The sequence below is a fragment of the Roseivirga sp. YIW32 genome, assembly GCF_057219245.1.
The window spans coordinates 514,212-571,882 of record NZ_JBXVVG010000001.1; the positions used below are offsets into that span (position 1 = coordinate 514,212).

Sequence of the window (57,671 nt, forward strand, 5' to 3'; positions counted from 1 at the left end):
GCGGAAAAGTTCGAGCTCAAATTGGTCTCTATTGAAGATTTGATTTCCTATCGCCTCGAAAACGAGAGTTTGATCGAGCGAGAAATGGCCATTAACCTGCCGACCGAATATGGGAATTTTCACCTCCAAGCCTTCCGTCAGATCAATACCCAAGAGGTGCATTTGGCTGTAACAAAAGGCGAATGGACCGAAAATGAACCCGTGATGGTACGGGTGCATTCCTCCAGTACACTAGGAGATATCTTCGGTTTCAAGCACGACGCCGGTAATCCGATCAAGCATGCTTTGCGCATGATCGAGAAGGAAGGAAAAGGGGTGGTGCTTTACATGAATCAACACACTCGAGGCCAACGCCTGCTTCATGAGATGAAAACACTCCAGGCAGAGGGGATAACCGAAAAGCCATTAAGCCGGAAGTTTGGTGTCAAGATGGACGAAAAAGACTATGGTGTTGGCGCTCAAATATTAAGAGACCTCGGTGTCAAAAAGATTCGCTTGCTCTCCAATAACCCTAAAAAGCGCGTGGGTTTGATCGGTTATGGATTGGAGATCACGGAATACGTCGCCTTAGAAACTAAAGCAGCGAACTGATCGTTTCACTAGAAACATCCACAAGTTTGACAATGACATCAGCAAAATACCTCGTGTTTTTCTTGTTGCTTGTATCGGTCTATCCACTAGCAGCGCAGTCCTTCCCTCAAGAAAATTGGTACGTCGGATCAGTGACCTTGTCTGATGGACAGCAAAAAGAGGGAACCGTCAAATATGACTTGGAAACGAACTCCATCCAGCTGCAATGGAACAAAAAGATCGAAACTTATCATGCAAGTCAATTCATTACCTTTTCTATTTATTTGGAAGAAGAGGAGCTCTACCGCAATTTTTATGTATTGCCGCTGGCCAATGCTTCAGGATACAAGCGTCCTACGATCTTTGAATTGATCTTGGAGGGAGAGATCTCTTTACTCGCTCGTGAGTACATCGCTAACCGGAATAATGCAGCGAATAATGGGTTTTATGGCAGTCGTTTTGGCGCCTTTAATAATCCTTTCCCCACTACCTTCACGACTCAATATTTGGCCTTTAAACTCTACTTAGTGGACAAGCAAGCGAATATTACTGAACTGAGTAACAATCGGAAGGACGTGATCGCTGCTTTTGGTGATCATCAAAAAGAGCTCAAAAAGTACATCAAAGAAGAGAACATCAAGATGGACCGCGTGGCCGATGTGGCTCAGCTGGTGAATTATTTTAACGAGCTCAACACATTTTAATCCGACAAGCCTTTTTGAAGAGAAATAAGTTTCGAACTTAGAAGGAAAATACTTGCTATGTCGAAACCCTTGATCTTAGTGTCTAATGACGATGGAATTACCGCCCGGGGTATTGCTGAATTGACCAAAGCAATGACCACCATAGGAGAAGTGATCGTGGTGGCGCCAGATGGGCCGCAATCTGGTATGGGTCATGCCATTACCATTGGTAAGCCCTTACGATTGGTGCCGACAGATATCTTTGAGGAACTCGGTGTTCAGGCGTACAAGTGTTCTGGTACTCCTGCCGATTGTGTGAAGTTGGCCAAGCATCATGTGCTGAAAGATCGAGTGCCGGATCTAGTAGTGAGCGGTATCAATCATGGCAGCAACTTGGCCATTAGTGTGCTGTATTCCGGTACCATGTCTGCCGCCATTGAAGGGGCCATTGAAGGATATCCCTCCATTGGTTATTCATTAGCCGATTTTTCGCATGACGCGGACTTTAGTCATACCATTGAACACATCCAACACATTGCCAGGCAAGTTCTTGAAAAGGGAATAGGTAAAGGCGTAGCCTTGAATGTGAATTTTCCCCCAAAGCAAAACGAAGCGATCAAAGGCATTAAGATCTGTCGACAGGCCAAGGCGCACTGGGAAGAAGAGTTTGATCATCGGAAAGACCCCTATGGAAGACCTTACTTCTGGTTAGCCGGTAATTTTGTCAACAATGACAAAGGAAATGACACGGACGTTTGGGCGGTGGACCACAACTACGTGTCGGTGGTGCCTTGCCAGTACGACATGACCGCTCACCATAACATTGCGCAGATCAATGACGACTGGGACATTTGATTTCCAAGTGGGAATAAATTAGCTCCTAAATAGCGCAAGCATCTCTGTTCTTTTGGCTATATTTTGGTTTTAATCAACCTAATATGAAGCGCTTTTTCCTTTCCACAGCAGTTTTATTCTGTTCATTACTCACGTTCGCCCAATCGGCCAATGATTATTTTCAGCCCCTCAAATACCGTAACATAGGCCCTTTTAGAGGAGGTCGGTCAGTCACAGCAACAGGTGTTGTAGGCGACCCGATGACCTATTACATGGGTATTACCGGTGGTGGAGTATGGAAAACCGAGGATGCCGGCATGAGCTGGCACAACATTTCTGACGGCTACTTTAAAACAGGTTCTGTTGGGGCCGTCGCCGTTTCTGAATCAGATCCAAATGTGGTCTATGTGGGGATGGGAGAACATGCACCGCGTGGTGTAATGACATCCTATGGAGATGGCGTTTACAAGTCGACCGATAGTGGGAAAACCTGGCAGCACTTGGGTCTTGAATCAACTGAACAGATCGCACGCATTGTCATTCATCCGAAAAACCCAGACATCGTTTATGTGGCAGCACAGGGGAGACTCAACGCAAATTCAGAAGAACGGGGTGTCTATCGTTCAATGGATGGTGGAGAGACTTGGGAAAAGACCTTATATGTGAATGACATGACAGGAGCCAGTGAACTGTCGATGGACATGTCGGCACCCAATATTTTATATGCCACCATGTGGGAGCACCAACGAAAGCCATGGGTAGTGATCAGTGGAGGAGAAGGCAGTGGTGTTTACAAGTCCATCGATAGTGGAAAGACCTGGAAGAAAATAGAACAAGGATTGCCTAAGGAAAAGGGTAAAATGGCAATTTCTGTGAGTAGAGCAAATCCTGACAAGGTGTATGCCCTAGTGGAAAGTGACTCAGAGGCGGATAAAGGAGGCTTATTCGTGTCCAATAATGGGGGTGAAAATTGGCGTATGGTCAGTGGTGATAATCAATTGACGCAACGCGCTTGGTATTATACAGAGGTGTTCACCGATCCAAATGATGAAAACACGGTTTATGTGCTTAGTGCTCCGGCATTGAGGTCGATCGATGGCGGTAGAACCTGGGAAAGGCTATCAGGGACGCATGGCGATTATCATGACCTTTGGATCAATCCACAGAACTCTAAAAACATGGTCATTGCCAATGACGGAGGAGCTGCGGTCAGCTTTAACTATGGTCAATCATGGTCACCTCAAGACAATATGCCCACCGCTCAATTCTATCGCATCAATGTAGACAATCAGTATCCTTACAATATTTATGGTGGCCAGCAGGACAATACATCGGTCAAGATTGCCAGCCAGTCCTTGGGTTACACCATCGGGGTGAAGGACTGGGAGGCCTCTGCGGGTGGAGAAAGCGCATTCTTGGCTTTTGATCCCGATAACCCAAGGTATGTCATGGGAGGAAGCTATTTGGGTACCATTGAATTACTGGATACTAAAGCAAAAGCCAGCACAGGCGTAATGGCTGCACCCATTCAATACCTTGGAAAAGCAGCTCGCGACATGAAGTACCTATACAATTGGAACGCGCCCATCATTTGGTCAAAGCACGAGCCGGGTACGTTCTATCATGCGGCTCAGTTAGTACTCAGGACAAGAGATCATGGCGTGACATGGGAGGAGGCTTCACCCGATCTGACAAGAGATATCGATGAAAAGCAAGGAAATGGAGGTGCTCCTTACACAAATGAAGCCGTAGGGGCGGAGAATTATGGCACCATTGCGTACTTAATTGAATCACCACATGAAAAAGGAGTCTTTTATACAGGTAGTGATGATGGCATGGTCCACATCACGACAGATAATATGGAGTCATGGCAGGACATCACGCCGAAAGGACTCGGAGAAACACTGGTAAATGCGATTGAGGTTTCTCCTCATGATCCAGCAACGGTCTATATTGCCACTACCAAATACAAGTGGGGTGACAAAACACCGGCGCTTTATAAAAGCACCAATTATGGTAAAAGTTGGAAGAACATTTCGACAGGTATTCCGATGGGTGCTTACACACGCGTTGTGCGCGAAGACAAAACACGCAAAGACTTGCTATTTGCCGGTACAGAAACGGGAATCTACCTTTCTTGGAACGGAGGAGAGGCATGGGAACCCTTTCAATTGAATATGCCTGTCACTCCGATCAATGACCTGATGGTGCATCAAAACGACCTGATTGTAGCCACTTCTGGCCGCTCCTTCTGGATTTTGGATAACTTGAATTTACTGGCGCAATATGAAAAAGCCGGTGAGGTTCAACTGTATCAGCCTGAAGAACTTGTGTATGGAGCATGGGGGAGTGCCTTGAATGGAAACGGCTCAGATGGCACCTCCACGTTTGAGGGAGTGAATCCGGCGAACGGCGTGGTGCTGTACTACGAATTGCCTAAAATGGAAAACAATGAAGAGGTCACGATGACCTTTAGAGATGCCAATGGAAAGGTGATTAGAACATTGAGCTCTAAAGGACAAAAGGGTTTCCAACGCTATGCCGGCGGGCCGTCTCCAGAACCCACAATACCTGCTCAGGAAGGACTGAATCGATTTGTTTGGGATACACGCAACCCAACGCTACCCGGAATTCCGACCGCTTATATCGAAGCAAGCTATCGCGGACATAAGGTGCCACCAGGGGAGTACGAAATCACATTGAACGTACAAGGTAAATCGTACAAGACAACTGCCACCATACTGCCGAATCCGATGTACGGCATCGATCAAACACAATACACTGAGCATGATGCATTCATGAATGAAGTGGAAGGTGAATTGCGCACGATGCACAATTTGGTCAATCAAATGAAGGGCATTCAAGAACAATTGAACGAAATCACCCAATTACTCGAGAACGAAACCTTGAAAAAGGAAGGAGAGGAGATCGTAGCGGCCTTGAAGACTTGGGATGAAGAAATGGTCCAGCGGAAATCAAAGGCCTATGATGATGTTGAAAACTTCCCCAATAAGTTCACGGCAGAGTACATGTTTATGATCAACGCAACAGAAAGTTCTATTCCTCGGGTGAATCAATCCAGCCGCGATCGAAAAGCTGAGTTAGATACCCAATGGGCTTTTTACAAGCAACAGGCCGACGGATGGCTTCAAGAAACCATTCCAAGTTTTAATAAGAAACTCTGGGAAGCCGGAATTGGTGCGATTAGGATGAACTAAATCAGCTTCTTAAAACATACGCTATTTTCAATACCTTGGTATTGGCCATAATTGGGTACGATCGCGTACCCATTTTTTTGATACAAGGCCACAGCATCTTTCTGCCGCTTCCCTGTTTCCAAGAGGCAATAGCGTTTGCCAAGTTCCTTTGCCCAGCTTTCTAAAGATTGGACGACATCGGTAGCGAAACCCTGGCCTCTCGCGGTCTTTAGGGTGAACATTCTTTTGATCTCCATGTGATCATCATCGTACGACTTGAGTGCTCCGCAGGCTACGGGCTTTCCATCAGCATAGGCCACAAGGCAGTAATTGAGCTGATCAATGGAATTGAACTGATCGTAAAAAGCATGCTCTTATCCATCTATTTCAGCCAGTTCTGCATCCAATAAACTGACCAGAAAGCGAAAATCTGAATTGCTAGCCTTGGTTCGTTTGATCTGAAGCATGCCGATTTGGATTTTTAGGTACCGGATCATAGCCTTCTCCACCCCAAGGGTGACAGGAACCAATTCGTTTGATCCCCATCCAGAAGCCCTTCAAAGGACCCCACTCTCTTATGGCTTCTACTGCATAGGCTGAGCATGTAGGTGTATAGCGACAATTTGCACCTAGCAATGGTGAAATGGCATACTGATACACTCGAATGGGAAAGATCAATATGGCTTCAAAAATGCGTCGCAAAGCAACTAGCTAAAATCTTTGTACAGCATACTTGCCTGTATGCCTTCATTGTTCTGGTATTTGCCATTGCTGTAGGTGTCGAAGTCACCTTCTATGGTGTGGTAAAAGATCTGGCAAATGTCAACTCCTGCATAGATGCGAATGGGCTGGACACAAAAGATCTCCAAGGTCCAGAATCCGTTGAAACCGACGTCGCCAAAGCCGGCGGTCACGTGAATGAAAAGGCCTAAGCGACCAATGGAACTCCTGCCTTCTAGCATCGGCACAAACTTGGAAGTTTCCGTCTTTTCCACGGTTCGACCCAAATAAAGTTTTCCTGTTTCGAGTAACAAGCCTTCTTCAGGGATGGTCAATGATTGTACCGGATTGGGCGTTTTCATATCCAATACCGGTTCACTGTACACTTTCAGCTCGTTATGAAGCTTCAGGTTGTAGCTGTTCGGGTTCAACTGAGCCTCGTTGAAAGGTTCAATGTTGATGCCCTTGCCCATCTCTCTTTTGATCTCTCTTCCGGATAATATCATATCAATCTATCGTGTAGGTCATGCCACCGTCTTTTTCATCCTTCAGTTGCACTCCAATGGCCTTCAGGTTGTCTCTGATTTGATCAGAAAGGGCGTAGTTTTTAGCGAATTTGGCTTGTTTCCTCATTTCGATCACCACATCCATGACACCATCTAGCAACTCAGCGCGTGGACCTCCTACTGTTTCGTTGACCAAACCCAATACGTCATAAACAATGCCTTTAAAATGCCTGATCGTTTCATCAAAAATGGCGGCATCAATGGCCTTGATTTCTTCTGGATGATGATAAAAGTGGTTAATAGAAGAGGCCATTTCAAACAGGTTGGCAATGGTTTTCGCTGTATTGAAATCATCACTCAAGTCCTTGAACGCTTGCTTGATGGGTGCAGCAAATGCCGCCGTTTTGTCCTGGTCTACAGCACCTTTACCCGCTTGCTCCAATTTTTCGATCAGGTTGATGCTGCTCATTAAACGCTTGTAACCCTTTTCTGCTGCCTGCAAGGCCTCATTTGAGAAATCCAATGTGCTGGCATAATGACTCATGAGCATGAAGAACCTGACCGTCATTGCAGAATAACCACGCTCGAGCAACTTGTGGTTACCGGTCAATAATTCTTCCGGGGTAAACCCATTTCCTTCACTTTTGGCCATTTTTCGACCATTGACGGTCAACATATTGCCATGAAGCCAATAGTTGGCGCCACCTTTTCCGCAACATCCTTTGTTTTGGGCTATCTCCGCTTCATGGTGAGGGAATTTCAGGTCCATTCCACCAGCGTGGATGTCAAACGTTTCGCCTAAGTATTTGGTGCTCATTACAGAGCATTCTAAGTGCCAGCCCGGAAAACCAATTCCCCATGGTGAGGACCAGCGCATTAAATGTCCTCCTTCTGCTTTTTTCCAAAGCGCAAAGTCAAGGCCGTTCTTCTTTTGATCCTGACCGGCAAGTATTCTGGTGTTTGAGATCATCTCCTCAACATTACGCCCGGAGAGTTCGCCATAAGGATGATCTTCATTGTACTTTTTTACGTCGAAATAAACAGAACCATCAACTTCATAGGCATAGCCATTGGCGATGATCTGCTGGATGAATTCGATCTGTTCGACGATATGACCGGTAGCGGTGGGTTCAATGGAAGGTTCTAGTATGTTGAAAAGGCGCATGACGTCGTGAAATCCGTTGGTGTACTTCTGTACAACTTCCATGGGTTCAATTTCTTCCAGTCGTGCTCTTTTGGCTATTTTATCTTCCCCTTCATCCGCATCACCGACAAGGTGGCCCACATCAGTAATGTTTCTTACGTAGCGGACTTTATAGCCGAGGTATTTCAGGTAACGGAATACCACATCAAAGGACATGAATGTTCGCACATTGCCTAAATGCACATCACTGTAAACAGTAGGGCCACAGACGTACATGCCTACTCGTCCTTCAATGAGAGGTTTGAATGTTTCCTTTTCTTTTTTGAGCGAGTTGTATATCGAAATGGGATACTGTTCGATCAGGCTCATTTCAATGGTTCTTTGATATAGGCCAAAAACTCATTTCTTGTGTTTTCCTCCGTGAATTTACCGCTATACTCGACGGTGACTGTGGAGGAGCTTTGATCCGAGACTCCACGAGAACTGACGCACATGTGCTCCGCATCGATATAGACCGCTACGTCTTCGGTATTTAAGGCTTGCTTCATTTCATGCAAGATCTGTAATGCCAGACGCTCTTGAACTTGTGGTCTTCTTGAATAATAATCCACAATGCGATTCATTTTGGACAATCCGATCACTTTGCCATTCGGGATGTAGGCCAAATGACATTTCCCTACGATGGGTAGGAAATGATGCTCACAGTTCGAGTAAACAGTGATGTTCTTTTCTACCAGCATTTGCTTGTAGTTGTACTTATTCTCGAAGGTCGACATCGAAGGCTTGGTCTCCGGCGAAAGACCCTTGAACAGCTCGTTCACAAATAATTTGGCTACTCGTTTAGGAGTACCCTGAAGACTGTCGTCAGTGAGGTCGAGCCCTAGCGTGTGCATGATCTTCTCGAAATATTCTTGGATTCGAGCGATCTTTTCCTCATTTGAAAGTTCAAACGCATCATCGCGTAAAGGGGTCTCTATCGAAGTCATGATGTGGTTCTCGCCCATCTCTTCGATTTCTTTTAGTATTTCGTCTGAAAGCTTGGTCGGTTTGTTCTCCATTCTGCTTTAAATTCTGTGCACTTTTACTTCAGACAGCTAATGGCCGTAAAAAGTTTGGCAAAAGTACGATTTATTCATCTTAGGATAAAATGACACTCTGATAACTCTTATAAATGAAAATTAATTCGTCTTTTTGCGTATATATTGCAGTTGACAAGACCTAATTTTTCTAAATGAACGCCTACAACCTCATTATTGCCCTCGCTTGTGTGATCATTTTTTCACACATCTTCAATTACATATCGAAGAGGACAAATATTCCTAGCGTGATCTTACTGATCATTCTTGGTATAGGGATCAAATTGGGAATGGATTATTATGACTATGATCCCGGAGGCTTGATCTTTAATACACTCGAGGTCCTGGGGATCATTGGATTGATCATGATCGTGCTGGAAGCGGCGATCGACCTGGAGCTCACCCGAGACAAGTGGCCCATCATTTGGAAGTCCTTCACCGTGGCCTTGATCTCACTTTTGGGTTGCGCCTTTGTCATTTCTTTCATCATTAATCAATTCTATCAAGAGGATCCGATGATATCTCTTGTTTATGCCATACCCCTTTCTATCGTGAGTAGCGCCATCGTGATCCCGAGTGTTGGCAGTTTACTGCCTGAGAAAAAAGAATTCATGATCTATGAGGGGACCTTTTCGGACATCTTAGGGATCATGTTCTTCTATTTTGTCGTAGAAAATGTTGGGGCCGAGAATGCCAATCAGGTAGTCTACAGTATCATCGGCAACATTGTTTTGACGGTGGTGATCTCTGTGGTGATTAGCTATTTGCTCATCTTGTTATTCCAACGACTGGAGGGTGATGTCAAGTTATTCATGTTGATCGCTGTACTCATTTTGATGTACGCAATTGGTAAACAACTGCATTTGTCCTCTCTGGTCGTTATTCTAGTATTCGGCTTACTATTGAATAATTCAAAACTCTTTTTTATCGGGAAGCTGAAGAAATTGATCAACCCAAAAGTGATCAAAGGAATCCTGAAAGACCTTCACCTGGTCACAAGAGAATCAGCTTTTGTGGTCAGAACCTTCTTCTTCGTTGTTTTTGGCTATACGATTGACATTACCGGGCTCTTGGATCTTCAGATTTTAGGACTTGGACTGGGCATAACTGCTGTCTTCTTTATCATCCGATTTGTTGTACTGAAGGTCTTTTTTATGAAAAAGTCCATATTACCGGAGCTATTGATTTCACCTCGTGGCTTGATCACCATTCTTTTGTTCTTTTCCATCCCGGATGAATTGACCTCTGAGCTTTTCCAAAACGATGTCATCTTGATCGTTATCGTACTGACAGGTATCATCATGACCTTGGGATTAATTCGCTTCAGCAAATCCACAGGAGGTGAAATAGCCGAAGGGGTAGAAAAATTCAACAAGGGCCGATTGTCTTATTTTCTAGAACGAAATCTACCCACAGATCCGTCTTTCGACGGAGAGGAAAAGACCACAAAAACAAAGCTGAAACAAGATGATACGGTCAGTTTTACGGTTAAGCCGAATGAATTGAAAGACACTGATGACGATCAGGAAGAAGATACGTTGAAAAAGTAGTGCCTAGTTGAGCAAGAATCTGGGCATTAATACGGATCAACATCCGGAATGATCTCTACTCTACTGAAACGTTTTTCTTGTAGGATCTGAAGTTTGGCGGCCATGATGCGTTCCTTCACAGCTTCCATGCTGTATTTTCGTTCTACCTTCAGGAAGACATCCATTAGAAAACGATCTCGAATTTTATTGATCAATGGTTCTTGTGGTCCAAGTACTCGCGTTGGGCCAAGGTCTTCGCGTAAGAGGTTAGCAATGAACTGGGCAGCGTCGTAGGTTAGGTTTTTGTCTTTGCTTTTGATCGATAGATGGATCATTTTGGTGAAAGGAGGGTAATGGTAATTCTTTCTTTCCTCCATTTCCGCTTGATAGAAAGTCTCATAATCGTGGTTTTCAATCCAACGTAAAATATGTTGCTCTGGGTCGCGTGTTTGGACAACCACCTTTCCTCTTTTTTGCCGTCTCCCGGCACGACCGCTGACTTGCGTCGTGAGCTGGAAGGTGCGTTCCATCGATCGAAAATCGGGGAAATGGATCATCCGATCGATATCGAAGACGCCAACTAAACTCACATGGTCGAAGTCAAGTCCTTTGCTGACCATTTGTGTGCCGACTAAAATATCGATGTTCCCTCTTTCAAATTCATGGATGATCTGTTGGTAGGCATACTTGGAACGCGTCGTTTCCAGGTCCATCCTTTGGATGCGTGCCTCAGGGTAGAGTAATTTGAGTTCTTCTTCTATTTTTTCAGTGCCGATGCCCACGGTTTTGATATTGGTGCTTCCACAAGCAGGGCAGGTCACCGGGACCACCTCTTTATGCCCGCAATAATGGCAATTCAGTTGATTTTTGTATTGATGATAGGTCAAACTAACAGCACATCGATGGCAATTGGGGATGAAGCCGCAGTCGTCGCAAGTGACATAGCTGGAGTAACCCCGTCGGTTCTGAAAAATGATGACTTGCTCCTTATTGTCCAAAGAAGCGAGGATGTGCTCCATGAGCACCGAGGTAAAGTCTCCTGTCGCGGACTTCTGCTTTTTTTCTTTGGCCAAGTTAGCGGTATGCACCTCGGGTAATTGCGTCTTCCCAAAACGCTCGTTTAAGGTTACCAAGCCATATTTCTCTTGTTTCGCATGTGTATAAGACTCCAAGGAAGGTGTTGCACTGCCGAGGACGGTTTTTGCGCCATGAATGTGGGCCAAATAGAGCGCTGCGTCGCGCGCGTTGTATCGTGGAGCCGGATCAAATTGCTTGTAAGAGTTTTCATGTTCTTCGTCTACGATGATCAAACCTAGCTGGTCGAATGGTAAAAAGATGGCGGATCTCACCCCCACAATGAAATCGAAACGCCCTTCCATTAGGCCATACCATACTTCAACACGTTCGTTGTCAGAGAATTTGGAATGAAAAACACCCACCCGATCTCCAAAAACAGCTTTTAATCGATTGACGATCTGTGCGGTAAGGGCAATTTCCGGTAGTAAATAAAGCGCCTGCGTTCCATTGGCAATCGCATCTTTGATCATTTCAATGTAGATCTCCGTTTTGCCGCTTCCTGTGACGCCATGCAACAGCACAGTGGACTTCGTTTGAAAATGATGGTAAATCTCGGCTTTGGCCTCTTCTTGGCGTTCACTGAGCTTGATGTCCTTGAAGGCTGCATCGGTCGATTCACCGAAACGCGAAATGATGAGCTCAAATTCCTCGAGAACACCATTTTTCTTCAACGTATTGAGTGAAGAGAGTGAGAAGCCCGATTCAATCAGTACTTTCTTTTCGAGCCCTGTGTCGTTGAGCTCGGGTTTTTGATACACTGGAATTTCCTGAAGATACTTCAACAACAAATCACTCTGTTTAGGCTTTGATTTGAGCGATTCGAATACTTCTTCGAGTAAGGATTGATCTGTAGCCAATTCAGCATTGAGCTTGATCATTTTTACTTTTTTAGGCTTATATCTTTCCTTTAGCTCTTCATAAATCAGCACCACTTCTTTTTGGACCAGTGATTTGATGTACTTGAATGCACTCTTGAGTTCGATCACATCAGCAGCCTGTTGATAGGTCATGGAATCATTGTTCTCAAGTGCATTGAGAAGTAGCAATTCCTTGTCGTCAAAGGCATAGGTGGATTCATGCCAGCTGTGCTCAGGATGAAGTTGAATGCGCGATTCGCTACTCAGCTTTAGTCCAGAAGGTAAGGCTGCATTCAAGACCTCTCCAAACGTACATAAATAGTAGTCGGCAAGCCATCGCATAAATTTGAGCTGTACTTGATGCAATACTGGTGTAGCGTCTAATATATCGAGCAAAGGTTTGGCCGAATAGACTTCCGGTGGCTTGGAGTGGACATGGAAAATAACACCGGTGATCACTTTTTGTCTTCCAAACTGAACGATCACGCGTATGCCACTTTTAACCAATTCATTGAACTCCACAGGTACACGATAGGTGTAGAGCTGCGGAATGGGCAATGGGAGCGCTACATCAACAAAGAGCGTTTCCTCGGGGTCAGGGGCATCAAGATTCAGCTGTAAAAGACTCAATGAATTTCTTTTGAAATGAAAGATTACATTTTATTCCTTAGTGCTCAAAGCGATCTGCTCAATAAGTTCATCGACTGAATGGACCGGAAGTTGGCAGGCCTTGTCATAGCACAAAAAGTAGGTGTCTTTCCCATCGATGGCTTCTCTTCCTTGAAGCAGAGCCAATGAGCTCTTTTGGTTCATTGACTTTCCTGCAATTACCTTATTGGGGAGGTAGTGCTGTTGAATAGTTCGAGCGAGTTGTACCGGGTCATGACCGATGATGGCGATCTCAGCCGTAGGAAAAGATAATCGACCATAAAGCCTTGCCCAGTGAGCAGCATCTTGTGGTCCGATATTCAATGCGCGGTCCATGCGATTCACCATGGTTTCACATAAGTTCTTCCATTCCGGTTTGTCCAGAAGAATAGATAAGTCGAGCAGGTTCTCGGCCATCATTGCATTGGATGACGGAATCACATTGTCCCAGATCTCTTTTTTTCTGGCGATCAAACGCTCGGCATGGCTATTGGTGAAAAAGAAAAAGCCATCTTCTTCGTCATAGAAATCTGAAATCGTCCGTTCGGTCAAGTTTTTCGCAAGCTCCAGCCACTTTTCTTCAAAGCTTACTTGATAAAAGGCAATGAAGCCTTGAATGAGGGCGGCATAATCCTCTAAATAACCGTCAATACTCGTTTTGCCTGACTTGTAATTGTGGTAGACATTATGATCGGATGTGATCATGTGTGTGGTCAAAAAGTCGACCAAACCACGAGCAGCGTCAAGGTACTTTGCTTCTCCAAATACGGCATACGCATGGGCAAGACCGCTAAGTGTAAGACCATTCCAAGAGGTCAGCACCTTATCATCGAGCCCTGGTCGTATCCTGTGTTCTCGTGCGGCTAAAAGCTTCATGTTCGTCGCCCTGATGATGTCATTCAATTCGTCTTCTTCGAGCCCATGTACTTCGGCAAAAGTGGCAGTAGGGCCAGAACGAAATGGAATGTTTTTACCAGGTTCCCAGTTGCCGGCTGTGATGTTGTAAAAATCAGCCATCAAATCAGCATCCGGACTAAGTAAATCCTCAAATTCTTGGAGTGTCCAAAGGTAGAATTTACCCTCTTCTCCCTCGGAATCAGCATCAAGTGCTGAATAGAAACCACCCGAAGAGTCTCGCATTTCTCGCAGTAGCCAATCTACACACTGCTCGACAAGTTGTTTGTAGAATGGATTCTTCGTGACCTGATAGGCTTCTGAGTACAGCGTGAGCAGCTGGGCGTTATCGTAAAGCATTTTTTCAAAATGCGGAACGAACCAATCCATATCCGTTGAATAACGTGTAAAGCCACCACCGACTTGATCGTAAAGTCCTCCCCAGGCCATGTGATCTACTGTACGAAGTGCATGTGCAGTAGCCAAGTCATTTTGATTGGTAAATCCTTCAAATAGCAAAAATCGATAAGTTACCGGCATTGGGAATTTTGGGGCTCGTTTGTTTCCTCCCTTATCCCGGTCGAAGTGTTCTTGATGCTTCAAGAACATCTGTCCGAGATGTTGCCTACTGAACGGATGGGTTGAGAGTAATAAGCCGTATTTATCTACTTCACTAGCGCCAAGACTTTTCATAAAGCCAGCTGCTGAGTTCTCTAGCTCTTCACGCTGTTCAACAAAAACTCTGGCGATCTGATTACAAAGTTGTGCCCAACCCTTAGGAGGGAAATAGGTGCCTCCGTAAAAGGGTCGTTGATCAGGTAGTAGAAAGACATTCAATGGCCAACCGCCTTGAAGCCCCATGGCGTGGATGGCATCCATGTAAACTTGGTCTACATCAGGACGTTCTTCTCGATCGACCTTTATGCACACAAAATGTTCGTTCATGATAGCGGCAATATCTTCGTTTTCAAAGCTTTCGCGTTCCATCACGTGGCACCAATGGCAGGCAGAGTAGCCGATGCTCACAATGATGGGCTTGTCCTCTTCCTTGGCTTTGTTCAATGCTTCTTGATCCCAGGGAAGCCAGTTGACTGGATTATGTGCATGCTGCAGAAGGTAAGGTGAGGAGCTATGGATGAGTTCGTTGGTTTGTTGTTTATTAGTCATGGTAGATCTTTGATTTGAGTAGGCCGATCTCTTTATTGAGGTCGACTATTTCACCTAGTTTTTCTGCTTTCTCCAGTGTCTGTTTGAGAAAGTCCTGATGTGATGCGCTTGTTGGGTTAAAGGCCTTGTGCGTCAAGCGTTCATTGAGTTTGTCCAATTCCTGACATATGGCCTTAGCTTCTTCTGTCAGCAATGCGCTGGCAAAATTATTCCAGATATAATCAATGGCTTGTTGATTGGGATGAATAAGGTCTTGCTTGAAAAACCGGTAGTCCCGCAGGTCATCCATCAGCATCTCATAGCTAGGGAAGTAATGCACGTTAGCTGCCATTTGTTCAAGGTAGTGGCAAGCCAACAAGAGATTACTCTTGCTTACGGAATTCCCCACTAAACCTTCTTTGGTATGTCGCACAGGGCTTACCGTCAATAGTATTTTCAATGAAGGATTGATCAAGTCGAGTGCTTCCTTCATGGCAAAGAATCCGGTCATGATCTCTTCAAGACTTAGCAGCCGTTTGTTAAACTCTTGCTGTGGTACTTTGTGACAATTTGATACCAACTCTTGGGTTCGTTTTTTCTCAAAAACCCATGAAGTGCCAAAGGTGATGATCAAGGCATCTGCTTTTTTTAGTCGTTTATTGACCCTCTTGTTGATCTTATCGAATTTTCTGATCAGCCCCTCTTTGGATTTTGCCACAAATGAAGAATGCAGTTCATGGCTTAGAAATAGGCCATCTCGCTCGATGATGTTGCTCTCTTCAATGCTCGACTTTGATAGACTATGTTGGATCAGCTCAAAGATGGCGATGGGATGAAAAACGGTTCGGTAGGGATTTACATCTATCGAAAACTTGGCTGCTTTTAGCTTTTGGCCGATGGTATCGCTAAAGCAAGAGCCAATAGAAACCAAGGCTGCATCATGCGATAGCTTGAAGTCATAAGAAATGGTTTCGATCGCTGTTCTGAACATGATTCAAAGATAATCATTTGCCAACCACCTGCAGAGGTCTTGTTTATGCAATCGTTGGCTGCCCTTTTGACGCAAGAACAAACGTTTGTTATGTGAAACTGATTGATTAATAATAGTTTAGAATGCTTAAATCATGCAAACGTTTCACCACTTTTTCAATCTTTTTTTTGCTGCACATCCAAATAACGCGAACCTTTGACTTAAGAAATTTTTATTGAAATGATCAAAAAGCAATTCTTAAAAACAAAACCGGAAGCGAACGTTACGTTCAACTTACCGAAAGAAGCTGCAAATGGTGCAGACAAAGTATCTCTTGTAGGTGATTTCAACGACTGGGATACGTCAGGAATTGAAATGAAGAAAATGAAAACTGGCGCTTTCAAAGCTACTGTTAAATTAGAGACAGGTAAAGAATATCAATTCAGGTACCTGATTGACGGTGAGACTTGGGAGAATGACTGGGAGGCAGACAAGTATGTGCCTAACAACTTGTCTTTTGAGGACAACTCAGTAGTTGTACTGTAAGCCTTAAAGATCCATAGGTGAGTTCTCGTTGAGAACGGGTGGTCACTGCCTTGGTGACTGCCAACTATTCAAAAGCCCGGGTTTACCCGGGCTTTTCTCGTTTCTAAATGTTCTCCATTAAAGACCCTGACCTATGTTGCGGTCTCTATCTGGTCTTAGCGTCTCTATCTGGTCTTAGCGTTTCGCTGAGACCCAAACAAAAAGTCCAAGCGAGACGCTTGGACTAGAATTTCAATGGCGGCCCATACTTAAGCGACCAATTCTTTGATGTTGTTCAGGTCAATGTCAATTTCTACAGCCAAGGCCTTGATTTTTTCTTCAACCACATGCTGGCCGTCGATGGCTTTAGAACTCTTCCCGAACAAGTCTTTGCTGAAGCTGAATACTTGGTTCTGCAAATTGACCAACAAGGGCTTCAACCGGACTCTTTTATATAGGGCAATGGTTTTAAGCAAATCATCCAGGGTATCTAGTTTCGACGTATCTCTGGAGAATATCAAAAAGAGTTCTTCAAGTTTTCTATTCAAACTCGCATTGATGTGCTCGTGATCCAATTGGATGTTCCATTTCTCGGTTTCTTCCACCAACTCTTCCATTTTCTGTAAGGAGAACTTCCCATTGCTGAAGAGTTCTTTGAACTCATAATTGATCACATTGTTGATGTTCTGTTTCAGCGTTTCAGGAATCTGCAGCTTGTTCTGACGCATCACATTGAGAATGTTGTAGTTGCGATCATAGATTCTCCTCATGGAATCGTAGGCCAATTCTAAGTTCTGTTCCAAGTAATTGTCGAGCATGTGCATTTGCTCATCTTTGAACATCCCAAAGAAGGAGAAGGTGTGTGCCTTGAAATTCTTCTGAATGATCCTTAATACTTCTGCCACATTACTCTGGGTAAAGGCAGTTTCCAACGCATCGGAAATGGGCTTGAATTGCTCAGTCGACAAACGTTGAGAAGTTCCGCCGATCAAATGGTGCTGTCCGAGGTAGATCACCACAAAGCTGAATTCTTTTTTGGATGTGGTTACTTTCGAATCCACCCGCGTGGTACCAAAAGCTAATTTCTGGATACCTGCACTCTTTCGTTCGAAGAAAACACTTTTGCAATCATAATTCAGGACGGTCAGCGATTCCGGATCGTCTGCAAAGATGGAAGCCACAGCATAGTGCATTCCCACTTGTGTCAGTGAGAGCATGAATGGCTTGATCTGACGTAAGTAGATGTCAGCTCCATTGCCCTCATTATGCACATTGCTTTGGGCTGTCTTTAGTATGGCCAAAAAGTCTTCTTCTAACTGCTCTTGAGATTCGCTTTCTGCCAATTGAATGGCCCGGCAGGCATACTGCAAGACCTGAATGGTTTCAATACCAGAAATGTCATTGAAAAACCACCCACAACTGGTGTACATGAGCATGGCATTCCGTTGCATTTCCAATAAGCGCATGACGTGCGTGCGCTCATTTGAGCTTAATTCTTTTTTGATGTGCTTCTTCAGAAAGGATTGAACCTGTTGTTTTGAGCGATTCATGATCACATCGATGTAATCCTCTCGCATTTTCCAAGGGGCGCTGCAATAATTCTTTAATCCTTCTTCAAAAATGGTGACCATCCGATCTCGGATGAGGTCTAAGGCGTTGCGAAGAGGTTCTCGCCATTTCTGATTCCAGTTTGGGCCACCTCCTGTATGGCAACCACAATTACTTCTCCATCGCTCGACCCCATGGGCACAGCTCCAAGAACTGTTTTCATGAATCTCCACTTCATATTCCGGTGCAAACATGGACAAGTACTGCCCGTAGTTGGTGAGCGTGGTTAATTCGTTTTTTTCGATATAGCGCAAGCAATAGGCGAGGGCCATGTCCCCATTCGCATGGTGGTGACCATAACTTTCACCATCTGTAGCGATGTGCACAAATTCATTATCATACTCTCCACGATAACCTTCCAATAGATCATGGGCAAAGCTTTTTCCGTTTTGAAGGACACCCTTGAACGCCACATTTTGAGATCGCTCACCGTCATAGAAGAACAAAGCGATCTTTTTGCCATTTGGTAAATTGTAGACATAATGCCGATTGGGGTCAATACCCTCGGTCCATGTCTTGTCACCGATTTTTCTAAATCTAGCGGCTTGGTTCGGGGCAAGCAGGGTGAACTTGATGCCGTGTTTCTCCAGTAACTCAAGTGTTTCCGTATCCACAGCGGCTTCGCCAAGCCACATGCCTTCCGGCTTTCGTTTGAACCTTGCTTCAAAATCTCTGATCCCCCAAGTGATCTGTGTTTCTTTGTCTCGCTTATTGGCAAGTGGCATGATCAAGTGGTTGTACACCTGTGCCATCGCCGATCCATGGCCACCGAAGAAACCTTGACTCAGCTGATCTGAGGCCAGTATGGCGGCGTAGGTCTGCGGTGCATGTTGCTCCATCCAAGAGAGGAGGGTTGGACCAAAATTGAAGCTCATGCGTGCGTAATTGTTTACGATATCGATGATCTTCCCCTCATCGTTTAGAACACGTGAAAAGGCATTTGGATAATAGCACTCCCTCGTGATTTGTTCATTCCAATCGTGGTAAGGAAAGGCAGATGGTTGTACTTCAATTTTCTCTAGCCATGCGTTCTCCCTCGGAGGTTGATAAAAATGGCCATGAATACATAAATACCGATGCATATCTTCTCTACAAAATCTTCTTAACTATGCTTTCTTCGATTTGGCAACTGGTTTCTTCTTTGCCTTAGGCACTTCTTGTTTCAGGATCACTGCACCTAAAGGAGGAACAGTCAGGTGTAATGACATTTTCCTTCCATGCATGCCCTCTTTTTTAGGAGTTAGCGTTTTGTTCCTTTTGCCGCTCCCCCAGAAAGCTTGGTCGTCAGTGTTCAATACCTCTTTCCAGGTACCGCCGTTCACTCCAATACCGTAGTTTTCTCGAACAACGGGTGTGAAATTGCACACCACAATTAGATCGTCTTCAGGGTTTTTGCCCTTTCTCATGTAGGAAAGAACAGAGTTTTGATAGTCTCCCAACTCAATCCATTCGAATCCATCAGCGCTAAAGGCCTGTTCATGTAGCGCTTTTTCTGACTTCACCAGCTTGTTAAGCGATTTGGTCAATTCTTGGATGCCACGGTGTGGTTCGAAATCGAGTAATCTCCAGTCAATGCTTTGGTCGTGATTCCACTCTGAAGACTGTCCAATTTCACCCCCCATAAAGACCAATTGGGTGCCAGGGTGTGTGTACATGTAAGCATACAATAACCTCAGGTTGGCAAAACGTTGCCATTCATCTCCCGGCATGCGATCGAGTAATGGGCCTTTGCCATGCACCACCTCGTCGTGGGAAAGGGGAAGCATGAAGTTCTCCGTGAAGGCATAGTTCATGCTAAAGGTGATGTCGTTGTGATGGTACTGTCGGTAATACGGATCTTTGTTGAAGTATTCCAAAGTATCATGCATCCAGCCCATCATCCATTTCATACCAAAACCAAGTCCACCCAAATAGGTAGGACGGGAAACAGCCGGCCATGCCGTTGACTCTTCTGCCATGGTTTGTACACCATCTGAAAACTCATACACGGTTTCATTTAGTTCTTTCAGGAAGCTGATCGCTTCCAGGTTTTCTCTTCCTCCATGTACATTGGGTATCCATTCACCTTCTTTTCTAGAGTAATCTAAATAAAGCATAGAGGCCACAGCATCTACTCGTAAACCATCTGCATGGAAAAGATCTAACCAGCACATCGCACTCGAGATCAGAAATGCCCTGACCTCATTTCGACCATAGTTGAAGATGTATGAATTCCAGTCAGGATGGTATCCCTGGCGTGGGTCGGCATGTTCGTATAGATGAGTCCCGTCAAATTTGAACGGGCCATGTGCGTCGGATGGGAAATGCGAAGGTACCCAATCCAGGATGACACCGATCTCAGCTTTGTGAAATGCATCGACCATGTACATGTAGTCTTCTGGCGTTCCGTAGCGCGATGAGGGTGCGAAATAACCGGTGCATTGGTAACCCCATGAACCAAAGAAAGGGTGCTCCATTACGGGAAGGAATTCCACGTGTGTGTATTCCATTTCCTTGACATAATTCACCAGGTCAACGGCTAATTCACGGTAGCTGAGCGATTCGCCGTTCGCTTTTCGTTTCCAGGAACCCAAATGCACTTCATAGACCGAATACGGTTTGTCCAGGTCGTTGAACTGCTTACGGTTCTTCATCCATTTGCTGTCTTTCCACTTGTAGTCCAATTCCCAGACGATGGATGCAGTTTTAGGAGGTACTTCCCAATGCAGTGCGAAGGGATCACCTTTTTCAAGTACTTGTCCATCGGTATTGGAATGGATCTTGTATTTGTATACAGTGCCTCGCTCAATGCCTTCAATGAATCCTTCCCATATGCCTGAGCCGTCCCATCTTGGATAAAGCTCATATCCTTCTCCGTTCCAGAAGTTGAAGTCACCCACAACCTGTACTTGCTCAGCGTTGGGTGCCCAAACCGCGAAAAGGGTGCCTTTTTTACCACCCACTTCCACCAAATGAGAACCTAGTTTTTCGTATAGTCTGAAGTGCTTTCCAGATTTGAAAAGGTCACTGTCAAAATCGGTCATCAGTGAATGGGTCGTAACGTATTGATGCTTTTCCATGATTAGTCTTCTAAAATTTGTTTAATACCCGTAAGTGGAATGATCGCCCAATCCGGACGCGCTTTTAACTCGTAGCCTATTTCATAGACTGCTTTTTCCAACAAGTGGTATTTCAGTAAGTAATTGATCTCCGATGCATAGCTAATGTTGAGATTTTGGGACATGGCCGTGGAGACGTATTTGTTTAAAAATATGGCCGAAATGGCACGGTAATACTTTTCGCCGGCTTCAAATAGCTGTTCCTGCGAAAGAGTGAATTTCTTTTTGGGATCAAAAATAACGGCATACACCGCATAGTGAAAGGAGCGCAACATCCCAGCCACATCTTTCAACGGTGTCTGTTTTACTTTTCGATCGCGGATGGTGCTTTCTGGTTCCCCCTCATAATCGATAATGTAGAAGTCTTCGTCTTCGGTCATTAAGATCTGCCCAAGGTGGAGGTCACCGTGGATCCTGATTCGACAGCTGTTCAGGCGTGTTTCCTCAAAAGCCAAAAACTGAGAGGTGATGTTGATTCGGTTGTCAATGAACATTTGCGCATACGTTTTGGCCAAACCTTTCAACTTTTCAATGTTTTCCTCCACTAAAATGAATCGTGCATTGAGCTGGTAAATGATCCTATTCTTCAACCAAACGGTGTAATCGCCATTGAATGTCGTTGGGGTGAATTTGGTGTCCACTCGATTTCCGAAAAGAGCAATGTGCATTTCGGCGATGCGTTGCGCCATCAATTCAATCTTCTGTATCACGTCGTCGCCTATGAGCAAACGCAGGTCCGACTTTAGGTCTTTCGGGGCTTTGAAAGCAAAGGATGGGATGTCTTGAATCTCTGCAATGGGTGCATCGGTCGCTTGTACACGATCGAAGAAACCACTCACCATGTCCAGCGTGTGGTTCCATGCTTCGCCCACATTGGCCACCTTCTCCTGCATGATGCCAATGGAGAGTGTGGCGAATTCATTCTTGATCCAACTAATGCTGCCTCCATACTTTGGGCTATTCGCAAAGGTGCCTTCTTCCGATAAGAATTTTGTTAACTCAAGGTCGGGGTTAGCATCTTGGAACAATCGACGGTATACTTTGAAAAAGTATTGACCATTGTATTCAATAGACGTATTGCTTTGGTCAAAGCCCATCACCTGCGAAGTTTCATAGGGTGGGCTAGATCGTAAGGCCTTTCCTCGTTCAAAGCGTAATTTCGTTTCGCCATTGGTCAATGTCTTTTGACTAATCAGCTGCTCATACAATGCTTTTCGAAAAGGCTCGTGGTAGAGTGAGTCAATGATCTTTCCCTTGAAACTGCCCAAGTTCGTTTCCACGATGACTCCTTTAGAGTCGACCGCTGTATCTAAAGGAACAAAGCCCAAGGTGAGGAAATAGTATTCCGTAAAACCTGCGGCAAAGTTCATTTCAATGGTGATGAAGAATACGGTTTCGCCTTTATCCATCTCAAAAGGCATTTGCTGCTCGATTTTAATGGTTTTTACCTGCTGGCTTTTCGCAGCATACCAGCGCGTGTTCATCATGTAGTTGAGCAGGACCTTCCCGATAAACCCTTCTCGGAAGTCAGGTGAGTTAAAAGATTCTACCCATTTATCATGAAATGCTTTGCTTGAGGCCATGTGTTCGGTTTAATAATCGATGGCAAAAATATGATACGGCAATTGATAAGGATCTAATTCCACGTAGTTCCATTCATCATGCCAAATGTAACTATTTCCAGTGATCAGGTCTTTCATGCGGAGCGGCTGTCCGTCCTTCACCTTCATGAGGTGACGCGGTACCTGTACCCAGCCACTCTGACGGCCATAAGGATCTTGATTGACCACGCATAGCACATTGCTTTCCCCATCCTCACTTTGCTTGAAGTAAGCAAGTAATTGATGGTTCTCAATGGTGCAGAAATGAATATTATTGGTGTATTGGAACGCACTGTTTTCCTTTCGAATTTGATTGATTCGTCCGATCAAGTGCGTCAGCTTATTCGTCTTTGACCAATCCCAATGCTTGACTTCATATTTTTCAGAGTTCAAATACTCCTCTTTACCGACAACGGCTTCATGAATGATCTGCTCATAAACGGGACCGTACATGCCATAGTTGGAAGAGAGCGTGGCCGCCATCATATGACGGATGATGTACAGGTTTTCATTTCCTCCCTGTAGCATCCAAGGATTAATATCAGGTGTGTTGGGCCAAAAGTTCGGTCGGAAGTAGTCCTTCATTTCACCTTGGGTCAATTCTGTCATGTACTCGATCAGTTCATGCTTGTTATTGCGCCAGGTGTAATAGGTGTAACCCATCGTGAAACCAACCTTGGCCAGGCGTTGCATGGTTTTAGGTTTTGTAAAGGCTTCAGAAAGGAAAAGCACATCCGCATCCACTTTTTTCACTTCTCCGATCAAATACTCCCAGAAGCCGAAGGGTTTGGTATGTGGGTTATCGACTCGGAAGATCTTGATGCCCAGTTTATTCCAGAAGAGGACGATGCTGACAAATTCATCCCACATCGCTTCCCAGTCTTTTGATTCAAAATAGATGGGGTAGATGTCTTGATATTTCTTTGGAGGGTTCTCGGCATATTGCACCGAACCATCGGGACGCCATTTGAACCAGCTTGGGTTTTCTTTTACATACGGGTGATTTGGAGAACACTGCAAGGCAAAATCTAGGGCGATTTCTATGCCTTGCTTCTTTGCCGAAGCGACTAGCTGCTTAAAATCATCAAAGTTGCCAAGCTCAGGCAGAATGTCTTTATGGCCACCAGTGGTGTTACCGATTGCCCATGGTACTCCCACATCATCGGGTTTGGCTTCAGTGCTGTTATTCTTTCCTTTCCTAAAATCAGTGCCTATGGGGTGAATGGGAGGGAAGTAGAGCACATCAAAGCCCATGTTCGATACATAAGGCAACACGTCCAAGCAGTCCTTGAATGTGCCGTGTTCGCCCACTTTTTTTGCCGTAGACCGAGGGAAAAATTCATACCATGTACTGAAGAGTGCTTTTTTTCTATCGACGTAAAGAGGAAGTTTGATGCTGTAAGTGGTAGCGAATTCCTTTGTTGGGTTCTTCCAAAAGATCTGGTGAAGCTTTTTGGACTGGGCTTCGTTGATCGCATGACTGTATTGCTTCTTGTCTTCAAAGGCCTGTACCAAACCATTCAAGTAGTCGGCATGGGCTTTGTCTAGCTGAGCAGCTGCTTTTAGGTATTGAATACCATCGAGTAATTCGACGTGCACATGTTGTCCATCTGCGATCTTTCGTTCAATGTTGTGTTGCCAGGTAAGGGGATAGTCAACCCAAGCTTCCACGGTGTACGTGTAGGGTCCTTGTTTCTTTACCTGAAAACTGCCTTCCCAACGGTCATTCTCCACCAAATGCATGGGTGCATATTGCCAGCTGCGAGCATTTCCTGCTTTGTATTTGATATGGGCATTGATTACGTCATGACCGTCAGCAAGTAAATCAGCAGAAACGTGAAATTCTTGTCCTACGACACGTTTTGCAGCATGCTGGCCATGGTTGATCTCTGGGCTTACGTTTTCAATTACTACCCTGCTTTGTCCGGATTTCATAAATGGTAGGCGTTGGTTTTTTGGTTATGGTTGGTTTGGATTTATGCTCCTTTTGAGCCTGTTGAAAGTAAGAAAAAAAAAGCGGCTGTGTCAACCTCGTCTCAAGCATTTAAATTGCAATCGGTTGAGGTTGAGTTAAATTTTAATTGATCTTAGATCAAGGCATAAAAAAAGCCTTGGTGAGAACCAAGGCTTTTAATTATCGTTGAAGTAGTGCTTATTCAGCTACCACTTTAAAAGCAACATCTTTTTTGACCTCTTTGTGCAAGTCAATTTCTGCTTCATAGTCACCAACCATCTTCACTTCGCCTTTGAAAGAGATTTTCTTACGATCAACGTCAAAACCTTTTTCTTTCAATGCATCGGAGATTTGTAAAGTGGTTACGGCACCAAAGATCTTACCACTGTCGCCAGCTTTTGCTTTGATCTCGAGTACACTGTCACCGATGCCATTGGCAATTGCCTCAGCGTCTGCCTTGATCTTCTCTGCTTTGTGAGCAGCTTGTCTCACGTTCTCAGCCATCATTTTACTGTTTGACTCGTTCGCCATGATAGCGAAGCCTTGAGGGATCAAGTAGTTTCTGGCATAACCAGGTTTTACAGTTACGGTGTCGTGCTTGTAGCCTAAACCTTTAATATCAGTCTTTAATATAACGTCCATTTTCTTATCAGTTTTAGCTTACACTTATTTCAAACCGTCGGCTACATAAGGCATCAAAGCAATGTGTCTTGCTCTTTTTACAGCCTGGGTAACTTTCTTTTGGTATTTCAAGCTTGTTCCGGTCAATCTTCTTGGAAGAATCTTGCCTTGCTCATTCACAAACTGAAGCAAGAAGTCAGGATTTTTATAATCCACGTATTTGATGCCATTCTTCTTGAAACGGCAATACTTTTTCTTCTGCTGTTCTCTGTTTACAGGTTCGTTTACCAGTGTCATGCTGCTACCTCCTTCTTTTTCTTAAATGCGCCAGATCTGCGCTTGTTGTTGTATTCAACTGCGTGTTTGTCTAAAGACACAGTTAAAAATCTCATCACTCTTTCATCTCTTTTGAATTCGATCTCTAAAGTAGCGATGGCTGCAGGGTCGGCGTTGAATTCGATCAAGTTGTAGAAACCGGTAGACTTATTTTGGATGGCATACGCCATCTTCTTAAGGCCCCAGATCTCCTTGTTCACGATCTCAGCTCCATTCTCTTTGAGAAGAGCTTCGTACTGGCCGACAGCATCCTTCATCTGATCTTCAGACAAAACGGGATTCAAAATGAATACTGTCTCGTAATTTTTAAGCATTTCTTAATGTTTAATTTTAGGGCTGCAAAGATATGAAGAAGTCTGCAGAAATCAATGACTTGTAAAAGAATGTCATCAAATTTATCAAGGATAAGCGGAATGCTTAATTTCATTGTAAAATTACACGAAGGTTGACGAATTCAAGTAAGCGCTCCATTTTTTTACTGCTGATCATCTTAGTAGTGCCTGTGGTGCTGTACGGCATCTATCAGCTTAACTCGCTTACTAGCGACGAAGAGGAGCTCACGACCATCTATCAAAGACAACTGGAATCAGTTTTGTTTTCGGTCAATCAATCCATTCAGGACAAGTCCGACGAGATCTTGACAACGCTCCTAAAGCCTATGGTTCAATATAAGCAAGGGCTTCTAATGGATCCCAAGCAACAAATGAATGAATTGACTGCCTATCGCTTTTTCCGTGCATTTTATACAAAGGAAATTGATGGGATAGAAGGAGGACTCTTGGGAGTCGGTCCTCGATTCTTCGAAGAGGACTTTCAGCTTAAGACAGATAGCCTGATCGATGCAAATGAAGACATTGTCAATCGCTTGGTGCGTTATTTGAAAGAAGGAGGATTTCAGAAGATACAACCGGTCGACGGCTTTATTACCTATCAAGGAGAAGAGATTGATTTTCAATTCTTTGTCAATTCTGTTGACGATAGCTACTATCTCAATGTCTATTTCTTCAATGCTGTCTCCTTCATTGACCAAACACTGGTACCCAAGCTTCAAGAATTGTCACAAGGCGACTTTATTTTGACTTGTGATCGCATTGCGGACGATTTCCGAGTCTATTCGACGGCAGAGAACTTCACGGGTGACATCATGAGTCAAGCACTTGATCTGCTTCCACGTTTTGAAGTAGGCATTGCTCGCGCTGGAGGCACGATACAAGAGGCCGTGAACAAGCGGAGGGATCAGAATTTGATGGCCTTGGGAATACTCATGTTCGTATTGATCATTGGGGTGGTATTGGTCTTTCAAAATGTACAGCGTGAAATGGAACTGGCGCAGAAAAAAGCAGATTTCGTTTCCAATGTCTCGCACGAGATTAGAACCCCTCTGGCTCTGATCAATATGTTTGCCGAGACCTTGCTTTTGGACCGGGTGAAGGACGAGGCCAAAAAGAAAACCTACTATGAGATCATTACAAAGGAGGTGGGGAGGCTAACCAATATGCTCAATCGTATTCTGAGTTTTTCGAAGATCGAAGCAAGCAAAAGGGTTTTTGAACGTGACCGCTTGGACCTGAATGAAGTGGTCAAAGAAGTGCTGCATACCTATTCCTATCATTTAGAGAATAATGGCTTTGGATTGACAATGGAGCTAACAACGGAAGCCCTACCCATTGAAGCAGACAAGGAAGCCATCATTGAAGTATTGGTTAATTTGATCGATAATGGCATGAAATACAGTTTGGATGAAAAGGAATTAACGGTTTCTACAGGGAACCGAGATGGCCATGCTTTTGTCGCGGTGTCTGATAAAGGGATTGGCATAGCGAAAAACCAATCGTCCAAACTGTTCGAAAAGTTTTACCGAGTGCCCACGGGCGATGTGCATGATACCAAAGGAGCAGGGCTGGGCCTATCCATCGTCAAGCACATCATAGAAGCTCACGATGGTGAGGTACAGGTGAAGAGCGAAGTTGGTAAAGGGAGTACGTTTACATTATTTTTTCCAATGAAATCAACCACTGATGCCTAATATTTTAATTGTTGAAGATGAGGCAGCCATGCGCATGGGCCTCAAGGATAACCTCGAATTTGAGTCATATGAGGTCGAAGTAGCCATTGATGGGGCTGAAGGACTAGAAAAAGTCAGTCGAAAGCGATACGACTTGGTCATCCTAGATGTCATGATGCCAAAAATGTCAGGTTTTGACGTGTGCAAAGCCATGCGAAAAAATGGTGATATGACTCCTGTGATCTTCTTAACGGCCAAAAGTGAGGAGATCGATAAAGTACTCGGCCTAGAATTGGGAGCAGATGATTACCTGACCAAACCTTTCAGTCTACGGGAGTTGATCGCCCGGGTAAAGGCCATCCTTCGCCGACAAACGGTTAATGAAGCGCCTAGAGGCTTAACAGGCCCACAGCACATCGGTAAACTCACATTGGATTTCGCACAGTATCAGGCGCATAACACCGATAGTGTAGTAAAAATGTCGTACAAGGAGTTTGAGATCCTGCAGTTCTTGTTAGAGCGCAAAAATGAAGTAGTCAGTCGTTATGACCTTTTGAATGAAGTTTGGGGTTATGATGCGCAACCTACCACTCGCACAGTTGACAATTTCATTCTCAGGTTACGGCAGCGTGTTGAACAGAATCCCAATGACCCACAGATCATTTTGACTGTTCATGGGGTGGGCTATAAGCTGGTAGTTTGATCCTTGACGCTCGATGTCGGGTGAACGATGACACCAGAACGATTACCAAAACAGGGAAAATCGTGCGATTTCCCTCCTTAGCTCAATGACTGACCGTATCGTCCAATCTACAGCTTTCATGGTCTATCGTCTACCGTCTATTTCTCTAAGCTGTGACAATTTGTGACAACTGATTACCCTCATATGACATGTGGTCTTCTTATTTTTCCGTGATTTGTTAAGAGTTCAAAGGTCAAGAACTACAAAATAACTAGTGCCACGCAGCACTCTATTAACATGAGCATATGAAAAAATTGGTCACACTTTTCTTATTAATGGCATCCTTTTCAGCCTTTGGTCAAGAGCTGAATCGATTGTATAACCTACGAGGCGATTGGAAATTTTCCATTGGCGATCATAAGGAATGGGCGACGACCGCTTATGATGATACCGACTGGGAAGAGATTTACGTACCGCGAAGGTGGGAGAGAGAGGGCTTTAACGGCTACGATGGCTATGCTTGGTATCGACTGCATGTGAGTGGTGATGAATTCCTCCAAAACCGAGTGCATTACCTAAGCTTAGGCTACATTGATGATGCAGATCAGGTCTTTTTCAACGGCCAACTAATCGGCTTTTCCGGCGGTTTTCCACCTGAATATTATACCGCCTTTCAAGCGAAAAGGGAGTATAGGATTCCTGATGAATTGATCAATTTTGGAGGCGATAATTTGATCGCTGTGCGTGTATTTGACAAAGGTGGCGAAGGAGGGATCTACAGTGGTGATGTGGGTTTATTCGTTGGGGATGACGACTACCAAGAGGTCATTAATCTGAAAGGTCTTTGGAAACTCAGGTTACGCGATAACAAGGACTATGCTGATCCTGATTATCAAGATGAGGATTGGGAACTTATTATGGTGCCGGCCAATTGGCGAGTAAAAGGCATCTATAATTACCGTGATATTGCCTGGTACCGTCACGAGTTTGTTGTTCCCGAGAATTCCAACCTTGAACGCATGGTATTCGTCGCGGGCTACATCGATGATTTTGACGCAACCTATCTCAATGGAGAGAAAATTGGAGAGACTTATGATGGCTTAGGCCTTGGTCGCTCGAGGAGTTTTCAGGAACTACGCGTCTATGATATTCCCGAGGGCTTGCTCAAAAGCGGTCGTAATGTCGTGTCCATTAGAGTAGAAGACATTGGAGATAATGGAGGTATTTATAAGGGGCCGGTAGCCATCATTCCTGAAAAGCTGTTAACAACTTACCTGCGATCGAGTTATTGGAGGTAGTTATCTTTCTGAATTTGCAAGATAACTTTCTCATACAATTCATGCTCACCCTCGAATGTGATCCGTTCGGGGGTTAATTTTAATTCCTCGGCAATTTTTTCTTGTTCTTTCAATCGATCAGCAGTGGCGAAGGGATCATGATCACCTATGACGAAATAAGTTCTTTTTCCCTTCAGCCTTTCTGTACTTGTCAAGGGAGGGAGATCAGGCGGGAAAATGCCAGCCCAAAGCACCAGGGTTTGGAAGTCTACATCTGTTTGGGTAGCGAAGCGCGAGATCGTAGCTGCCCCTTGTGAAAAACCAAATAAAGTGGTTCGTACGGTTGACGGCAGTTGATCTTTGACCTTCTGCATCACGGCAGCTAAATAGGTCAGGTAGTTTTGGATATCTGAAAGGCGATCTTCTTTGGTCATCCATGTGGCACCTACCCGGCCTGTAAATCCTTGTAAGTAGTAGCGAAACAGTCCTTCTGGTGCCACAATAACTGTTTTCCCATCATCGATCCCCTGGAACTTCTTGATGAAGTACTTGGCCAATTGTCCATGCCCATGGCAAACAAACCAAAGCTGTTCTACGCCTTCATGTAGCTCGCCCAGTACTTCGTAGCGAGCATTGAATTCGAATTTGATGCGATGCTCCATCAGGACAAGTATTTATTTGAGAACTTGAAAGGCAAGAGGTTTTCAATTGACTCGGACACGTACAACTCATCATTTGTGCTGGTCATCATCAACACAATAGGTGCCTGCTGCTGGTCTTCCACCTCGCTGAGTACTTGGCGACAACTACCGCAAGGGGTAACGGCAATGAAGTGTTCGCTTTCCTTTTTCCTGGCAGTGACAACGATGGCCTTGATCTTTTCGTCTGGGAACTGCGCTCGTGCAGCAAACACCGCCACACGTTCAGCACATAAACCTGAGGGGTAGGCCGAGTTTTCTTGGTTGTTGCCCTGTACGATTCTCCCTTTTTCAGTCAAAAGAGCTGCTCCAACATGGAAGTTAGAGTAAGGGGCATAAGCATTTGCTGCAGCCTCTTCCGCTTTTTCGATCAGTTCGCGTTGCCATGTTTCCAGTGCTTCGCGTGCAACAGTGGTGATGAGTACTTCTCTTTTAATACTTCCGGTCATGTGCGAATTTAATTCAGAATATGAAAAATTCTTGATTCTCACGATTAATACCGATTGCGTTTGCCTATGGTTTTCTTTTTCGGCTAATTCAAGCACAAAGACTTTTTATGGACAACATTTTGATTCTTGGCGCCGGGCGCTCTTCGACTTCTCTGATCAACTACCTGCTTGATAATGCCGAAACCTACGATTGGCAATTGACCATTGCAGACTACGCCTTACAGCTGGCAGAAGAAAAGACCAAGGGCCATCCTCGAGCCAAGGCTGTCGCTTTTAACATCAACAAGGAGGAAGAATGTCATGCGCTGGTCGCAAAGAACGAGGTGGTCATTTCCATGTTGCCTGCACGTTTTCATCCCATCGTTGCGGAAGCATGTCTTCACCATGGCAAGCATTTGCTCACTGCTTCTTATGTGTCGCCTGACATGAAAGCCATGGATGCCGCCGCCAAGGCGAAAGGCTTACTTTTTCTTAATGAATGCGGTTTAGATCCCGGGATCGATCATATGTCGGCCAAGAAGGTGATCGATCATATTCGCATAGATAAAGGCTTGGAGCTGAGAGCTTTCGAATCCTTCACCGGAGGGCTTCTGGCCCCAGATCAAAACGACGATAATCCGTGGCAATATGGGTTTACCTGGAATCCACGTAATGTGGTCTTGGCAGGTCAAGGTACTGTAAAGTTCATTCAGGAGGGGCGTTATAAGTACATTCCTTACCACAAGCTTTTTCGACGCACGGAGATGATCCATATCCCAGGTCATGGCTACTTTGAAGGGCTGGCCAATCGTGATTCATTGCTATATCTGGATGTTTATGATCTGCACGGTATTCAAACACTTTATCGGGGTACCTTGAGAAGACCTGGTTATTGCAAGGCATGGGATATTTTTGTCCAACTCGGCGCGACGGATGATACCTACGAAATGGAAGGAGTAGACAAGATGACGCACCGTCAGTTCCTAAATTCATTTTTGAGCTATAATCCCCACGATTCGGTTGAATTGAAATTAGCACATTACATGCAGCTCGATGCCAATGGACCAGAGATGCACAAACTGAGATGGCTGAATCTATTTGAAGAAGAGCCTGTAGGCATGTTGAAGGGAACACCTGCTCAGGTCCTCGAGCATATTCTGAAAAAGAAATGGACCATTCGACCCGATCAAAAAGATCAGATCGTGATGTGGCATTTGTTCGATTACATAGAAGAGGGCAAGGTTAAACGCATTCGTTCTGCCATGGTTGCGGAAGGAGAGAATTCATCGATCACAGCCATGGCCAAAACTGTCGGGCTACCATTGGGCATTGCTGCCAAGCAATTGCTTAAAGGGGAGATCAAGGCGCGAGGCGTCCAGATTCCGATATCACCGGAGTTTTATAACCCTATTTTAAATGAGCTGGAAACACTTGGCTTCGATTTTATTGAAGAGGAAGTGGTACTTGAAGCGGATTAATTCTTCTTTTTCTTGAAGATATTGCCGATCCGTTTGAAAAGGCCCGGTTTTTTTGCATCAGTGGTTGTGGTGTCGATCTGAACCCCACTGAGTTTCGGTTTGTCACTATTGGTGAATACTTTCTTCAGGAAGCCAGGTGATTTTTCTTGATCGCAATTTAAGGTTTCCAAAACACGTAAGGAAGGCGGTGCGAAACGAGCAGTTGTATACCGAGCCATGCGTGTGTTTGCATTCATCTCTTGCTGGTACAAAGCGTAGATTGGTAGTGCGGAGTTAGCCCCTTGTCCAATGGTCGTGTTGCTAAACCCGATCCTGTGCTCGTCGTTACCCACCCAGGTTAGTGTGATCAGTTTAGGGCTAAGGGCAACAAACCAACCGTCTTTGTTATCCTGCGTTGTTCCGGTTTTACCTGCAATGTCATTTTCCAATCCATATTTCCATCGCAAGCGTCTTCCTGTTCCTTCATTGACCACGCCCTTCATCATCTCGATCATGGCTTGGCGGGTGTCTTCGGAGATCACTCTTTCTGCAGCTACTGTCGGCCCAAAATTAGCCAGCACCTTACCGGTTTTGTCCTTGACCGAACGAATGAAAAAAGGAGAAGCCGTTTTCCCTTGGTTGACAAATGCCGTGTAGGCTTTTGCTAATTCGTACATGCTCAGTTCTGGTGTGCCCAACGCAATAGAAGGAACAGCTGGAATGGTCGAGGTTATGCCTAACTCACGCGCCAGTGTAGTTACAGGGCCAATATCTGTTGTGGTCAATAATTTCACTGCGATGGTGTTGATGGATTGAGCGAGAGCAGTTTTGACCGCATAGCTTTTTTCTTCGTCAATATCGCTGGAGTTGGTGGGGGTCCAGTCATCGTATTGCGTATAGGTGACCGTTCGCGCCGGAATAAATTCGCATGGGCTAATGCCGCTTTCCAAGGCTGCGGTGTAGACAATGGGCTTAAAAGTAGACCCTACTTGTCGTTTGGCTTGGATCACGTGATCAAATTGGAAATGCGAGTAATTGATACCGCCTACCCAAGCCTTTATTTCGCCAGAGGAGGGCTCCAGACTGATCAAGCCTGCGTTCAGCAGCTTCAGGTAGTGGCGAATACTATCGATTGGGCTGGCCTCTACAAGCTGATCACCACCCCAGTCCCATAGTTCCATTTTTCTTCGTTGTTTGAGCGAATCCTGAATTTGGGTGGCAGATAACCCTTTACTTAAAAGCTGTTTGTAGTAGGGAGTTCTTTCAATAGCATCCTGAAGAAGCTGTTCTGACCGCATCCATGGCGCTCGCTGGCCATAGCTTGCTTCGAACACGCGTTGTAACTCCGTCAAGTGCTTTTCCATTGACCTTTCGGCCATTTGCTGCATGTCTTTATCCAAAGTTGTCTCGATCACCAGGCCTGAAGTGAAGAGGTTGTAGCTGGTGTTGTTTGCTTGATTGTAGTCCGTCAGTATCTTCTCCAATTCTTTTTGTAAATGTGCACGAAAGTAGGGGGCGATGCCTTTGTCATGCGAAAAGGCTTGATAGCTCAGCGTTAAGGGTTTAGCCTGGGCGATCTGCGTCTCTTCATGGCTGAGGTAACCGTATTTCTTCATTTGATCGAGAACGATATTCCTTCTCTTCAGGGCTTTTTCTGGAAAAACCCGTGGATTATACCCATAGGAAGCCTTCAGCATTCCGACGATCACGGCGGCTTCGTCCAAACTCAGCTCAGCCGTATGGGCAGAGAAGAACTTTTCTGCTGCACTCTCAACTCCAAAGGTGTTGTCGCCAAAGGGTACCGTATTCAAATAGAGGCTTAAGATCTCTTCTTTGGTGTAGGCTTTTTCCAATCGTGTCGCCAAGTAGGCCTCCCGAATCTTATTCACCGGCATGGTGAACAGGCCGTGGGACTGACGAGGGTAGAGGTTTTTGATGAGTTGCTGTGATAAGGTACTTCCGCCTCCCGCAGATTCGTCATTCATCAGGATGGATTTGAAGAGTACGCGCAGCAAACTCCGCTGGTCAATTCCCTGATGCTCATAGAATCGGGCATCTTCTGTTGCGATCAGTGCATCGATCAAGTGCTGCGGGAGTTCGTCGAAGCTGACCTGCTGCCGGTCAAAAATAAAGTATTTGCCAATGAGTTCACCTCTGTGATCTAAGACCTCGGAAGCCTCACTTTGTCGAATATTAGCGAGTTGTGCGTCGGAGGGGAGTGGCCCCCAAAACCCCCAGATCACAGATAAAATGAAGCCGAAGATGGCCATTACACCCGATAAGAGCAAGAGGAAAAGGTACTTGAAGACGTGAAACTTCTTTTTATTCTTCATTCTGTTAGGTGAAACGACAGGCAAAGTTAGTTCTTGTTAAGGCGAAACAGAAATCTCATGTGCTTTGTGCTATTCTGTTTAATTTGCTATCCAAATGGAATCAGAGATCATCAAAGAAAGAGAGGAGTTAGCATCACTGTTGATGGAATTATCGGCTGAGCTGGGAACGCCTGAATATGTACAGGAGAAGCACCGGTACGAGTGGGAGACCGACGAAGAGAGGATCGCTATTCGTTTACCTTATGACCTGATGCTCGATGCCAATGGGCAGCCGGAATGGGACAGAGTATTTCACTATGTCCTGTGCATTGTTCAGTCGAGTATGGCGACTGTTGGTCTTTTTCATGGCAAGGATTGCCTTGCGCATAAGGTCTTTACCGCCTACATGGTGCGTAAGAAACAAGGCGTGAGCCAGATCAAGCACTTGAAAACAAAAGGAAAATCGAGGGCTGGGTCTCGCATTCGATTGGCCAGTGGACTTGAGTTTTTTGAAGGGATCAATGGCCGTTTACAAAATCATTTTGAAGCCTTTGAGATTGAACGCATCGCCTTCAGCTGTTCAAAGATTCTGTTGCCTCATTTTTATGGTGCGAAGGTCTCACCACCGTTTGATAAAAAAGACCTACGCCTGTTGCCCATTCCCAGACATATTGAAAAACCAACCCATGAAGAGATGATGCGGGCGCATCGTTTTTTGACCTATGCGGAGTTGACCAGGCAAGAGATTCACCTATGATGCTCAGCTGCATATGCCGCAGCACCAATAATGCCTGAGTTATTTTGTTTTTCTCCCACTACGTAAGGGGTCTTGATCTTGATCTGTGCCCGATACTTATGAATGTGCTTACTGACACCGCCACCCAAAATGATGAAGTCAGGTGTGGTGATTCGCTCTACGTGCTTGAGAAATTTATTGAGCCTTTTGCCCCAGACCTCAAAAGATAATTCTTCTCTCTTACGAGCTGAGTCAGCAGCAAAATGTTCAATGACTTTCCCATTTTTGTAAAAGAGTCTGCCCAATTCAAAATTCGGTACGAGCACGCCATCATAAAACATGCCACTACCGAGGCCTGTCCCTATGGTGATCATAATGACCGTACCCAGATGATGCCTTCCGGCGCCAAATTTCATCTCTGCCATTCCTGCAGCATCGGCATCGTTGATGATGTTGAAGGTGTTGTCGTCACAATAGTCGTTGAAGAGGTCATCAATTTGTACCCCCATCCAGCTTTCATCCAGGTTGCTGTGAAACTTCGCTTTGTTGTTGACCACTACGGTAGGAAAAGCAACACCAATATTGTCTTTCCATTGGAAATGCCCTTGAATTTCTTTGATCACCGCGGCAATGTCTTTGGGTTTGCGTCCTTCTGGTGTGGGGATTCGGAACCGGTCGGAGATCAAAATTCCCTTTTTCGTATCAACAATTGCTCCTTTTATGCCGCTACCGCCGACATCAATTCCTAAAATATCCATAAGTCTACCGAATGGTTGCCAAGATAGGGTAATTTGGATAATCTGCCAATCCGACTTACAGCAGTGCAACCAAGGCCTCAAGATCAAGGGGGCGGGTGTACATGTCCAGCTCGCCATTTTCATTGATCGGCCACTCATCCTGGGGTTTATCCCAATAAAGCTCTACACCATTGCCGTCCGGATCATCCAAGTACAAGGCTTCAGAAACGCCATGATCAGCAAAGCCTGTAAACGGATAGCCATGGTCGCGAAGCCGTTGATACATGATCGCCAGATGGTTGCGTTGTGGAACCACTATGGCCGTATGAAAAAGTCCGGGGTATTGTTTGGGGGCTGCTGGTTGCCCTTTGCTTTGCCAGGTGTTTAACCCAATGTGGTGATGGTAGGCACCACTTGCAATAAAGGCAACCTGGTCACCAAAGCGTTGCTTCACCTGGAACCCTAGCAGGTCGCAATAAAAGGCGATGGCTCGGTCGAGGTCGGCGACTTTCAAATGGACATGCCCAATATGGCTTCCTTCAGGAATCTGGAATGCTTCATTCATGGTGTAAGGATTACAGGTTGACTGTGGTTTAAAAATGAAGGTAATAGTTTGACAAATAAGAACGAAAATCGGTTGTGTAGGCGCCCTCTTTAGTTCGAATGGCGACCTCCTTTGTCTGATGTTCAGAAGTGGATTGACAACCGAAAGCGACGATTTTCCGAAACACAGGATCGGAAGCCACATTACGCAAAAGGATCTCTGCTATCGGATAGAGGGTGTTCTTCTCGGCCATTTTGATGAACTCAATCATCTCTTGTTCGGGGTACATGACCCAAAACTCACCATCCGACTTCAAATGGGTTTTCGCTTTCTCGGCAAGGTCCTCCATGGTCAGCAGGCTCGCATGCAGCGCTTTGTTTTTGTTTTCATTTGCCCCCTTTTGGCTGTTCTTAAAAAATGGAGGGTTACAAATGATCAAGTCATAGGCTTCAGTGGATTCAAAAGCTTGCAATGAGGTGTGCTGTAGGTTGATTTGAGCAGACCATGGGGAATTGTCGATGTTTTCTTTGGCCTGCAAAAAGGCGGCATGATCAATCTCAATGGCATCAATGGCAACTGCCGCTTTTTGTGCCAACATGAGGCTCAGGAGGCCTGTTCCTGTTCCAATATCTAACAGTCTTGAATTTGGAGTGACAGGAATTGCTGCCCCAAAAAAACAGCCATCCGTGGTCACCTTCATGCCACATTGGTCTTGATCAATTCTGAATTGCTTGAACTGAAAATGGCTATTTCGCATAGCAAGGTTTAATTTTTAATGATGAATGTTGAATTAGGGTTATCTCCACTTAACATTAAACATTCAAAATTCAGCATTAGTGATTTGATGATTTGAAAATGTGTTGATTTGTTGATTTGTTTATTGGTTATCCATTAATGGTTATTGGTACCACACAACACTTAGCACTTAAAACTTAACATTAATTTCGGTCATCGGTCATCGGTCATCGGTCATCGGTCATCGGTCATCGGTCATCGGTCATCGGTCATCGGTCATCGGTCTTCTTACCTCTTACTTCCTACTTGATAATTTTTAATGCTTAATGATGAATGTGGAATTGGCAACGCTCTTCACTCAACATTTAACATTCAAAATTCACCATTCTTACTTCGGTCATCGATACTCATACATCCTACCTCATACATCCTACCTCGGCCCTCCAACTAAGAATACATTCCCGACTCAAACCCTTCATCAACCTTCAAACCACTACCCTCTGCAGCTTCAACGGCTAGTTGATCGCATCGTTCATTTTCTGCAATACCCGCATGGCCTTTCACCCATTGAAACGTGACCCGATGCTTCTTATAGATCTCGGCAAATCGCAACCAAAGGTCTTTGTTCTTTTTGCCTTTGAAGTCTTTTTTGATCCAGTTCCATAGCCATCCCTTCTCCACAGAGTCGATAACGTATTTAGAATCGGAATACACCTTGACGGGGGCATTGGCCACCTTTATAGCCTCTAATCCGATGATCACAGCCAGCAGCTCCATGCGATTATTGGTGGTTTTGCGAAAGCCTTCAGAGATCTCTTTGCGGTGCTCCTTGAACTTCATCACGGTGCCGTAGCCACCGGGGCCGGGGTTGCCTCGCGAAGAGCCGTCTGTATAAATGATGATCATAGGTTTTGGATGTTGTCCTTGAATAGCTTAATGGCAATCGACAATAAGATGATCCCGAAGATTTTTTGCAAGATACCGATTCCGTTTTCTCCGATCTTTCGTTCCAACCAATTGGTCGATTTCAGGACGATGAAGACAAAGACGAGGTTGACCACAATACCGACCAAAATATTCAGTTCTTCGTATTCTGCCCTCAATGAAATGATCGTTGTCAAGGTACCTGCTCCGGCGATCAAGGGAAAGGCAATAGGAACCACCGAGCTTGTTTTGGAAGCAGAGGGTTCGTTTTTAAAGAAGTTATGGCCCAAGATCATTTCCATACCGATGATGAACATGATAATGGAACCTGCAATGGCAAATGATCCGACATCGATGCCAAACAACTTGAGTAAATTATCGCCGACAAACAGAAAGAGGATCATCAACACGCCTGCGACCAAGGTGGCCTTTCCGGATTGAATATGTCCGGCCTTTTTCCTCAAGTCGATGATGATGGGGATAGAACCTAAAATATCGATCACTGAAAAGAGAATAAGCGTGACTGAGATGATTTGCGTGAAATTTAGCATGTTGTTTTGTTAAAAAATCGCGCGAAGGTAAATCAATTTTTATTGATAAAATAACCTAATGCCATTTCATATCCGGCCAATCCAAAGCCGGTGATCATACCCGCGCAATGGGCCGTAATGAGGCTAGTGTGACGGTATGCTTCACGTGCATGGATATTGGAAATGTGTACTTCGACCACTGGCGTGGTGATAGCAGCGATGGCGTCTGAAATAGCAACAGAAGTATGGGTGTATCCTCCGGCGTTGAGGATGATGCCGTCATGATCAAAACCTACTTCGTGCAGTTTGTTGATCAATTCACCCTCCACATTACTTTGAAAGTAGGAGAGTGCTACTTCAGAGTATTGCTTTTTTAGCGCTGCGAAAAATTCCTCAAACGACTGCTCGCCGTAGATGCTTTTTTCCCTTGTTCCCAAAAGGTTGAGGTTAGGACCATTGATCACCAAGATTTTCATAGTTAGCAATATACACCTGTTCTCTTTGAGGTAAAAATGGAAGATGGATTATAGCGCGAGTCTACTCAAATTTACCTTTAGCTTGTCTTGTTTTCTTTTTTGTTCTTGAAGTAGGAATAAAGGCTCAATTCCTAAAATAATACCCAGTCGGGCCGCTGGGTTTACTGTTTTCTGATGACTGTTTTTTGATGTACCCATAACCAATAACCATTTTTCACTATACTTGAACATGGCTTGGGACATCTACCTGCAAGAGTATGAAAACTACCTCCGGTTGGAGCGTGGACTGAGTGAGAACTCTGTGATGGCCTATATGCAAGATGTCGAGAAGCTGAAGCAGTTTATTGAATTGAAGCAGCTCGATATGACCCCATTGCAGGTGTCGATTGTTGAACTACAGGATTTTCTGGAATTCATCAACGAACTAGGACTCAGTGCATATTCCCAAGCCCGAATGACCTCCGGGCTCAAGTCCTTTTTTAAGTTTTTGCTCTATGCGGGAGAGATCGACCAGGACCCAACCACTTTGCTAGAGGCACCCAGACTTGGACGCAAATTGCCGGATACGCTTTCCTTAGAAGAAATCGATAAAATCCTTGGGGCGATCGACCATTCCAAACCGGAAGGCCAACGCAATCGAGCCATGTTGGAAACGCTCTACAGTTCGGGTTTACGGGTATCGGAATTGATCAATCTAAAGCGGGCCAATGTACTTTGGGATGTCGGGTTTTTGCGGGTGATGGGCAAGGGGAGTAAGGAACGCTTGGTGCCCATCGGAAAGGAAGCCTTGAAGTATATCCGCATCTATGAAAGTGAAGTACGCGTGCACCTCGATGTGCAACAAGGGTTTGAAGGCATCTTATTCTTGAACAGAAGAGGTCGTCAATTGAGTCGTCAAATGGTCTTTATGATCATCAAAGATTTGGTGAAAACCGCGGGGATCAACAAAACCATCAGTCCACATACCTTTAGGCACTCATTTGCTACCCATTTGATCGAGGGAGGTGCGGACCTGCGTGCCGTTCAAGAAATGCTGGGGCATGAGTCAATCACCACAACAGAGATCTACACGCATCTCGATCGTGATTATCTACGTCAGGTCATTCAAGAATTTCACCCTAGGAGCTAGCACTCCAATTAGAGCCATTTCTTTCTTTTGAAATACAAGATCATGGTAATGGCAACTGCAACCATCACACCCAAGAGGATAGGATAGGCAAGAGGCTCGCTTAACTCCGGCATGTTTTCAAAATTCATTCCGTAAATGCCAGCCATAAAGGTGAGCGGAATAAAGATCACGGAAAAGATCGTCAGCACCTTCAGCACGTCATTCAACTTGTTGTTCATGAAGGTGTTGTAGGTGTTGAAATTATCGTTGATGTTCTCGCGATACACCTCTATGGTGTCGGTGACATGTGTGATGTGATCGACAAGGTCTTTCAAAAAGGGGCGTGTGGTCGATTTAATGTGGAAATGATCTGATTTATTGAAGTTGAGAATACTATCACGGAGCGGCCGAGCGTATTTGCGCAAATAGTTGACTTCTTTTTTACTCAGGTTGATCTCGTTGATCATCTCACGATCAAAATGATCCATCAGTTTAACTTCTTGTTCATTGATCTCCACCCCATATTCATCAATGATGGCCATGTAATGGTCTACGACTACATCGAGCAAAGCAAATGCGAGGTAATCGGCTCCTCTCAAGCGAATCTTGCCCTTCACATTCCTCAATCGGTTGCGAACCCCTTCAAAAATATCGCCTTCCTTTTCCTGAAAAGTAATGAGAAAGCCTTCGCCTACGATCAGGCTGAATTGCTCCGACACTACTACATCGTCAACTACTCTGATCATTTTGGTCGCGAGAAAGAATTGTTCATTGTATTCGTCGAATGTAGGCCGCTGACCCATGTTGAGAATGTCCTCGAGCGCCAGATTATGGATATTGAATTGGTCGCCTACGGTGCGGATTTTATCTGTTTCGTGCAGCCCGATGATGTTCAACCACAACACACTTCCTTTTTGGGGGGTAGTGGCAAGTTCGTCCAGGCCGATCTTTCGTTCTTCGAGCGTTTCAGCATTGAAGCGAATCATCTCGATGAGCATCTCGTCTACATGTTGCTCACCGGTGTAGATGAGTGAGCCAGGCATTTGGTTGAGTTTCTTAGCGGCTTGTGTCGGCTCAGTTTTCTTCCTTCTTTTTCTCCTTATAGACAATAGTTCTGTAGGGGAAAGGTATTTCAATTCCTTCACGGTCGAATCGTTTTTTGATGGTTCTGTTAATATCGCATTTTAATTCAAAGCCTTCAAGCGGTCCTTCCGTCCATACACTCGCCCTCAATTGAATGCTGGATTCAGCAAATTCCATCAATCGCACGATCACTGGTGGTTCTCCCTCAGCTTTGGCCTCGTCAGTTCGGTTATCAAGGAAGTTTGGATGGTGCATGGCCTCCTCCTGAATGATCGAGGTGGCAAGGTCAACGTCCGAGTCATAGCTGATGCCATAAAAGATGTGATTACAGACCTTTTTGTCCACAATATTGGAGTTGTGAATCGTTTCGGCACTGATCACGGAGTTGGGTATGATCAGTCGCTTGTTTTCAAAGTCTGAGATCACAGTATGGCGTAAGGTGATGTCCTCTACTACTCCTGAATATAGGTTGCTGATCTTGACAATGTCGCCAACACGAAAGGGCTTGAAGATCACAATGAAAATACCGCTCACGATATTTGAAAAAGCAGCTTGAGAGGCAAAGCCCACGATGGCTGCTAAAATACCGGCACCGGCGAATAAAGTGACACCCAAGGTCCGCAGCTTGGGTATGGTCATGAAAATGACCGTGACCGCACTAAAGAAAATGACCATACCCAAGGCATTGTTCAGGAATTTGAATTGGGTAGGGTCCACCCTCAGGTCACCACTCGATTTGAGGATAAACCGATTCATGATGACGCGAAGAATTTTCAATAAGATCATTGCAGCCAAGAAAATGGCCGCTACATAGATGGCTGTGTTCAGGTAGCCATTATCCGTGAATTTTAGAAACTCAAATGGTTGTGACATAGGCATCGGGTTTCAGTGGATTGTATGAACAATTCCGTTCTTTATGCAAAGTAGAGAAGAGATGATAGCTTTCCTAGACGAATGTGAAGAGCGAAAGACAGGTATTTGTAAAAAGAGAAGTAAGAACATTTCCCTTTACTGCTACATCTCCTATTTTTGCTAAAATTTCCACTGTGTACAAACTCCTTTTACGTCCCCTTCTTTTCTCCAAGTCGCCAGAAGCAGCGCATCATTTTTCATTCAACTGGATCAAACGACTGTTCCGTATTCCGGGAATTGCCACGCTGGCCGACCGCTTATACAATTTCAAATCTGCTGAGCTTGAAACAGAATGTTTTGGTATCAAATTCCCTAATCCGGTCGGCTTGGCAGCGGGTTTTGATAAGGATGCTAAGCTCTTCGATGAATTGGCAGCCTTCGGCTTTGGTTTTATCGAGATCGGTACCTTGACCCCCATTGGCCAGCCCGGTAATCCGGCTCCTCGATTGTTCCGCCTTCCTGCCGATCAAAGTTTGATCAACCGAATGGGCTTTAACAACGAGGGAGTGGAAGACGCCATCGAGCGCTTAAAAAAGAACAAAGGGCATGTGATCATAGGTGGAAATATTGGGAAGAACAAAGTGACGCCGAATGAAGAAGCGGTGGAAGATTACAAGAGTTGTTTTCATGCACTCTACGAATACGTGCATTATTTTGTCGTCAATGTGAGTTCACCCAACACCCCAAACCTTCGGGCGCTGCAAGAAAAGGAGCCTTTAAAGGAATTATTAAAAACACTGCAAGAGGAAAGAGAGCAATATTCATCAACAAAACCGATTCTATTAAAGATTGCACCGGATCTCACCAATGAGCAGTTGGACGACATCGTTGAGATCATGCTCGAGATCAAGCTGGATGGTTTGATCGCTACCAACACAACGATTTCGCGAGAGGGATTGACCACAGAAGGATCGACCGTTCAAGCGATCGGAGCTGGAGGGTTGAGCGGAAAGGCAATACGCAAGCGGTCTACCGAGGTGATTCGCTATTTATCAGAGCGATCAAAAGGAGCCTTTCCGATCATCGGTGTTGGTGGTATTGCAACTGCGGAAGATGCCATCGAAAAGCTGGAAGCTGGAGCAAAACTGGTTCAGGTCTACACCGGGTTCATTTATGAGGGTCCCGCGATGCTCAAAAAAATCAATAAAGGAATTTTGGCATGGAAGCGAAGGAATAAAGCGAACTAGCATACGTTGATTCCTAAAAAATCAATTAATTTCGTATTATCAGGTTTACAATTTTTCAATGGCCCAAAATACTTATCGTTCCAATACATTTAAGTCGAACCAAGAGAAATCCAAGAGGAAAAAAAGCCCTAAAAAGAAGTTTGAGATCCCATTTTTGAAAGACCGGCGACTGCAGCTTTCTGTTGGATTTTTTTTGCTTTTGGTCTCTATTTTCATCTTTGTGGCCTGCATCAGCTATTTATTTACCGGAAAGGCCGATCAGAGTGTGGTCGAAGCCTTCTTTTCTGATGACGAGACCGTAAGAGCCTTAGGTCAAGAAGCACGCAATTGGATGAAGTTGTTGGGCGCCTTGGTCTCGCATAAACTCATCTTTTCCTGGTTTGGTATAGGGGCCTTTTTGGTGCCTCCTGTATTGTTTCTTCTGGGCTACAAGATCGTTTGGGGAGAAGAACTCATCAAACTCGATCGGGCCACTGCCTTCGCATTGTTTTTCATGTGTTGGACCAGCTTGCTCATGGGCTCCATGATCAAGTCAGGGGATGAAGTTTCAGAATGGAGTTTTTATAGTGGTGGAATAGGGTATCAGTTATCGGTGTATTTTGACAGTTTGTTGGGATTTGGAACGGTCCTGTTTTTGGTCTTTACCTTGTTGGTGTTCATCATCTTTTATTTCAATATAACGAACGTGTTCTCATGGCAGAAGGCCGCCGCGCCTGTACAAACGGCAGACTCAGCTGAATCGACTGGTGGGGTTGTCAATGAGGAGGAGGCTCAAGATAATCAGGAGGATGACGAAGAACAAGATGCGGCTGAAGCGGAAGCCGAGCTTGCTGAATGGGTGGTGACACTAAAAGAAGAGCAGAAAGAAAGAGAAGTTGCTGATCTGGCTGTGGAGCTCTCAGAAATAGAACCTACCGCATCCGAAGAACAAAAACCAATTGAATTAGAGACCGATCTTGGGAAGGACGATGGTACACCAAGTGAAGAAGAAGTACAAAAAGAAGAAGAGGTAACCCTAGAAATTACGCCTTCGAAAGAACAAACGGACGAGCAAGCTAGCCAAAAGAATGAGCCTGCCTTCGAGGTGGAGATCTCAGAAGCGGCAGAGAAATTGGTTGAGAAAGTTGGGAATTATGATCCCACTTTGGATCTGGCCAGTTATAAATTCCCAAAGGTTGACTTGTTGAATGAATATTCAACGGGCAAGATCTCCGTTACCAAAGATGAACTCCAAGCCAACAAGGATAAGATCGTTGAGACGCTGACCAATTTTAAGATCGGTATTTCAAGTATCAAAGCCACCATTGGTCCTACCATTACCTTGTACGAGATCATTCCTGAGGCCGGTGTTAAGATCTCCAAGATCAAAAACTTGGAAGATGATATTGCCTTGAGCTTGGCTGCACTGGGCATTCGTATCATTGCACCTATCCCGGGCAAAGGAACCATCGGTATCGAGGTGCCTAATGTGAACAAAGAAATGGTGTCCATGCGATCGGTCATTTCCACAGACAAATTCATGGATTCTGACAAGGCCTTGCCTGTTGCTTTAGGCAAGACCATCTCAAATGAGGTCTTTGTAGCAGACCTGGCAAAAATGCCTCACTTGCTGATGGCCGGAGCTACCGGTCAAGGGAAATCAGTGGGTTTGAATGTGATTTTAACCTCTTTGCTCTACAAGAAGCATCCTTCGCAATTGAAGTTCGTATTGGTTGACCCGAAGAAGGTGGAATTGACGCTTTTCAATAAAATTGAGCGACATTATTTAGCGAAACTGCCTGATTCAGAAGATGCCATCATCACCGATACCAAAAAGGTGATCTACACCTTGAATTCGTTGTGTATTGAAATGGATCAACGGTATGATTTGCTCAAGGATGCCGCTTGCCGGAACATCAAAGAATACAATAAGAAGTTTGTCGACCGTAAACTGAACCCCGAAAAGGGACACCGATTCTTGCCTTATATCGTACTGGTTATTGATGAGTTAGCCGATTTGATGATGACGGCTGGAAAAGAAGTGGAAACGCCGATCGCCAGACTCGCACAGTTAGCCAGAGCCATTGGTATCCATTTGGTGGTCGCCACACAAAGACCTTCGGTCAACGTGATCACAGGGATCATCAAGGCCAACTTCCCTGCCAGGTTGTCGTTTAGGGTAACCTCCAAGGTCGATTCAAGAACGATTTTAGATGCAGGCGGGGCAGATCAACTGATCGGTCAGGGAGACATGCTTCTCTCTATGGGGTCAGAGATCATACGCCTTCAGTGTGCATTTGTCGATACGCCTGAAGTTGACGAGATTTGCGAATTCATCGGATCACAACGCGGCTATAGCTCGGCTTACATGTTGCCTGAATTTGTGGGTGAGGAGGCAGATAGCAGTGCAGGTGATGTGGATCTTTCAGATCGTGACATGCTCTTTGAAGAGGCAGCCAAGCTGATCGTTGCGCATCAGCAAGGCAGTACGAGTTTGATCCAGCGGAAGCTCAAGTTGGGTTACAACCGTGCAGGAAGAATTATCGACCAACTCGAAGCCGCCGGAATTGTGGGGCCATTTGAGGGATCCAAAGCACGTGAGGTGCTCATTCATGATGAATATAGTTTGGAACAATTATTGAATGAACTAAACAATAATTGATCGAGGATAGATAAAGAGTTATGAAAAAATTGTTTTTCGCTTGCTTCATGGTGATGATGACAAGTGCAGTATGGGGACAGGAAGGTGAGGCAAAGCGCATTCTCGATAAAATGAGTGCCACCTACAAGGCCATGCCCGGATTTGAGATCAGCTTTAATCAAAAGCTGGAGAATGGCATGAACGGCCAGGATACCTACAGTGGCAAGGCAGCCGTATCCAAAGAAAAATTCTTTGTTGACTTTCAGGGTCAGCTGATCTTTTGTGATGGACCAACGCTTTGGACATACATCATGGAAGGGGAAGAATTGACCATCAGTAATTTCGAGCCGGATGAGCAAGCCATTAACCCTGCCAATATCTATGACATTTACAAAGAGGGATTTGAGTTTGAATTTGTGGGAGAAGATGAATTCGATGCTCAGCCTGTGAATGTGATCAAACTCAATGCGACCGATCCGGATGCTGATTTCACGACCATCATCATGTATGTTGGAAAAGAGGATGCGTACTTGAAAGCTTGGGACCTCATCGACTATGATGGAATTCCCACATCATTCATCGTGACCAAATTTACGCCTAATCAGTCTTTCGCTGATGGCTTCTTTCAATTTGATGATACCAAGTACAAGGTGGACATCGTCACCGATCTGAGGAATTAATGAACAAGCAGGCGCTTTTTGAGCAGATCAAAAAAAAAGGATCCTATCTCTGTGTCGGATTAGACACGGACATTGAAAAAATCCCAACACATTTGCTTGCTGAAGAAGACCCTATTTTTGCTTTCAACAAGCAAATCATCGACGCAACCATTGATTATGCTGTCGCCTACAAACCCAACATTGCTTTCTATGAAGCCCACGGGCTTAAAGGCTGGGAAAGTTTGCAGAAAACGATGGCTTACTTGCCCGACGAGGTGTTCACCATTGCCGATGCCAAGCGAGGAGATATTGGGAATACCTCAAAAATGTACGCGAGAGCGTTTTTTGAGGAAATACCATTCGATTCCATTACGGTGGCGCCCTACATGGGAGAGGACTCTGTGAAACCTTTCTTAGATTTTGATGAGAAGTGGGTCATTCTACTGGCCTTAACATCCAATGCTGGAGGTCAAGATTTTCAGAACCTGAAATTGGAGGCAGGAGGAGAGCTCTACGAAGAGGTGCTCAGAAAAAGCCAGGAATGGGGGAGTGCCGAAGAGCTGATGTATGTGGTTGGTGCTACAAAGGCAAGCGCACTACAGCATATTCGAACGATTATTCCAGATCATTTCTTACTTGTTCCTGGAGTAGGGGCGCAAGGAGGTAGCTTAGCAGAAGTATCGGCATACGGTATGAATGCCCAATGCGGCTTACTGGTTAATTCATCCAGAGGCATCATCTACGCAGATGATACACGCGATTTTGCCAAAACAGCGGGGCAAAAAGCGGAAGCCTTACGAAATGAAATGACTGCATATTTGACAAAATTTCTTTAGATTCAGTGTAAACACACACTGAACATGCGAGAAGATTTCCTTTACTACATTTGGCGTCATCAGCTATTTACCCAACCCATTCAAACGACCTCCGGACAGCAACTGTCCATCCTTGATCCCGGTTTTCGTAACCTGCACGATGGTCCTGATTTCAAAGAGGCTAAGGTACTTATTGATGGTTTGAAGTGGTTTGGCGCGGTTGAAATTCATGTCAAATCCTCCGATTGGTACCACCATGGGCATCAGCGAGACTCTCATTACGATACCGTGGTCCTGCATGTGGTCTATGAACATGATAAGGAGGTGCGAACTACCCAACAAGAACTCATTCCGACTGTAGCCTTAAAGGGGTGCATCAAACCGAAGTTCTATGAGCGCTACCAGTTATTGATCGAAAACCCGGCACCCATTCCATGTGCGACACAATTAAATCAAGTGCCGGCGATCAAGCGCTTAGGCATGGCAGAAAGCGTCTTGGTGGAACGCTTGCAAAGAAAGTCCGGGTTGGTATTAGAAGAGTTGAGAAGCGTGAATGAAGATTGGCAGGAAGTGACATTCCGTATGCTTACCAAAGCCATGGGCTTTAAAGCAAATGATCAAGCAATGCTGCTGGTGGCGCGTAAGCTTTCTTACAAATGGATACGCCGACTGAATCGGCTGGAGGAAATAGAAGCCCTGTTGTTGGGGACTGCTGGATTCCTGGATGTGACCGCTAAGGACGAAGAAGTATTACGCTTACAACAACACTTTCTTTTCTTCCAACAGAAGTTCAAAGACTTGGAAGCGCTACCTATTGCCCATTGGAAGTTTGCACCTTTACGACCCCAAAACCAACCGGTTCAGCGCCTGGTACAATTGGCAGCCATCGTGTTCCAAGAAAAGAATCTTTGGGATAGGTTCTTGTCCTTGGATAGTGCAGATCAATTGATGCAACAGATGCAAGCCGAACTTAGCCCCTATTGGCAAACGCACCTGCGCCCTGATAAAGTCTCTAAACAATTCATCACCAAGGTTTCCAAGAACACCCTAAGGCACCTGCTGATCAACGTGACTGCGCCTTTGCTGGCTGCCTATGCCATTCAGCAAGATCAGTATGCCTACATGGAGCGAGCGTTGAACTTATTGACGCAATTAGCTCCTGAACAAAATCGCGTCACACGACTCTGGAAAGGTTTGCAATGGAATGCTGCCCATGCCTTCGACAGCCAAGCCTTGAATGAGCTGTTTCAACACTATTGCGAGCCAAAGCGCTGTTTGGAATGTCGTATCGGTGTTCACCTTCTCCACGGGGATAATTAGGTCAGGTATCTGATTTTGAACGAAAAGAATTACCTTTGTGACCTGAATTAAACGCGATGGAAAACCCTGTAATTATTTTTGGAGCCAGTGCGCTCGGTCAAGCAGCAGTGGAGATCTTTGAAAGCAACGACATCATGGTCTATGGTTTCTTAGATGACAATAAAGAATTGCATGACACCACCCTAGGCGAGTTGAGCATTTTGGGAAGCATGGATGATGACGGTTTCTTGAAATTAATTGGTAAAAAATGCGAAGGCTTTATCGCAGTCGACGATCGTGACCTGAGAAAAGGCTTGGTGAAATTGATGAAGGAAAGACGTAAGAAAATGCCTGTGAATGCGATCCATAAAAACGCAAAGGTGTCTTCTTCTGCGCATGTAGGGCATGGTGAATTCATCAATAGTGGCGTGGTGATTGGAGCAAATGCGAAGATCGGGGATCATTGTTTGATCCACTCTCAAGCGACCATTGACTATGCTGCTCAGCTCGGCGATCTTGTGCAGGTAGGTGCGGGCTCCGTGGTTGGAAGCAGTGCCGAAATAGGAGATAACGTATTCATCGGTTCAGGAGTAACGATCGTGCCGGGTGTTAAGATTGGCAATAATGCCAGAATCGGGGCAGGGTCAGTGGTGATTGCCGATGTAGAAAAGGGCAAGACCGTGTTTGGTAACCCTGCGCAAGAAGTATAAGAATTTTTTTGTATCAATAAATCACCCTACAAGCAATAGGGCAGAGGAATGGAAAAGAAGTATTCAATTTTATTGTATTACTGTTATGCAGACATAACGGATTATGAAGCATACAGAGAAGAACATCATTTATTCTGTGTTGAAAACAACCTGAGAGGGCGGATCATCATCTCACCGGAAGGACTCAACGGAACGGTATCCGGACTCAAAGAGGATTGTGAAAAGTACATGGACTATGTGCATGCTGATTGTCGTTTTGCCGATACGGAGTTTAAAGTGGAGGCACATGATAAAATGGCTTTTGCCAAGTTGCATGTCCGCGTCAAGCCTGAGATCGTGCACTCCAGCCTCAGACAGATCAACCCTCGTCAAAAGACCGGAGAATACATTGAGCCGGAAGAGTTTAAGAAGGTGTTAGAAGAAAAAGATGAAGATACCATCATCCTCGATGTTCGTAGCAACTATGAACACCATGTGGGGCGCTTCAAAGATGCCCTGACCCTCGATATTGACAACTTCCGAGACTTTCCTGAAAAAGTGAAAGAGCTGGAGCACTTGAAGAACAAAAAGGTCATCACCTATTGCACAGGTGGGATCAAGTGCGAAAAAGCTTCTGCCTACTTGCTGGAACAAGGCTTCGAAAACGTTTATCAACTCCATGGAGGTATCATCAAGTATGGTATTGAAGCAGGAGGGAAGGACTTTGAAGGCAAGTGTTATGTGTTTGATAACCGGATCACGGCGGATGTGAATACCGTTAACCCAAGCATCATCAGTCGGTGCTACATCTCTGGAGTGCCAACAGATCGCATGGTAAACTGTGCCAATCCTGAGTGTAATCGACACATGCCCATGTCCGAGGAGGCTGGCTGGTTAATGGACGGTTGCTGTTCTGAAGAATGTCGACAACATCCGGCCAGAAGGCCTTACGACGGAACCGGTTTTTATCAAAAGAACACCAACCACTACAATCCGCTGAAAGGGGTAAAGAGAGAACCGGCAAAACTAGATTGATGCGTAAACAATTGGCCAATTCAGAATTGATCATCTCGCCTCAGGGTAGAGTGTATCATCTGAATCTTCACCCGGACATGATCGGTGACGAAGTGATCGTGGTAGGAGACCCGGATCGCGTGGCGAAGATCAGCCGGCATTTCGATAAGATAGAACATCAAGTGACTAACCGAGAGTTAGTGACGCACACCGGAACCATTGGTAACAAGCGAATTTCAGTGATCAGTTCTGGAATGGGCACAGACAATGTTGAGTTGCTCTTAACAGAACTTGATGCCTTGGTGAATATTGACTTTGCCAAACGGAAAGTAAAACGAAAGCTGAGGTCGTTAAACATCTATCGAATAGGGACTTCCGGCTGCATTCAACCTGATATTCCACTGGATGCTTTTTTAGTCTCCACTGCAGCCATTGGCTTGGACACCTTGATGTCTTTCTACGCATACCAAGCAGAAGAGCCATTGGTTAATTTTTGCCATAAAGTGCAACGTCTGGTGGGTTTGCCTTTTACGCCCTACATGGCCAAGGGCTCTTTAAAACTGTTGGCGAAGTTTAGCGATTCGATGTACCAAGGAGTCACGATCACTTCTCCAGGCTTTTATGCCCCACAAGGCCGTCAGTTACGGTTGCCGCTAACCATTGAGCAGTTACCAGAAAAGTTCGCGGCGATCGAGAGTCCTTTTGGTCGATTTACGAATTTTGAAATGGAAACGGCTGGCTATTATGCCCTGTCAAAGATGCTAGGACATGAAATGATCAGCCTGAATGCCTTGATCGCTAATCGGGCCACTGGGGATTTCTCTTCAAAGCATGAGCAAACGGTGGAGCAATTGGTAACCTTAGTGTTGCAAAAGATCTCCTAATTCAAGTAGGTTTCCTGAAATTTAGTCAGCTTAGTCAAGGCCATCTCGTAGAGTTGAATGAGCCGCGTGGTTTCCTCCGTCGTAAAAACGAGTGTATTCTTAAAGGAAGCAGATTTAAAGTAATCAGGGTCCTCAACGGTACCTGAGATCATGTCGTATTTGCTCATCAAGGTTGGGAAATAATTCTGGTCGAGTGCATCCAATAAGTTCTTTTGCTCCGCTTCAATGAACTTATAGGTCTGATAAACTTCGACCAAGTGCTTTTTGAGTTCATTGTCAAGGATGATCTTAAAATCACCACTCTGTTGGAGTGTGAGGTAGGTATAATCATTTGGAGTGAAATGATAATAGCTTCCAACAATACCGGAAAACTGTACAACCGTATCTAGCGCCAGCCGACTTGAATTCTCCTGATAGTACTTAATCGCGGCCTGAAGTACCTTGAGCTTTTCGCTATTCATTTTGATAGAATAGGTTAAATCTGAGTGGTCCTTTGTAAGATCAGCGTTGATGTCCTTTAAGTAGACCTCTTCTAACTTGCGTTCTTTTTTGTCTTCTCCAACATTAGAAAGCCAAAAGGCGATGGTGATGCCAAGAATTACAATAAAGAATTCTATGAGAATGTTCTTTGGCGTATAGTCTTTTACTGCCATAACGAAAAGATGTCAAAAAAAGCAAAAGGCTGCTTAGTTCTTTGGTTTTAACAACCCTTGAATGAGGAGATTGTATTCTTGACAGGTCAATACCCCATTATTGGAATAGGGACATTGTTTATAGAGTTTTTCTCCGAGGCGGTCGCGGGTAATGATCACATCTTGTCCTTTGCAGATCGGACACATGATGGCTTGCTCGTCTTCACAGGGAATGGTATTCAGGTAGAAAAACTTACTATTGATGTCGGCTTTGTCACTTGGCGCACTTGAATTGCGATAGCCTTGTTCCGCTTGATCTAACAGGCTGATCACTTCTCTGGAAAATTGTCCACGGCTTCCTTTTAGCTCCAAGTACTTATTGAGCCAATCGATACTTTGTGCATATTTTCCTAATAAGAGGGAGTTTTTACCAAAATAGAAACAGAAGTCTGCAGAAAGGAGATCGATCTTTTCCAATGCCAGCATGAAGTACTTATCAGCTGTCGGATACTGTTCCCTCTCCATAAAGACCAAGGCAGTATCGATGTAGCTACTGGGGTTTAAAGCTACCATTGTGCGTTGCGCATTCACTGATTGAAGGCTTAACAAAAGGACAAAGACGAGCGTAAGTTTTTTCATGAAGGATTAACCGGCGCTAAAATAGTAAAGTTTAGACATGAAAATGCCCCTAAGAGTAGGGGCTTTTTCCGCTTTAACCTTATTTAATAAGTTCCCTTATTTTTTCACTGTGCCTTTTTTCGGAAGTGAAACCTTTTTACTTGCCAATCCTAGGATACCAAGTCCTGTTGCGACTGCTGCTGCTGTTAATAATACTGTTTTTGTTTTCATCCGTGTAATTTTCCTCTCTTTTATAACGGCAATCCTGATGCCAGGTTTTTATGAGCGAATACTTTTTTAATTAAACGACAGGAATCTCTATGTATAAGACAATCAACGCAATCGATTCCCCTACCTTTTCTTTGCATTAAGTGTAACTTTTTCCGTTTGTAAAGATTTCTTTCGTCAGCTGACTTTCTACCCTTATTTTCAGGGCATAAATAGAAATGAATATGAGAAGCTTTAGACTACTCCTTTTGAGCATTTGCACCATGGGTGCCTTTTCAGGGCTGCGTGCTCAGGAAGCCCCTCCGGCCATCGATACAAGGATCTATGAGATCATAGAGACCACATCTGCTGAACGCATTCAAAAGGATATCCAACAATTAGTTGATTTTGGTACGCGTAACACCTTTTCTGACACAGTGTCTGAGACGCGAGGTATTGGTGCCGCTCGTCGTTGGATAAAGGCGGAGTTTGAAAGAATCTCGGCTGCTTGTGGTGGATGTTTGGAGGTTTTTTATCAGAAGGACCTCGTTACGCAGGAAGGTAACAGGCGGGTGCCGAAAGATACTTACATCGTGAATGTGGTGGCTGTTTTGCGTGGTACTGACTACCCCAATTCTTACGTGATGATGTCAGGAGATATCGATTCTAGGGCTTCCAATACCATGAATTATGAAATTGATGCACCAGGAGCCAATGATAATGCGTCAGGCATGGCGGGTACCATTGAGGCGGCCAGAGTGCTTTCGAAGTACAAATTCAAACATAGCATTGCATTTGTTGGGCTTTCAGGAGAGGAACAAGGGCTTTTTGGTGGTGCTGGTTTGGCGAAGTATGCACAAGAAAATGAATGGAATATTGTGGGTGTACTCAACAACGACATGATCGGGAATATTGAAGGAGTCGATGGAGTGATCGACAACCGTACCTTCCGGATTTTCTCGGAACCGACACCGGCCAATGAGTCAGAGCAAGAAAGAAGAGCAAGAAGATTCACGGGTGGCGAAGTAGACGGTAATTCTCGTCAATTGGCAAGATACATCCACAAGCAGGTTAAAACTTATATGCCCGAAATGAATCCTATGATGATCTATCGTTTGGACCGATTTGGAAGGGGAGGCCACCACCGACCATTTAACGACCTCGGTTATGCCGGCGTTCGAATCATGGAGGCTCATGAGAATTACAATCGCCAGCACCAAGACATTCGTGAAGAAAATGGCATCAAATACGGTGACGTAATCGAAGGAGTGAATTTTGGCTATGCCGAGAAACTGACCGCTGTCAACGAAATATCTTTGGCGGGATTGGCTTGGGCACCACCTGCGCCAAAAGACGTAAGAATTGGTGGGGCCGTGCGTCCTTCTACTACCTTGGCCTGGGAAGCATCGGATGATCCGAATGTCGCCGGATACAAGATCTATTTTAGATTAACCACTTCTCCGACCTGGGATAACTTTGTGTATGTATCCGGAGTCAATGAGCATACCTTAGAAGGAATTGTGATCGATAATTATTACTTCGGAGTAGCCGCTGTAGGTAAAGACGGCAACGAGTCAGCAGTGGTATTCCCTTATCGTCAGATCAGAAGGAGGTAATGATCAGGCTACGATCAAAGGAAGAACCAATAGTCCACTATTGGTTCTTTTTTTTGTCTGCCTAATAACGCTTTGATCTCTTTCTTGCCTTTAGGTGACGCCACTACGATCATGATTTGTGGGTTTATAAGTGATCGTATGCTATCAATGCTTTGCAAGGTAATGCCATAGATGTCGTGGCCGATCTTATTGGGTGATTGACATACCCAATGAAACGTTTGTCCCTTAGATTGTAGCAGTTTGGCCATGTCTTTTCCATTTTTTCCTGCTCCCCAAAGTACCAAGGGGCGGCTAGGGTCTCGGTCAATGGCTAAAAAGTATTTGAGCTTCAGGTTGAAATACCGGTTGTCTTCATATTCCTTCCAGGTTCTGGAAATCCGGTCGCCACGGTCTCGCCAGTAATGCAATACCTTATTTAATCCAATGATCTTCAGCTTCGACTGATAAATGCGGAAGCACAGGTCATAGTCTTCGGGGTAGGTCTCAGGCTCGAAGGCACCAATGCTGTCCAGATCCTCCTTGTGCATCAACCAACTGTGCGAGGGGATTACACATTCTTTGTAGATCTCTTCGTCATGACGATTGTCACGGGCGACTGCATTCAACCATTGCTCATACCGAAGAAATCCACCGCCGACCTCGCCCTCATCGACAAAGTGCTCCGTTCCGCCAGCGATCAAATGACCTTTACCATATTGCTGCCATGCCTCAACCAGCGTCTCGATCTTGTCATGAGGCATTCGGTCATCAGAATCCATACGGTTGACCAGATCCCCTTGAATGTAATGATATCCATATTTTAAACTAGGGATGAGCTTAGGCCTATTGGAGTCATAAACCTTGATGCGAGGTTCTTTTTTGGCGTAGTGCCGTAGTATTTCTGCTGTGGCATCGCTACTGTGGTCATTAACGGCAATGAGCTCCCAGTTTGAATAGGTTTGAGCGATGATCGAATCAAGGCAGTCGGGTAAATAGGGGGCCGTGTCTTTGGCTGCCATGATGATGGACACTAAAGGAGTTGGGTGGGACATTTGCCCAAGTAAAGAAACTTTATGAAAAAATATTAGTTCTACAAAAATAGATTAAATATTATTTCTACATTTGTAAATGTTATGAGTAAAGGAAATCACATTGGCGAATTAGAAGAATTGATTCTTCTGTTAGTTGGCGTGCTCAGAGATGAAGCATATGCAGTAGGCGTACTACAAGAGATGAAATCGCAGACTGGACGAGAATTAAACATCAGCGCCATTCATGCGGTATTGAATCGTTTGGAGGAAAAAGGCTTGGTGACTTCTGAAATGGGTGGAGCGACGCAAGAAAGAGGGGGAAGGCGTAAGCGCTTCTATACCCTCACTGCAGCCGGAAGGCAGACGATCGATGAAGTACGTGCGGTAAGAGAAAAACTGTATGGTCAATTAGGAACAATGCCCATTTACTCAATCGCTTAGTGACGAAGTACTCGAAATATCAACCGCCCAAATGGGCAGATCGCTTTTTACAGTTTTACTGCAACAAGGAGTTGTTGGAACAACTGCAAGGCGATGTGCACGAGCTTTATTGTTGGCGATTAGCAGAGAAAGGTCCTGCTGCTGCCAAGCGCTCCTTCATTTGGGATGTCATTCGACTGTTTCGCTGGTCAAACATTAAAAAAAGGTCAAAAACTCAAAAACTAAACAACATGGGAATGCTTAAAAATTACTTCAAGATCGGTTTGCGTAACCTCTGGAAACAGCGGATGCCTTCAACCATCAACGTACTTGGTTTGTCGATTGCACTTGCCTGTTCGATTGTGGCCTTCAAATTCATTGAAGAAGGCTACAATAAGGATTACATGCACACCAATAAGGATGATCTATTCCTGGTGACGCATTGGGAAGAACTGGAGTTCAATACCGGTAGAAGTGGAAACACAGACAATGTGTTGACGAAAGAGATATTGAATTCAGTTCCGGGTATTGCGCGATCTACTCGCTACAACTTTTACAGAGCTGGCACCAAAGTGAATGATAAGGAGACGAGTACATACAGCCTATTTGTTGATGAAGACTATTTGGACATGTTCAGCTTCCAACTTGTCGCGGGCAATATCAATGCATTGAAGCAACCGGATCAGGTAGTGATCAATGAAGAAGCTGCTGCACGATTTTTTGGACAAAGCTTGGCCATAGACCAACAAATTGAATTGAAGCTGGGAGATGAATGGAAGGTCTTTACGGTCGGTGCGGTCATGAAATCCGGTACCAGAAGTTCGAGCTTACAGAATTACCTATTGGTGAATTACTCACATTTAGAACAAATGCTCAGTAAGACCAGGGAAAGCTGGAATACCAACTTCTTTATCCAAAGACAAGAAGACGTTCAGGGAAGTCAATTGATCGCGGCTATGGATGAGCTTCTGCCTTTGCACAATAAAGACAATGAGGTAAATCCTTATAAGTACTTTGAGTTGGAGCCGCTCAGAACCATGGCGATCAATTCTAATAGCATGTTTGGAGGGGTAGGCTCCGCACCCGATAGAGCGCCGAATATCCTCTTGGCTTCAATCGCCCTATTCATGTTGATCCTTGCTGTATTCAATTACATCAATATCTCGCTCGCCATGGTCATGAATCGGTTAAAGGAGATCGGTATCCGAAAAGTTGTTGGTGGGCTGCGTAGTCAATTGGTTATGCAATTTTTGATAGAGAATTTTTTACTCTGTGCATTTTCACTTTTTCTTGGTGTCCTGTTATCGAGTTCCTTCTTACTTCCAGCCTTCAATGAGATCTCAGGGCGTTCGTTGCAACTGGACTTACTTTCGCACCAGAATTTTTGGTACTTCTTATTGGCGATACTTGTTTTGGTGACACTGTTATCCGGCATTTATCCGGCAGTGGTTGCATCAGCTTACAAGCCCACAAGTATCCTTAAAAAGACAAATCTACAGAAAGGCAAAGGGTATTTGAGTTCGTTCTTCCTAAGCTTTCAAATGGTCTTGGCCTTGATCACCATCATCGCCGCCGTAATGTTCGTGCATACCAACCGTGTCAATGAAGAGAGAGACTGGGGTTACGACCAATTCAGTAAGCTGGTCGTGCCCATACCGGATGAACAGTACAGAGAGGTTTTTGAAGAAAAGCTTCTAAATGACCCAAATGTTGAAGCCATCGCAGGAACCAAAGCAAGAGTAGGTGAGACCCTCAATGGTGTT

The 57,671-nt window shown here is 44.9% G+C and carries 54 protein-coding genes (2 of these 54 cut by a window edge); 24 read left to right on the forward strand and 30 right to left on the reverse strand.

From position 1 onward, the window contains the following. The 4 genes from ribB to AC2D6U_RS02625 all read left to right on the forward strand — a co-directional run. Positions 1 to 591: the 3' portion of a 3,4-dihydroxy-2-butanone-4-phosphate synthase gene (ribB, locus tag AC2D6U_RS02610; RefSeq protein WP_484719380.1), read on the forward strand. It extends 558 nt beyond the left edge of the window; the window shows 591 of its 1,149 coding nt (coding positions 559-1,149); its start codon lies beyond the left edge, outside the window; it ends in the stop codon at positions 589 to 591. Between the two features lie 32 nt (positions 592 to 623). Beyond that, positions 624 to 1,274, forward strand: coding sequence for a hypothetical protein (locus AC2D6U_RS02615; RefSeq protein ID WP_484719381.1), 651 nt, complete (start codon positions 624 to 626; stop codon positions 1,272 to 1,274). Between the two features lie 57 nt (positions 1,275 to 1,331). After that, positions 1,332 to 2,108, forward strand: a complete 777-nt coding sequence (gene surE, locus AC2D6U_RS02620; RefSeq protein ID WP_484719382.1) for a 5'/3'-nucleotidase SurE — start codon at positions 1,332 to 1,334, stop codon at positions 2,106 to 2,108. A gap of 83 nt (positions 2,109 to 2,191) precedes the next feature. Then, positions 2,192 to 5,305: a VPS10 domain-containing protein gene (locus AC2D6U_RS02625; protein WP_484719383.1), complete on the forward strand. Its 3,114-nt coding sequence runs from the start codon at positions 2,192 to 2,194 to the stop codon at positions 5,303 to 5,305. Here the strand turns inward: AC2D6U_RS02625 and AC2D6U_RS02630 are convergent. After that, entirely contained in the window at positions 5,302 to 5,604 is a 303-nt protein-coding gene (locus AC2D6U_RS02630; RefSeq protein WP_484719384.1) for a GNAT family N-acetyltransferase, read from the reverse strand. The two genes, AC2D6U_RS02625 and AC2D6U_RS02630, sit on opposite strands and share 4 nt — an antisense overlap. Here AC2D6U_RS02630 and AC2D6U_RS02635 point away from each other — a divergent pair. Next, positions 5,542 to 5,694, forward strand: a complete 153-nt coding sequence (locus AC2D6U_RS02635; RefSeq protein WP_484720593.1) for a hypothetical protein — start codon at positions 5,542 to 5,544, stop codon at positions 5,692 to 5,694. The two genes, AC2D6U_RS02630 and AC2D6U_RS02635, sit on opposite strands and share 63 nt — an antisense overlap. Positions 5,695 to 5,722: 28 nt before the next feature. Here the strand turns inward: AC2D6U_RS02635 and yidD are convergent, their stop codons facing one another. The 4 genes from yidD to folE are packed head-to-tail and all read right to left on the reverse strand — an operon-like array spanning position 5,723 to position 8,712. Then, complete coding sequence (gene yidD, locus AC2D6U_RS02640) at positions 5,723 to 5,986, reverse strand: membrane protein insertion efficiency factor YidD (RefSeq protein WP_484719385.1); 264 nt, start codon at positions 5,984 to 5,986, stop codon at positions 5,723 to 5,725. A 5-nt stretch (positions 5,987 to 5,991) separates the two neighbouring features. Then, complete coding sequence (gene dcd / locus AC2D6U_RS02645) at positions 5,992 to 6,510, reverse strand: dCTP deaminase (RefSeq protein ID WP_484719386.1); 519 nt, start codon at positions 6,508 to 6,510, stop codon at positions 5,992 to 5,994. A gap of 1 nt (position 6,511) precedes the next feature. Beyond that, positions 6,512 to 8,023: a cysteine--tRNA ligase gene (gene cysS, locus AC2D6U_RS02650; protein ID WP_484719387.1), complete on the reverse strand. Its 1,512-nt coding sequence runs from the start codon at positions 8,021 to 8,023 to the stop codon at positions 6,512 to 6,514. Then, a complete protein-coding gene (folE, locus tag AC2D6U_RS02655) occupies positions 8,020 to 8,712 on the reverse strand; it encodes a GTP cyclohydrolase I FolE (RefSeq protein WP_484719388.1) in 693 nt (230 codons plus the stop codon). Before folE ends, cysS begins: the two co-directional genes overlap by 4 nt. A gap of 173 nt (positions 8,713 to 8,885) precedes the next feature. On the opposite strand from folE, the gene AC2D6U_RS02660 reads away from it, so the two are divergent. After that, entirely contained in the window at positions 8,886 to 10,280 is a 1,395-nt protein-coding gene (locus AC2D6U_RS02660; RefSeq protein WP_484719389.1) for a cation:proton antiporter domain-containing protein, read from the forward strand. Positions 10,281 to 10,306: 26 nt separating this feature from the next. Here AC2D6U_RS02660 and priA read toward each other — a convergent pair whose 3' ends face one another. Genes priA through AC2D6U_RS02675 form a run of 3 tightly spaced genes read right to left on the reverse strand, consistent with a single transcriptional unit; the run spans position 10,307 to position 15,872 of the window. Continuing rightward, complete coding sequence (priA, locus tag AC2D6U_RS02665) at positions 10,307 to 12,823, reverse strand: replication restart helicase PriA (protein WP_484719390.1); 2,517 nt, start codon at positions 12,821 to 12,823, stop codon at positions 10,307 to 10,309. A gap of 30 nt (positions 12,824 to 12,853) precedes the next feature. Then, positions 12,854 to 14,902, reverse strand: coding sequence for a thioredoxin domain-containing protein (locus tag AC2D6U_RS02670; RefSeq protein ID WP_484719391.1), 2,049 nt, complete (start codon positions 14,900 to 14,902; stop codon positions 12,854 to 12,856). Beyond that, complete coding sequence (locus AC2D6U_RS02675) at positions 14,895 to 15,872, reverse strand: GSCFA domain-containing protein (RefSeq protein WP_484719392.1); 978 nt, start codon at positions 15,870 to 15,872, stop codon at positions 14,895 to 14,897. Before AC2D6U_RS02675 ends, AC2D6U_RS02670 begins: the two co-directional genes overlap by 8 nt. 219 nt (positions 15,873 to 16,091) lie before the next feature. Between AC2D6U_RS02675 and AC2D6U_RS02680 the strand changes: the two genes are divergently transcribed. Further along, positions 16,092 to 16,397, forward strand: coding sequence for an isoamylase early set domain-containing protein (locus AC2D6U_RS02680; RefSeq protein WP_484719393.1), 306 nt, complete (start codon positions 16,092 to 16,094; stop codon positions 16,395 to 16,397). Positions 16,398 to 16,645: 248 nt separating this feature from the next. Here the strand turns inward: AC2D6U_RS02680 and AC2D6U_RS02685 are convergent, their stop codons facing one another. From AC2D6U_RS02685 to rpsF, 7 genes are all read right to left on the reverse strand, one after another. Continuing rightward, positions 16,646 to 19,066 (reverse strand): DUF3536 domain-containing protein, encoded by a 2,421-nt coding sequence (locus AC2D6U_RS02685; protein ID WP_484719394.1) that lies wholly within the window; start codon positions 19,064 to 19,066, stop codon positions 16,646 to 16,648. Between the two features lie 24 nt (positions 19,067 to 19,090). Then, complete coding sequence (gene glgB, locus AC2D6U_RS02690; RefSeq protein ID WP_484719395.1) at positions 19,091 to 21,043, reverse strand: 1,4-alpha-glucan branching protein GlgB; 1,953 nt, start codon at positions 21,041 to 21,043, stop codon at positions 19,091 to 19,093. Between the two features lie 2 nt (positions 21,044 to 21,045). Beyond that, a complete protein-coding gene (locus tag AC2D6U_RS02695) occupies positions 21,046 to 22,665 on the reverse strand; it encodes a hypothetical protein (protein ID WP_484719396.1) in 1,620 nt (539 codons plus the stop codon). A gap of 9 nt (positions 22,666 to 22,674) precedes the next feature. Further along, positions 22,675 to 24,618, reverse strand: a complete 1,944-nt coding sequence (locus AC2D6U_RS02700) for an alpha-1,4-glucan--maltose-1-phosphate maltosyltransferase (protein WP_484719397.1) — start codon at positions 24,616 to 24,618, stop codon at positions 22,675 to 22,677. A gap of 217 nt (positions 24,619 to 24,835) precedes the next feature. Further along, positions 24,836 to 25,279 carry a 50S ribosomal protein L9 gene (gene rplI / locus AC2D6U_RS02705; RefSeq protein WP_484719398.1) on the reverse strand — a complete coding sequence of 148 codons (444 nt, stop codon included), beginning with the start codon at positions 25,277 to 25,279 and terminating at the stop codon, positions 24,836 to 24,838. Positions 25,280 to 25,303: 24 nt separating this feature from the next. Further along, positions 25,304 to 25,555, reverse strand: coding sequence for a 30S ribosomal protein S18 (rpsR, locus tag AC2D6U_RS02710; RefSeq protein ID WP_484719399.1), 252 nt, complete (start codon positions 25,553 to 25,555; stop codon positions 25,304 to 25,306). Continuing rightward, entirely contained in the window at positions 25,552 to 25,908 is a 357-nt protein-coding gene (gene rpsF / locus AC2D6U_RS02715) for a 30S ribosomal protein S6 (RefSeq protein ID WP_484719400.1), read from the reverse strand. The genes rpsR and rpsF overlap by 4 nt, the downstream gene beginning before the upstream one ends. 131 nt (positions 25,909 to 26,039) lie before the next feature. Here rpsF and AC2D6U_RS02720 point away from each other — a divergent pair, with 131 nt between their 5' ends. From AC2D6U_RS02720 to AC2D6U_RS02730, 3 genes are all read left to right on the forward strand, one after another. After that, positions 26,040 to 27,620 (forward strand): sensor histidine kinase, encoded by a 1,581-nt coding sequence (locus AC2D6U_RS02720; protein WP_484719401.1) that lies wholly within the window; start codon positions 26,040 to 26,042, stop codon positions 27,618 to 27,620. After that, positions 27,613 to 28,302 carry a response regulator transcription factor gene (locus AC2D6U_RS02725; protein ID WP_484719402.1) on the forward strand — a complete coding sequence of 230 codons (690 nt, stop codon included), beginning with the start codon at positions 27,613 to 27,615 and terminating at the stop codon, positions 28,300 to 28,302. Before AC2D6U_RS02720 ends, AC2D6U_RS02725 begins: the two co-directional genes overlap by 8 nt. A 284-nt stretch (positions 28,303 to 28,586) precedes the next feature. Continuing rightward, complete coding sequence (locus tag AC2D6U_RS02730) at positions 28,587 to 29,579, forward strand: hypothetical protein (protein ID WP_484719403.1); 993 nt, start codon at positions 28,587 to 28,589, stop codon at positions 29,577 to 29,579. Here the strand turns inward: AC2D6U_RS02730 and AC2D6U_RS02735 are convergent. After that, a complete protein-coding gene (locus AC2D6U_RS02735) occupies positions 29,567 to 30,220 on the reverse strand; it encodes an alpha/beta hydrolase (RefSeq protein WP_484719404.1) in 654 nt (217 codons plus the stop codon). The two genes, AC2D6U_RS02730 and AC2D6U_RS02735, sit on opposite strands and share 13 nt — an antisense overlap. Next, positions 30,220 to 30,705 carry a cytidine deaminase gene (gene cdd / locus AC2D6U_RS02740; RefSeq protein ID WP_484719405.1) on the reverse strand — a complete coding sequence of 162 codons (486 nt, stop codon included), beginning with the start codon at positions 30,703 to 30,705 and terminating at the stop codon, positions 30,220 to 30,222. The genes AC2D6U_RS02735 and cdd overlap by 1 nt, the downstream gene beginning before the upstream one ends. Before the next feature lie 107 nt (positions 30,706 to 30,812). Here cdd and AC2D6U_RS02745 point away from each other — a divergent pair, with 107 nt between their 5' ends. After that, a complete protein-coding gene (locus tag AC2D6U_RS02745) occupies positions 30,813 to 32,162 on the forward strand; it encodes a saccharopine dehydrogenase family protein (RefSeq protein WP_484719406.1) in 1,350 nt (449 codons plus the stop codon). Here AC2D6U_RS02745 and AC2D6U_RS02750 read toward each other — a convergent pair. Then, complete coding sequence (locus AC2D6U_RS02750) at positions 32,159 to 34,474, reverse strand: penicillin-binding protein 1A (protein ID WP_484719407.1); 2,316 nt, start codon at positions 34,472 to 34,474, stop codon at positions 32,159 to 32,161. The genes AC2D6U_RS02745 and AC2D6U_RS02750 overlap by 4 nt on opposite strands. 94 nt (positions 34,475 to 34,568) lie before the next feature. Here AC2D6U_RS02750 and AC2D6U_RS02755 point away from each other — a divergent pair, with 94 nt between their 5' ends. Beyond that, a complete protein-coding gene (locus AC2D6U_RS02755; protein ID WP_484719408.1) occupies positions 34,569 to 35,210 on the forward strand; it encodes a hypothetical protein in 642 nt (213 codons plus the stop codon). Here the strand turns inward: AC2D6U_RS02755 and ppgK are convergent. From ppgK to AC2D6U_RS02790, 7 genes are all read right to left on the reverse strand, one after another. Beyond that, positions 35,201 to 35,947, reverse strand: a complete 747-nt coding sequence (ppgK, locus tag AC2D6U_RS02760; protein ID WP_484719409.1) for a polyphosphate--glucose phosphotransferase — start codon at positions 35,945 to 35,947, stop codon at positions 35,201 to 35,203. The two genes, AC2D6U_RS02755 and ppgK, sit on opposite strands and share 10 nt — an antisense overlap. Positions 35,948 to 36,002: 55 nt before the next feature. Continuing rightward, on the reverse strand, positions 36,003 to 36,491 hold the full coding sequence (locus AC2D6U_RS02765) for a VOC family protein (protein ID WP_484719410.1): 489 nt from the start codon (positions 36,489 to 36,491) through the stop codon (positions 36,003 to 36,005). A gap of 28 nt (positions 36,492 to 36,519) precedes the next feature. After that, positions 36,520 to 37,227 (reverse strand): tRNA1(Val) (adenine(37)-N6)-methyltransferase, encoded by a 708-nt coding sequence (locus tag AC2D6U_RS02770; RefSeq protein WP_484719411.1) that lies wholly within the window; start codon positions 37,225 to 37,227, stop codon positions 36,520 to 36,522. 425 nt (positions 37,228 to 37,652) lie between these two features. Next, entirely contained in the window at positions 37,653 to 38,111 is a 459-nt protein-coding gene (gene rnhA / locus AC2D6U_RS02775) for a ribonuclease HI (RefSeq protein WP_484719412.1), read from the reverse strand. Continuing rightward, on the reverse strand, positions 38,108 to 38,680 hold the full coding sequence (locus tag AC2D6U_RS02780) for a MarC family protein (protein ID WP_484719413.1): 573 nt from the start codon (positions 38,678 to 38,680) through the stop codon (positions 38,108 to 38,110). Before AC2D6U_RS02780 ends, rnhA begins: the two co-directional genes overlap by 4 nt. A gap of 32 nt (positions 38,681 to 38,712) precedes the next feature. Further along, on the reverse strand, positions 38,713 to 39,135 hold the full coding sequence (gene aroQ / locus AC2D6U_RS02785; RefSeq protein ID WP_484719414.1) for a type II 3-dehydroquinate dehydratase: 423 nt from the start codon (positions 39,133 to 39,135) through the stop codon (positions 38,713 to 38,715). A 48-nt stretch (positions 39,136 to 39,183) separates the two neighbouring features. Further along, the gene (locus AC2D6U_RS02790) at positions 39,184 to 39,366 is read right to left on the reverse strand and encodes a hypothetical protein (protein WP_484719415.1); all 183 of its coding nucleotides are present in this window, start codon (positions 39,364 to 39,366) and stop codon (positions 39,184 to 39,186) included. Between AC2D6U_RS02790 and xerD the strand changes: the two genes are divergently transcribed. Then, positions 39,365 to 40,264 (forward strand): site-specific tyrosine recombinase XerD, encoded by a 900-nt coding sequence (xerD, locus tag AC2D6U_RS02795; protein WP_484719416.1) that lies wholly within the window; start codon positions 39,365 to 39,367, stop codon positions 40,262 to 40,264. The two genes, AC2D6U_RS02790 and xerD, sit on opposite strands and share 2 nt — an antisense overlap. A gap of 8 nt (positions 40,265 to 40,272) precedes the next feature. On the opposite strand, the gene corA is transcribed toward xerD, so the two are convergent. Continuing rightward, entirely contained in the window at positions 40,273 to 41,286 is a 1,014-nt protein-coding gene (gene corA, locus AC2D6U_RS02800; RefSeq protein WP_484719417.1) for a magnesium/cobalt transporter CorA, read from the reverse strand. 31 nt (positions 41,287 to 41,317) lie between these two features. Next, the gene (locus tag AC2D6U_RS02805) at positions 41,318 to 42,199 is read right to left on the reverse strand and encodes a mechanosensitive ion channel family protein (protein WP_484719418.1); all 882 of its coding nucleotides are present in this window, start codon (positions 42,197 to 42,199) and stop codon (positions 41,318 to 41,320) included. 173 nt (positions 42,200 to 42,372) lie between these two features. Between AC2D6U_RS02805 and AC2D6U_RS02810 the strand changes: the two genes are divergently transcribed. From AC2D6U_RS02810 to AC2D6U_RS02845, 8 genes are read left to right on the forward strand one after another with little or no spacing between them, the layout of a single operon-like run. Then, on the forward strand, positions 42,373 to 43,425 hold the full coding sequence (locus AC2D6U_RS02810) for a quinone-dependent dihydroorotate dehydrogenase (protein ID WP_484719419.1): 1,053 nt from the start codon (positions 42,373 to 42,375) through the stop codon (positions 43,423 to 43,425). A 58-nt stretch (positions 43,426 to 43,483) separates the two neighbouring features. Beyond that, positions 43,484 to 46,066 (forward strand): DNA translocase FtsK, encoded by a 2,583-nt coding sequence (locus AC2D6U_RS02815; RefSeq protein ID WP_484719420.1) that lies wholly within the window; start codon positions 43,484 to 43,486, stop codon positions 46,064 to 46,066. Between the two features lie 20 nt (positions 46,067 to 46,086). Continuing rightward, complete coding sequence (gene lolA1, locus AC2D6U_RS02820) at positions 46,087 to 46,725, forward strand: outer membrane lipoprotein periplasmic chaperone LolA1 (RefSeq protein WP_484719421.1); 639 nt, start codon at positions 46,087 to 46,089, stop codon at positions 46,723 to 46,725. After that, positions 46,725 to 47,540 carry an orotidine-5'-phosphate decarboxylase gene (gene pyrF, locus AC2D6U_RS02825; RefSeq protein WP_484719422.1) on the forward strand — a complete coding sequence of 272 codons (816 nt, stop codon included), beginning with the start codon at positions 46,725 to 46,727 and terminating at the stop codon, positions 47,538 to 47,540. The genes lolA1 and pyrF overlap by 1 nt, the downstream gene beginning before the upstream one ends. A gap of 24 nt (positions 47,541 to 47,564) precedes the next feature. After that, entirely contained in the window at positions 47,565 to 48,839 is a 1,275-nt protein-coding gene (locus AC2D6U_RS02830; protein WP_484719423.1) for a DUF2851 family protein, read from the forward strand. A gap of 56 nt (positions 48,840 to 48,895) precedes the next feature. Next, positions 48,896 to 49,528, forward strand: coding sequence for an acetyltransferase (locus tag AC2D6U_RS02835; RefSeq protein WP_484719424.1), 633 nt, complete (start codon positions 48,896 to 48,898; stop codon positions 49,526 to 49,528). A gap of 48 nt (positions 49,529 to 49,576) precedes the next feature. Continuing rightward, on the forward strand, positions 49,577 to 50,542 hold the full coding sequence (trhO, locus tag AC2D6U_RS02840; protein WP_484719425.1) for an oxygen-dependent tRNA uridine(34) hydroxylase TrhO: 966 nt from the start codon (positions 49,577 to 49,579) through the stop codon (positions 50,540 to 50,542). Continuing rightward, on the forward strand, positions 50,542 to 51,405 hold the full coding sequence (locus tag AC2D6U_RS02845; protein WP_484719426.1) for a nucleoside phosphorylase: 864 nt from the start codon (positions 50,542 to 50,544) through the stop codon (positions 51,403 to 51,405). The genes trhO and AC2D6U_RS02845 overlap by 1 nt, the downstream gene beginning before the upstream one ends. Here the strand turns inward: AC2D6U_RS02845 and AC2D6U_RS02850 are convergent. Both AC2D6U_RS02850 and AC2D6U_RS02855 read right to left on the reverse strand, forming a co-directional pair. Beyond that, positions 51,402 to 52,058 (reverse strand): DUF6090 family protein, encoded by a 657-nt coding sequence (locus tag AC2D6U_RS02850; protein WP_484719427.1) that lies wholly within the window; start codon positions 52,056 to 52,058, stop codon positions 51,402 to 51,404. The genes AC2D6U_RS02845 and AC2D6U_RS02850 overlap by 4 nt on opposite strands. Before the next feature lie 33 nt (positions 52,059 to 52,091). Further along, positions 52,092 to 52,676 carry a hypothetical protein gene (locus AC2D6U_RS02855; protein WP_484719428.1) on the reverse strand — a complete coding sequence of 195 codons (585 nt, stop codon included), beginning with the start codon at positions 52,674 to 52,676 and terminating at the stop codon, positions 52,092 to 52,094. A gap of 431 nt (positions 52,677 to 53,107) precedes the next feature. On the opposite strand from AC2D6U_RS02855, the gene AC2D6U_RS02860 reads away from it, so the two are divergent. Continuing rightward, entirely contained in the window at positions 53,108 to 54,478 is a 1,371-nt protein-coding gene (locus AC2D6U_RS02860; protein ID WP_484719429.1) for a M28 family peptidase, read from the forward strand. Positions 54,479 to 54,492: 14 nt separating this feature from the next. Here the strand turns inward: AC2D6U_RS02860 and AC2D6U_RS02865 are convergent, their stop codons facing one another. Then, the gene (locus AC2D6U_RS02865; RefSeq protein WP_484719430.1) at positions 54,493 to 55,509 is read right to left on the reverse strand and encodes a glycosyltransferase family 2 protein; all 1,017 of its coding nucleotides are present in this window, start codon (positions 55,507 to 55,509) and stop codon (positions 54,493 to 54,495) included. 81 nt (positions 55,510 to 55,590) lie between these two features. On the opposite strand from AC2D6U_RS02865, the gene AC2D6U_RS02870 reads away from it, so the two are divergent. Together AC2D6U_RS02870 and AC2D6U_RS02875 are read left to right on the forward strand one after the other, a co-directional pair. Continuing rightward, positions 55,591 to 55,929 carry a PadR family transcriptional regulator gene (locus AC2D6U_RS02870; RefSeq protein WP_484719431.1) on the forward strand — a complete coding sequence of 113 codons (339 nt, stop codon included), beginning with the start codon at positions 55,591 to 55,593 and terminating at the stop codon, positions 55,927 to 55,929. Beyond that, a protein-coding gene (locus tag AC2D6U_RS02875) for an ABC transporter permease (protein WP_484719432.1) crosses the window boundary here: on the forward strand, positions 55,929 to 57,671 show its 5' portion. It continues 852 nt past the right edge of the window; only the first 1,743 of its 2,595 coding nucleotides appear in the window; it begins with the start codon at positions 55,929 to 55,931; its stop codon lies off the right edge, out of view. The genes AC2D6U_RS02870 and AC2D6U_RS02875 overlap by 1 nt, the downstream gene beginning before the upstream one ends.

Coding starts and splice junctions, on each gene's coding strand:
- AC2D6U_RS02615 (WP_484719381.1), top strand. CDS start 624: ATGACATCAGCAAAATACCTCGTGTTTTTCTTGTTGCTTGTATCGGTC.
- surE (WP_484719382.1), top strand. CDS start 1,332: ATGTCGAAACCCTTGATCTTAGTGTCTAATGACGATGGAATTACCGCC.
- AC2D6U_RS02625 (WP_484719383.1), top strand. CDS start 2,192: ATGAAGCGCTTTTTCCTTTCCACAGCAGTTTTATTCTGTTCATTACTC.
- dcd (WP_484719386.1), bottom strand. CDS start 6,510: ATGATATTATCCGGAAGAGAGATCAAAAGAGAGATGGGCAAGGGCATC.
- cysS (WP_484719387.1), bottom strand. CDS start 8,023: ATGAGCCTGATCGAACAGTATCCCATTTCGATATACAACTCGCTCAAA.
- folE (WP_484719388.1), bottom strand. CDS start 8,712: ATGGAGAACAAACCGACCAAGCTTTCAGACGAAATACTAAAAGAAATC.
- AC2D6U_RS02660 (WP_484719389.1), top strand. CDS start 8,886: ATGAACGCCTACAACCTCATTATTGCCCTCGCTTGTGTGATCATTTTT.
- AC2D6U_RS02670 (WP_484719391.1), bottom strand. CDS start 14,902: ATGACTAATAAACAACAAACCAACGAACTCATCCATAGCTCCTCACCT.
- AC2D6U_RS02675 (WP_484719392.1), bottom strand. CDS start 15,872: ATGTTCAGAACAGCGATCGAAACCATTTCTTATGACTTCAAGCTATCG.
- AC2D6U_RS02680 (WP_484719393.1), top strand. CDS start 16,092: ATGATCAAAAAGCAATTCTTAAAAACAAAACCGGAAGCGAACGTTACG.
- AC2D6U_RS02685 (WP_484719394.1), bottom strand. CDS start 19,066: ATGCATCGGTATTTATGTATTCATGGCCATTTTTATCAACCTCCGAGG.
- glgB (WP_484719395.1), bottom strand. CDS start 21,043: ATGGAAAAGCATCAATACGTTACGACCCATTCACTGATGACCGATTTT.
- AC2D6U_RS02695 (WP_484719396.1), bottom strand. CDS start 22,665: ATGGCCTCAAGCAAAGCATTTCATGATAAATGGGTAGAATCTTTTAAC.
- AC2D6U_RS02700 (WP_484719397.1), bottom strand. CDS start 24,618: ATGAAATCCGGACAAAGCAGGGTAGTAATTGAAAACGTAAGCCCAGAG.
- rplI (WP_484719398.1), bottom strand. CDS start 25,279: ATGGACGTTATATTAAAGACTGATATTAAAGGTTTAGGCTACAAGCAC.
- rpsR (WP_484719399.1), bottom strand. CDS start 25,555: ATGACACTGGTAAACGAACCTGTAAACAGAGAACAGCAGAAGAAAAAG.
- rpsF (WP_484719400.1), bottom strand. CDS start 25,908: ATGCTTAAAAATTACGAGACAGTATTCATTTTGAATCCCGTTTTGTCT.
- AC2D6U_RS02725 (WP_484719402.1), top strand. CDS start 27,613: ATGCCTAATATTTTAATTGTTGAAGATGAGGCAGCCATGCGCATGGGC.
- AC2D6U_RS02730 (WP_484719403.1), top strand. CDS start 28,587: ATGAAAAAATTGGTCACACTTTTCTTATTAATGGCATCCTTTTCAGCC.
- AC2D6U_RS02735 (WP_484719404.1), bottom strand. CDS start 30,220: ATGGAGCATCGCATCAAATTCGAATTCAATGCTCGCTACGAAGTACTG.
- cdd (WP_484719405.1), bottom strand. CDS start 30,705: ATGACCGGAAGTATTAAAAGAGAAGTACTCATCACCACTGTTGCACGC.
- AC2D6U_RS02745 (WP_484719406.1), top strand. CDS start 30,813: ATGGACAACATTTTGATTCTTGGCGCCGGGCGCTCTTCGACTTCTCTG.
- AC2D6U_RS02750 (WP_484719407.1), bottom strand. CDS start 34,474: ATGAAGAATAAAAAGAAGTTTCACGTCTTCAAGTACCTTTTCCTCTTG.
- AC2D6U_RS02755 (WP_484719408.1), top strand. CDS start 34,569: ATGGAATCAGAGATCATCAAAGAAAGAGAGGAGTTAGCATCACTGTTG.
- ppgK (WP_484719409.1), bottom strand. CDS start 35,947: ATGGATATTTTAGGAATTGATGTCGGCGGTAGCGGCATAAAAGGAGCA.
- AC2D6U_RS02765 (WP_484719410.1), bottom strand. CDS start 36,491: ATGAATGAAGCATTCCAGATTCCTGAAGGAAGCCATATTGGGCATGTC.
- AC2D6U_RS02770 (WP_484719411.1), bottom strand. CDS start 37,227: ATGCGAAATAGCCATTTTCAGTTCAAGCAATTCAGAATTGATCAAGAC.
- rnhA (WP_484719412.1), bottom strand. CDS start 38,111: ATGATCATCATTTATACAGACGGCTCTTCGCGAGGCAACCCCGGCCCC.
- AC2D6U_RS02780 (WP_484719413.1), bottom strand. CDS start 38,680: ATGCTAAATTTCACGCAAATCATCTCAGTCACGCTTATTCTCTTTTCA.
- aroQ (WP_484719414.1), bottom strand. CDS start 39,135: ATGAAAATCTTGGTGATCAATGGTCCTAACCTCAACCTTTTGGGAACA.
- xerD (WP_484719416.1), top strand. CDS start 39,365: ATGGCTTGGGACATCTACCTGCAAGAGTATGAAAACTACCTCCGGTTG.
- AC2D6U_RS02790 (WP_484719415.1), bottom strand. CDS start 39,366: ATGTTCAAGTATAGTGAAAAATGGTTATTGGTTATGGGTACATCAAAA.
- corA (WP_484719417.1), bottom strand. CDS start 41,286: ATGCCTGGCTCACTCATCTACACCGGTGAGCAACATGTAGACGAGATG.
- AC2D6U_RS02805 (WP_484719418.1), bottom strand. CDS start 42,199: ATGTCACAACCATTTGAGTTTCTAAAATTCACGGATAATGGCTACCTG.
- AC2D6U_RS02815 (WP_484719420.1), top strand. CDS start 43,484: ATGGCCCAAAATACTTATCGTTCCAATACATTTAAGTCGAACCAAGAG.
- lolA1 (WP_484719421.1), top strand. CDS start 46,087: ATGAAAAAATTGTTTTTCGCTTGCTTCATGGTGATGATGACAAGTGCA.
- pyrF (WP_484719422.1), top strand. CDS start 46,725: ATGAACAAGCAGGCGCTTTTTGAGCAGATCAAAAAAAAAGGATCCTAT.
- AC2D6U_RS02830 (WP_484719423.1), top strand. CDS start 47,565: ATGCGAGAAGATTTCCTTTACTACATTTGGCGTCATCAGCTATTTACC.
- AC2D6U_RS02835 (WP_484719424.1), top strand. CDS start 48,896: ATGGAAAACCCTGTAATTATTTTTGGAGCCAGTGCGCTCGGTCAAGCA.
- trhO (WP_484719425.1), top strand. CDS start 49,577: ATGGAAAAGAAGTATTCAATTTTATTGTATTACTGTTATGCAGACATA.
- AC2D6U_RS02845 (WP_484719426.1), top strand. CDS start 50,542: ATGCGTAAACAATTGGCCAATTCAGAATTGATCATCTCGCCTCAGGGT.
- AC2D6U_RS02850 (WP_484719427.1), bottom strand. CDS start 52,058: ATGGCAGTAAAAGACTATACGCCAAAGAACATTCTCATAGAATTCTTT.
- AC2D6U_RS02855 (WP_484719428.1), bottom strand. CDS start 52,676: ATGAAAAAACTTACGCTCGTCTTTGTCCTTTTGTTAAGCCTTCAATCA.
- AC2D6U_RS02860 (WP_484719429.1), top strand. CDS start 53,108: ATGAGAAGCTTTAGACTACTCCTTTTGAGCATTTGCACCATGGGTGCC.
- AC2D6U_RS02865 (WP_484719430.1), bottom strand. CDS start 55,509: ATGTCCCACCCAACTCCTTTAGTGTCCATCATCATGGCAGCCAAAGAC.
- AC2D6U_RS02870 (WP_484719431.1), top strand. CDS start 55,591: ATGAGTAAAGGAAATCACATTGGCGAATTAGAAGAATTGATTCTTCTG.